Source organism: Serratia sp. GW822-FHT06D09 (genome assembly GCF_058799515.1).
Window position 1 is genome coordinate 115344 of record NZ_JBXALO010000005.1, and the last position, 56401, is coordinate 171744.

The following is a 56401-nucleotide window of genomic DNA, read 5'->3' on the forward strand; positions in this document are numbered from 1 at the left end:
TCCCCCATGATTTTCTGGCGTTGCAGGCCACGCGCGACATTATGTTTGGCGGGCAAATGATTGAGCGCAGGTAAAAAAAATCCCGCACAAGGCGGGATAAACTTAACAGGGATGGGGTAATACACTACAGGGAATGGATAACACACAACATCATCGGGTAGCTGTTAAATTACCAGCCACAATGTATAGAACTGTCATGCCTGCGTAAGGTTGCTCCGACAGATGTAACCTCGGATGGAAATGTGACATTTTTACTGCGGCGCCGCTTGTTCATCGGCGCCAAAGTCCCGGCACCGCCCTCGCAGAAATGATTAATAAACAATCAATAAAGGGCTATTAACCCCGAGCAATGCTAAACTGAGGCTCCTTACATCTACCCGGTGAAAGATATGTCTATCTTTGATGCCCTTAAGATGTTCAGCGACTCATCAGTAAAAGTGACCTGCCCGAAATGCGCTCACGTATCTGAACAAAACAGTCGCAAAATGCGTAAAAACATCACCATGATCTGCCCTAAATGCGGGCACTATTTCCTTCCTGACGAAAAATAGCCCCTCTCATTGGCGATACTGTATACCGTAAGCAGCCGGCGCTATCGCGGCGGCACAAAGCGGTCTGGATGGGATGACGGCTGTTAACGGATTTCAATGCTGATATCGGGGTAGGCCTTCTCACCGTCGCTGAGATAATGGCCCAACGACCGATAGGCCAATACATAAAGCGCTGTAGCTGCGCACAGGCAAAATAGCGTTACCAGCAAGAATTTTGATTTACGCACGGTGAGATCCTAATGGGCATTTGGCTTTATTTTAACGCCGCAGCATAAACAAAAGCTCAATTGTTCACCGATCTGATCGCACATAAACAAAGCCCCAGCGCAGAGCCGGGGCTTCAATATCGAATTATTCAGATAAACGAATCAACCCGGTCCCCTCTTTCCCTCCACGGTGGAATAGCAAGACAGTTGAGCAATGCCGTTCGCCAATCGTGGAGGCCGTATTCAGTGTTTATCCGGCAAGCGAGCCAACAGCAGTTCTCGCCGCCGTCCGCTGAAATACTTCAGCATCAGCGCCAGGCAAACCAACCAGGCAGGGATCAGCAACAGGCTAAAAATGGCCGCGGCGGGATACTGGTAACGCAGCAGTTCCGCACCGGCGAGCACGCCGAATATAGCGCCAAAACGCCCTACCCCATACATGCTGCCCACCCCGGTGGCGCGGCAACTGGTGGGATAATAGGAAGCAGACAGTGACGCCAGCGCAGATTGCCCGCCACCGGAAGCAAATCCCATCAAGAACACCAGTGAACCTAACAGCAGTGTATGAGTGACGTTACCAACCGCCAGGCCCACGCCATAGGCCAATACCCCGGCGACCAGATAGGTCAGCGCCAGGACCTTATTGGGTTCACGGCGATCCATCACCCAACCTATCACTATTGACCCCACCCCACCGCCTAACGGGAACAGCGCACTGATATGTGAAAATTGCAGCACCGACAGCCCCGCCTCTTTTAGCAACAGGGGCATCCAGCTAACAATCATGTAAAACACCAGCATGCTCATAAAACAGCTCAGCCACAGCAACCCTGTGACGGTGCGATGCGGAGAAGTCAGAATGGCACGGATAGCGGAATGTCCGTCGGCTATTTTTTCCGCAATGACGAAGTGCTCAGCCCGCTCGACCCCTTCCTTCTTTATGCGCTGTAAAACGGCGCGAATACGGGCGCTGGGATAACCCTTAAGCACCATATAGCGTACCGACTCCGGCAGTAGCCACGGCAGTGCTACACACAGCAGGATAGGCACCACGCCCCCTACCACCAACACTGAACGCCAGCCAAATGAAGGGATAAGGTAACCGGCCAGCAGGCCACCGACAGCCGCACCCAGCGGGAAACCGCACAGCATGGCACTGACTATCATGGTGCGCCGCTTACTGGGGCAATATTCGGACAGCAGCGTGATGCTATTGGGCATCGCAGCCCCTAACCCTAATCCGGTAATAAAACGCAGCAGGGTCAATGATCCTATCGAAGTTGACCAGGCGGTTGCCAGACTGAACACCCCAAACAACAATACGGAATAGATCACCGCCGGTTTGCGGCCCACCCTGTCCGCCAGCGGCCCGGACAGCAGCGAACCAAACGCCAGGCCAAACAACGCCGCGCTCATGGCGGGCCCCAGTTCGGCTTTCTGCACTCCCCATTCGTCCAGCAGTGAAGGGGCCACGTAGGCAATCGCAGCCATATCGTAACCGTCCATGAAAATCACCAAAAAACACAGCAGAAGCAGTAGCCATTGGAACGGGGAAAATGGCGATTGATCGATAAAGGCTTCAATATCCAGAGATGCACCATGAGACATGAGGTCAGGCTCCTGTCAGCGAATAGAGGGACTCTGCGGGCTGCCACGGGCTGGCGGCAGCCGGTGAGCGATTATAGTTTTATGCAGACATTGCTGATTTCAGAGTAAAAGTCCAAAGAGTGACGCCCGCCCTCGCGCCCCATGCCGGACAGTTTGCTGCCGCCAAACGGGGTGCGCAGATCGCGGGCATACCAGCTGTTAACCCAGACGATGCCGGTATGAACGCGCCGAGCCAGGCGATGCGCCCGCCCGACCTGACTGGTCCATAACGCGCAGGCCAGACCATATTGGCTGTCGTTGACCCGCGCCAGCACTTCCTCTTCGTTATCGAAAGGCGATATGTGACATACCGGTCCAAAAATCTCTTCGCGCACGCAGCGTGCGTCGTCGCCCAGGCCGGTCCAAATGGTTGGGCGGATCCAGGAGCCGTTATCGCGCTCGTCACCGAATACCGGTACCCCACCGCCGGTGATCAGGGTGGCTCCCTCGGTGCGGGCCAGCTCAAAGTAGGAAAGCACTTTGTCCCGATGCTTTTGCGACACCAGCGGGCCGAGATCCACGCCCTCCTCATCGGGATAACCTATTTTCAAGGCTTCGGCCCGTTGCTTTAATGCCGCGACGAAACGATCGAAGATCGGGCGCTCGACATAAACCCGTTCAGAGCACAAACACACTTGCCCAGTGTTGAAAAATGAGGAGCGTGCTACGCCAGCGACCGCCGCCTCAAAGTCAGCATCGGCAAACACCACCGCGGCATTTTTCCCGCCCAATTCGAAAGAGACTTCTTTTACGCCATCCGCCACCGCTTTCATGATGGCGCTGCCCGTACGAGATTCGCCGGTAAAGGAAACGGCGGCAATCTCCGGCTGGCGGGTAAGGTACTCGCCTGCGGAACCCGGTCCGAAACCGTGGATCAGGTTAAATACCCCGGCAGGCAAACCGGCCGCGTGCATCACTTGCGCCAGCAGCGTTGCTGAAGAGGGGGTTTCTTCCGACGGTTTGCACACCACGGTGTTACCCATGGCCAACGCTGGCCCGAGTTTCCAGGTCAGCAGCAGCAGCGGCAAATTCCAGGGAGAAATTACGGCCACCACCCCTAGCGGTTTGCGGACCGTATAGTTGAACAACAGGCCACCATCGGCCTGTGGCGTTTCGCAGCATTCATTGACCGAGGTTGCAGCTAGATCGGCGAAGGTACGGAAGTTGGCAATGGCGCGGGGAACGTCCAGCGTACGCGCCAGACTCTCGGGGCGTCCAGTGTCCGCCACTTCTGCCGCGACAAATTCGTCAAAACGGGCTTCGATACCCTCGGCCACCCGGTGCAATAGCGCCACACGTTCCGGCACGCTCAGTTGCCCCCAAGGCCCGGAGAGTGCGGCATGGGCGGCTTTGACCGCTGCCGCTACCTGCGCTTCCCCCGCTTCGGCAACTCGCGAAACGAGGTGTCCATCCACGGGGCTGATATTGTCGAACTGCCGGATCCCATCGACAAACTGGCCGTCGATATACAAGGGTAAATCCGGCGCGGATTGATAAATTGCCACGGCACTGTTCCTCCTGAGTCACAAAACGGCACGAAGAAACCTGCCATTGGCGTCTGAAAGCAACGCCGTTGGAGGGGAGCTTCGACCGGGTATCGTTACGCAGTGTAGGGAGCCGTAGAAATAAGGTGAAAATGAATAAAGCGGGCTTTGCTATGCCGTTTGGTTATAGCCAGGCAACGCATTGTCTTCCTGAACCGCCAATTTCAGGCATTCAATCAGTTGCCTGCTCGCCGGCGTCAAAGGCTTATCTTCACGGATGGAAAACCCGACCTCGGTGGAAGGGCCCACGTCGCCAAGCGGCAGTTGGAACAGCAGACCGGCCGCAATAAAGCGCCGCGCCGCGGCGGTCGGCATCAGGCCAAGGAATGAAGAATCCACCAGCAGGTTGACGTTGGTCAGCAGCGACAATGACTCCACGATATTTTCAGGGGCCGGCAGCCCGGACTCCTTGAAGAATTGATCGGCCACACGCCGGGCCGGCGAGTCGAGCGGCGGCAGGATCCACGGCCATGACGCAAGGTGTTGAAGGTTAAGATTGGCTTCTTGCACCAGCGGATGGCGGCTGCCGGCCACCACGCAAAGGCTGTTGCAATATAATGCCCGGTGACTCAGCGCCATGCGGGCGGTCAGAGGCGCATCGGGCTCGGGCAAACGCCCTACCACCACATCCAGCTCACCGGTCGCTAATGCAGGAAATAAGTAATCCTGCGGCCCTTCCCGTACGGTGACCTGAATTTTGGGTGCTCGCTCTTTCAGCAACAAGATGGCGCGCGGCAACAAACGGGCGCTGGCCGAGATCTGCGTTCCCACCACAACATGGCCGGTAACGCCGCCCTTGAAGGTGTTCAGCTCATCGGTCAGGTAGCGCAGCTCGGCAATCACCGATTTAACCCGCTCTCCCAGCAAGACACCACAGTCCGTTGGGGTTACGCCCCGATTATTACGGTCGAACAGGATGGTATCCAGCTGTTGTTCCAGTTCGCGGATCGCTTTGGTCACGGCGGGCTGGGTCAGATTCAGTTCCCGAGCCGCACGCGCAATCGACTGATTGCGTAATACCCGGTCAAAAATCAGCAGTGGACGCAGCTTGAGCCGGTTCAGGATCATATCGCTCACGTTAAAAGGGGAACGTTCATTCATTGCCGTTTACTCCCAAAAATCGTCTGGCCCAGGCACCAAGTCTGGCGACTATGGCATAACTTTAAGGAATAGCAAAAGCCACTTTATTCATTTTTCGCTTATTGGCCATCTGATTAGACTGCCCTGTATCCACTCTCGCCGGCTGGCTAAATCGTGTTCGCCAACGCTCTCTTTCTTCAAGGGCATGACTCACGACAATACCCAGCCGCAGGGAAAACGGCCACGTTCACGCGTGGCGCATAACAGGAGAGTCATGTGTCAAATTCACTGAAGCCTGAACACCATGAAGCGGCCAAAATGCTCAGGCAGGCCGCCGAGAGTGGCCGCCCCTGCGCGCCGGTTCGCCACCTGGTGGGTTCACAGGATATCGATGCCGCCTATGCCGTACAGCGGGTCAATAACCAAGAGCGGATCCAAAAGGGATACCGGCCGGTGGGCAGCAAAATCGGGCTGACGTCGGCGGCGGTACAGCGCCAACTGGGGGTCAATCAACCGGATTTCGGCCAGCTGTTCGCCGACATGGCGCTGTGTGACGGTGAAGAGATTGCCGCCGGTCGGCTGATTCAGCCCAAGGTGGAAGCCGAGATCGCCTTGGTACTTGAACGGGATCTGCCCCATGAAAAAAACACGCTCGCCGACCTGATCCGCGCCACCGCCTATCTGCTGCCCGCTCTCGAAGTGGTTGATAGCCGCATCGCCGGCTGGGATATCTCGCTGGCGGACACCATTGCCGATAACGCCTCCTGCGGTCTGTTCGTGCTGGGCAACCGCCCGGTGCTGTTGAAGGACGTCGATCTGCTGGGCTGCGGCATGGTGCTGGAGCGCGCTGGCGAACCGGTTTCGGTGGGTGCCGGAGCGGCCTGTCTGGGCAATCCGCTGCTTGCCGCCTTGTGGTTGGCGGACACGCTGGCGCAACGCGGCAACGCATTGCGAGCCGGCGATATCATCCTCACTGGCGCATTGGGGCCGATGGTAGCGGCCTGCGCTGGGGATGTGTTTAGCGCCCGCATTGAGGGCCTCGGTCAGGTCAGCGGCCGCTTCGCTCCTGCCGCAGGAGGTGATCAATGAGCAACTCAGCGCAAATTGCCGCTGCAATCATCGGTTCGGGCAACATCGGCACCGATCTGATGATCAAGATCCTGCGCCACGGTCAGCACCTGAAAATGGCTGCGATGGTCGGAATCGATCCTGCCTCCGACGGCCTGGCCCGTGCGAATCGGCTGAGCGTGGCGACGACGTCTGAAGGCATTGATGGCCTGCTCGCGCTGCCCGATTTCAGCGAAATCAAAGTGGTTTTTGACGCCACTTCGGCCGGGGCGCACGCGCACCACAATAAGTTGTTGCAACAGTACGGTGTACGGGTAATCGACCTGACCCCAGCAGCCATCGGCCCCTACGTGGTACCGGTAGTCAATCTGGCAACTCAGGGCGACGCCCCCAATCTGAATATGGTCACCTGCGGCGGACAGGCCACCATTCCGATGGTGGCCGCCGTCGCCGCCGTCGCCGATGTTTACTATGCCGAGATCGTCGCTTCGGTCTCCAGCCGTTCTGCCGGGCCCGGCACTCGCGCAAACATCGACGAATTTACCGAAACCACCGCGCTGGCACTGCAAAGCGTAGGCGGCGCAAGGCGCGGCAAGGCCATCATTATCCTCAACCCGGCCGAACCGCCCTTGATGATGCGCGATACCGTTTTCTGCCTGACGCCACCGAGCGATCGGCAAGCGATTACCGAGGCGGTGGTTGCCATGGTCGCCAAAGTGCAAGAGTACGTTCCCGGCTATCGGCTCAAGCAGGACATTCAGTTTGAAACCATCGCCCCGGCCGATGCGCACCTTTACCCGGATCTGGGGCCGCAGGGTGGCCTGAAAGTCTCCATCTTCCTGGAGGTCGAAGGGGCCGCTCACTATTTACCGGCCTACGCCGGCAACCTCGACATCATGACGTCAGCCGCACTGGCCTGCGGTGAGCATATCGCAAGGCGTTTGCTGCAAGGTCAGGGAGCATGAAGATGAAAAAACTCTATATCTCCGACGTCACTCTGCGTGACGGTTCCCACGCGGTACGCCACCGTTACTCGCTGCCACAGGTCAGACAAATCGCCACCGCGTTGGATCGCGCTGGGGTCGACTCGATCGAAGTGGCCCACGGTGATGGGCTATCCGGCTCCAGCTTCAACTACGGCTTCGGCGCGCACAGCGACGTCGAGTGGATTGCCGCTGCCGCAGAGTCAGTCAGCCATGCCCGGATCGCGACGCTGCTGTTGCCGGGTATCGGTACCGTTCACGATTTGCGCAATGCCTATGATGCAGGCGCGCGGGTAGTGCGCGTCGCCACTCACTGCATCGAAGCGGATATTTCGCGCCAACACATTAGCTATGCGCGTGAGCTGGGGATGGACACCGTCGGTTTTCTGATGATGTCCCATATGGCTGAACCCAAACATCTGGCACAGCAGGCGAAACTGATGGAGTCCTACGGGGCCACCTGCGTGTACGTGGTCGATTCTGGCGGTGCCATGCTGATGCAGGATATCCGCGATCGCTTCCGCGCTCTGCGCGAGGTGCTCGATGAAAACACGGAAATCGGCATGCACGCTCACCATAATTTAGCGCTTGGGGTCGCCAACTCGATTGTCGCAGTGGAGGAAGGCTGTCAGCGGGTCGACGCTTCGCTGGCCGGTCAGGGCGCCGGTGCCGGCAATGCGCCGCTTGAGGTCTTTATCGCCACCGCCGAACGTTCGGGCTGGAACCACGGTTGCGACCTGCTGCAACTGATGGACGCGGCAGACGATCTGGTGCGTCCATTGCAGGATCGTCCGGTACGCGTCGATCGAGAGAGCCTGTCGCTGGGGTATGCCGGCGTCTACTCCAGTTTCCTGCGCCATGCCGAAAAGGCGGCGGAGCAGTATCAACTTAAAACCGCCGATATCTTATTGGAGGTCGGCCGTCGGCGTATGGTCGGCGGCCAGGAAGATATGATCGTTGACGTCGCCCTGGATTTGCTGGCCCAGCGAAACAGGCTTCAGGAGAACATTGCATGAGCAAAATCATGGATCTTACCGCACTGGCCACTCAGCTAGACCAGGCCACACTCAGCCAGCAAGCCACCGCACAGTTAACCGGACAGCAGGCTCTGGATCTTCCCACGGCCTATCGGATTCAGGCTGAAGGGATCCGGCTGCGCGAGCAGCGTGGAGAGCGTCGCGTCGGCCTGAAGCTGGGTTTCACCAGCCGCGCCAAAATGCAGCAAATGGGCGTTGACCATCTTATTTGGGGAGAACTGACCGATGCCATGCAGATTGAAGAAGGAGGAACACTGGATCTGCGCGAGTTGATCCACCCGCGCGTGGAACCTGAACTCTGTTTTATCACCGGCAAAGAGATCAATGGCCCGCTGTCCCTGGCCGAAGCCGGCCGGGTGCTTGAAGGGGTATGCCCTGCGCTGGAGATTATCGATTCCCGTTACCGCGATTTCCGCTTCACCCTTGAAGACGTGATTGCCGACAACTGCTCATCCGCCAAATTCGTCGTGGGGGCCTTGCAGAACCCGCAGCGCGCCATCGATAACCTTGGTGTAGTGATGAACTTTCATGGGCGTCCGGTGCAGGTTGGCAGCACCGCAGCTATTCTTGGGCATCCATTGCGTGCACTGGTACAGATCGCCAGCCTGCTGTATCAACAAGAACGCGTACTGCCTGCCGGTTCGGTGATCCTCGCTGGTGCGGCAACCGCAGCAGAAGCTTTACGCCCCGGGCTACATGTCAGCGTCGATATTTCCGGTTTTGGGCGAACGGCATTTCATACCGAGGGCCAGCTATGACTAACCAGGCTGTGGTTGTTAAGGGAAAAGCCGCCCCGCGCGGACGTTTTCCACACGTGAAACGGGCGGGCGACTTTCTGTTTGTCTCCGGCACCAGTGCCAGATTGCCGGACAACAGTATTGCCGGGGCCGAAGCCGATGCCATGGGTGCAACCCGCCTGGCTATCGACGTTCAGACTCGCGCGGTGCTCGATAATATTCGCGACATCCTGCGCAGTGTCGGAGCCGACCTGAATGATGTTGTCGAGATCAGCGCTTTTCTCGTCAATATGAACGATTTTGCTGGCTATAACGCGGTGTATGCCGACTATTTTGACTACGACGGCCCAACCCGCACCACCGTGGCGGTGCATCAACTGCCCCACCCGCACTTGTTAATTGAAATCAAGGCCATCGCCTATAAGCCCCAAAAATAACCTGTGCACATCCTCTGCCCTACGAATCGGAGAATAACAATGTCTAACTTCAAATATGGATTTCCGCTCAACTTCAATACTTGGCTAGACAGTAACGCGCATCGGCTCAAGCCCCCGGTCAATAACCAACAGATCTGGCAGGACAGCGATTACATGGTCACCGTCGTCGGCGGGCCGAACCAGCGCACCGATTTTCACGATAACCCGGTAGAGGAGTTCTTCTACCAGTTTAAAGGGAATGCCTATCTGAACATCTGGGATGACGGCCGTTATGACCGCATCGACCTGCGTGAAGGGGACATTTTCCTGATGGCACCCCATGTGCTTCATTCTCCTCAACGCCCGGAAGAGGGCAGCCTTTGCCTGGTGCTGGAACGGATGCGCCCGGAAAATGAGCCGGACGCCATACAGTGGTCATGCGCGGCCTGCGGCAACCTGATCAAAAGATATGAAATGAACCTCAAGAGCATCGTGGCGGATCTCCCTCCGGTTTATGAACAATTTTATGCAACCAGCGATGAAGAACGCCGCTGCAGCCAGTGCGGCGAGATCCACCCAAGCCGCGATGCACAAACCTGGCATCGCACACTGAAGGCAACAGAAACCCGATGAAAATAGATATCCACTCGCATTTTTTCCCTAAAATCAGCCAACAAGAGGCTGCCAGGCTGGATGTTGAGCGGGCTCCCTGGTTGGCAACCCACGGGCGCGAAGGCCAGATCATGCTCAATGATAAGCCTTTCCGGCCGGTCTATGACGCCCTGTGGGATGCCGAACGCCGCCTGGAACAGCTGGATGAACAGCAGATCGATATTCAGATCATGTGCGCCACGCCGGTCATGTTTGCCTATGACGTCGCTCTCGATCGCGCCCTGCCCTGGGTCCAATTGATGAACGATCGAGCGCTGGAGATGGCGTCTGCCAACCCGCGACGGCTGAAGGTGCTGGCGCAGGTTCCCCTGCAGGACAGCGAGGCCGCCTGCCGCGAAGCCAGCCGGGCAAAAGAGTGTGGTCATATTGGCGTGCAAATAGGTAATCACGTAGGAGCAAAGGATCTGGATCATGAATCGCTGATCGTCTTTCTGACCCACTGCGCCCACGAGGGTATCCCGGTGCTGGTACATCCCTGGGATATGATGGGCGGCGCGGAGCGCATGAAGAAATGGATGCTGCCCTGGCTGGTGGCAATGCCGGCGGAAACGCAATTGGCGATCCTCTCTTTGATCCTCTCAGGCGCCTTCGAACGCTTGCCGCGCAGCCTGAAACTCTGCTTTGCCCACGGGGGCGGCAGCTTTGCTTACCTGATGGGGAGGGTTGATAACGCCTGGGAGCAGCGCGATATCGTGCGAGAAGATTGCCCGCATAAACCGTCAAGCTATCTGGATCGCTTCTCCGTCGACTCCGCGGTATTCGATCCACGGGCGCTAGAGCTTCTGGTGGATACCCTGGGTGCGGAACGGGTCATGCTGGGCTCCGATGCTCCCTTCCCGCTGGGGGAACAACAGATTGGCCATTTGGTCAGCAGCTCTGCCTTGCCGGAGAAAAGTAAGCGTCAGATTTTGGGTGAGAACGCGCAGTCGTTTTTCTGTTTGCCGAACCGGTAATCGCCGCATTTCGGGAACGAGATGGCTCGTTCCCGAGCTAAACACCGGCAACGGCAGCGGCGTTATTGCTTCAGCATGTAGATAAACGAATCGACGACGTCGCCACTTGCCGTAGTCACACTGACGGCCACCCGCTCATAACCTTCTCCCTCAAATTCATCGAGGGTTTGCCAGTGGGCGGCAAGATTGTCGGAACGAAACAGAAAACCCTGAACCCGGCTGCCGCTGTTATCCAGCACGATGCCCGGATAGCCCATTTCGGCGCCCCACCCTGCATTCAGCAGCGTTCCCCCCACACTGCCCTCTTCCCAACTTCCGCCGATGCTTTCCATGATGTGCGCGTTTGGCCGCCCTGGCCCTAACGTCCCGTAAACAAACAAACTCAACATGTTATGTCCTGCATTCTGATGATTTGCTACAGAAACTAGCACAGCGTCGGCAGCCAACATAGTCGTTAGCCGGGTAATTAAATGGATTTTCGAGCCAGGGACTGGAGGACAGCGTTGCAAGCGGTTCAATGGCTGCTTGCACGCTTAAGTGCAGCCATCATTCACTGCTTACCCGACAGGATCGCCGGTTTTGTTTTTCGAACCGTTAATGATGAATACTGCTTTCCTGTGAAAATGTTTCCTTCAATAAATCAATAAAGGCTCTTAATCTTCCGGTGACATAGCGCCTACTCGGATAAAGGCACCATAAAATCAGCTCTGGCTGTTCACTCACCCCCAGGTGAAGCAACCTGCCGGCTTTGATGTCATCGGCGACCAAAGCTTCCGGTAGCAGTGCGGAACCGACTCCCGAAATGAGGGTGGAACGGGTGATAAACGGAGAGGAGATATATAACTCCGTGTTCACATTGAAATGTCGTGGTTCCCCCTCCAAAACGGTACTAATTTGATTCGGTTTCCAGTGCGTTCCAATACTGATGAAAGGAAGTTCCGTGAGCGGGTCTCCCAAAGCCAGTTGTTCCCTGTATTGCGGTGACGCAACAAATATTAATGTCTCTTTGAATATTTTTATACCTATCATCTCTTCATCCGCCATCGGATTTACACGAATAACGGCATCGAAACCTTCTCGAATAGGATCAACCAATCTGCTGTCAGCAATAAGTTCAAGTTCGACCAATGGGTAAAGCGCTCTGTAACGAGCAGCCAGTTTACCCAAGGTATCAAATGCAATAACGGGAGGAACGCTAATCCGTAATTTTCCTGAGGGGCTACCGGTCTGTTCCATCATGTCAGTTTTGATGTCGTTGAGCTCGTTAACCAAAGGCTTTATCCGCTCGAATAGCAGGGTTCCTTCGGCGGTCAAGGTGAAACCGGTATTCGTGCGTTCAAACAAGCGCGTTTGCAGTTCATCTTCCAACTGACGGATCCGCCGTGAAATAGAGGCTTTAGGCGTCATCGTTGCGCGACTTGCCGCGCTGAAGCTGCCGTGTGTAATCACACTTATGAAGTCCTGCAATGCATTCATATTCATGAGCTGTCTCATTTTTGGTCCGCGGCGTCCATAATTTAGCATCTTATTAATTATTATTGGTACGGATATAGTGAAAAAATAGCTTAGGAGATCAACATGAATCAGCAATTAGCAGCAGTTATGTATAGTTATGGCGCTGAGGGCACGATCAAAATTCAGCCCATCAACAGGCCCCAGGTCTCACCGGGCAAGGTCATTGTGGAGATCGCCGCCGCAGGGGTTAATCCATTAGACTGGAAACTGCGTGATGGCCTGCTTAAGCATATATTCCCATTAACTTTTCCCTGTATTTTGGGTGGCGAGTTCGCAGGAAAGATTGTTGAAGTGGGGGCTGGCGTCACCACCTTCAACGTCGGCGATCGCGTGATAGGGAAGCCTGTGAACCGCGGGGCATTTGCCGAAACGATAGAAATTGAGCCGGAACTGTTAATCCCCATTCCCGATGATCTGGACGAAACCGTCGCAGCAACCCTGCCGGTTGCCGGCTCGACGGCGTGGACGGGGTTATTTGATATCGGGGAATTAACGGCTGGGCAAACCGTATTGATCCAGGGTGCGGCTGGCGGAGTAGGCTCTTTGGCTGTTCCTTTGGCTCATCGCGCAGGGGCAAAGGTCATCGCTACGGCTTCGCAAAAAAACAGAGATTACGTCAAGTCATTAGGTGCCACAGATGTCGTTGACTATAACGACGCTCATGCCTTATCGATGATAAAGGGAGTTGACCTCGTTCTTGACTTGGTCGGTGGAAGCTCCCTGGAAGCACTCTGGAACACTCTGGCGCCAAACGGCCGAATTGTAAGTTCAGTTGCCGTTGATATCGCAGAAAAAACACCTGACAGCCAACCAGGAAAAGGGACATTTTTTCAAATGAAATTTGACCCTGCCAAATTGAATTCTATAGCGAAAGAGATTGCCAAAGGTGAGATTCCCTTCACGCCTCCGCGAGTATTTTATTTAAAGGATACTTCGTTAGCGCTGGACTCCGTCAAAAGCGGAGGATACCGGGGGAAAACCGTCATACGCATGAAATAATGGAACAGGCATAAAATTACACTTATTTTTGTGTCAAAAATTCCAGTCATAAATTCGTATTAGTTTACGTGTTTTATATAAAGGGGAACAAAATGGCGCGGGTTATCCAGTTTGATCGTGTCGGTGAACCAGATGTATTAAAAATTGTGGACGTGGATCTCCCTGCCTTAGCCGCCGATGAGGTCAGTATTAAGGTGAAAGCTATCGGTTTAAATCGGGCGGAGGCGCTACTGCGTCGCGGTAAGTATGCATTTCCTCCGGTATTTCCGCAGCGAATGGGGTATGAAGCGGCCGGGATTATCGACGCCGTTGGTGCACAAGTGCAAGGCCTTATCCCTGGCGACGCGGTGAGTGTTATCCCTTCACTGGCTATGGATCGGTGGCCCACCTATGGTGAAACTATTCACTACCCAGCCCGTTACGTGGTTAAGCATCCGGAAAATTTATCCTGGGAGCAAGCAGCCTCGGCGTGGATGCAGTACATCACGGCATATGGGGCACTGGTTGACGTTGCAGAAGTGACCTCTGGCGACTATGTCATGGTCACTGCCGCTTCCAGTAGCGTTGGTATCGCCGCGATTCAAATTGCCAACATGCTTGGCGCTCGGGTGATAGCAACCTCAAGAACCGAATCCAAACGCCAGGCGTTACTCGATATCGGTGCATCATGGGTTGTCACTTCTCAGGGTGAGAAAAGCGTAGCTGAAGTTAAAGAAATCACTGGCGATAGGCCGCCGCGAGTTATCTTCGATTGTATTGGGGGGGAAGGTGTGCCCACGCTATGCGAGATCTTGGCGCCCGGAGGCACGCTGATAGAGTACGGTAATCTGAGCGGTGAAAACACCCCTTTCCCGGCAAGTTTGGCGATCCCGAAAGGCCTGACAATCAGGGGATTTGCTTACAGCGAAATTGTAGGAAATGCGGCGCGCCTCGCCAACGCTAAAACCTTTATTTTGGCGGCGCTTAGTCGTGGCGAATTAAAGCCGGTTATAGCGAAATCCTTTGTGTTTGATCAGATAGTTGCGGCACATCAATATCTAGAAGCGAACGCCCAGCTAGGCAAAATTGTTGTCACCGTTTAAGCGAAGATGAAGGCCCTGGCCCTTGTCATCAGGAGCAAATAATGCAAACAGAAAAAGATGTCATCGCCGTTATTACAGGATCAAGCAAAGGAATAGGTAAGGGAATAGCAAAGGAACTGGGACGACAAGGTGCGATTGTCTATGTTACGGGTCGTGACCAGGAGTCAGTCGAAAAGGTGGTCAGTGAAATAACCCACGCGGGGGGGCAAGGAGTAGCGGTTGTTTGCGATATGTCTGACGATGCACAGATAGCACGCCTATTTAAACAGGTGGAGCAGAAGCACGGTTATCTCAATATCCTCGTCAATAATGCCACCACGCTTAACAGCCAAATGGGAGTGAAACCCTTTTGGGAAGCCACCATCCATCTTGCCGATATACTGGATGTTGGCTTACGTTCTCATCATGTTGCGACTTGGCATGCGGCGCGCTTGTTGCTTGCCGGTGGGCGCGGGTTAATCGTCAACGTATCTTTCTATGCCGATGCGAAGGTGCATGATCCAGCCTATTACGCTTCAAAGGCTGGCCTGGATAAATTGGCCGCTTCCTACGCCGAGCACTTCGCCCCCTTTAACGTTTCCGCCGTATCCCTATGGCCAGGTTTCGTAGCCACAGAGACGATGGTTGAGCTTGCCAACTCAGACCCGAAAACGCGCGCTCTCCGTGACACATTGGGATTTGAGAGCCCTGAGTTTTGTGGACGCGTGGTATGGGCGCTATTTAGCGCCCCTAACTTAAAGACCTTATCCGGCAGTACATTACTGACGGCTGAAGTGGGTGAGCATTATAATATAATCGATAACAATGGGCATATACCCAAATCCTTACGTCAATTATATGGTAACCCTCCCGCCGAGCACGATATCATGAATAAACAGGCGGGCACTGAGAATAAGAAGATGTGAGCGTAATGCGGGGGGATAATAACGTCGTTAGTTTGCTGTTTAAGCACTCTTTACTTTCATTCAGGCCACAACCATTACTCCCCCAGCCCAGGGTTTAGCCACCACCATCAGCGAGCCATTGAATACGCGGCCCGGTGTGTAATTACAAACCGGTCGTTGATTTTTAATGTGTATATTATTTAATATTTTGAGGAAGCGTTAATGTCTATAAAAGGCAAAATTGACAATATCATCGACAACAAATTATTCTTCGGCTTAGTGTCAATTTTAATGAGAGTACTTCTCTCATCTGTATTCATTATTGCTGGAATAGGTAAAATTTCGGCTTATAACGCGACAGCTGAGTATATGGCGTCGATGGGCGTACCAGCAATATTATTGCCTTTGGTGATATTAACCGAGCTAGGCGGCGGTGTGGCTCTTTTACTGGGCTTTCAGACGAGGATTGTCGCCATTCTGTTCTTCGGATTCTGTATCATCTCAGGACTGATTTTTCACAGTGGTCCCGACCTACAAAGTCAGTTGATGCTGATGAAAAACATCACGATGTCCGGTGGTTTTATCGCCCTGTTTCTCTTAGGGGCTGGCGGGTTTAGTCTGGATAATAGAAACAACCCTTAGTCAGTATTCTCCGGCAAACCGCAGGCAAGCGTCTGAATGCACTAACACATCATGAGCCGCTCAGGGCGGCCATTATAGATTCATTTTCTGTGGATCATATTGGCTAGCGTTTGTGCGAGAAGTCTAGGGGACTGAACACTTGCAGCAAGGTTCATGCTGCAATGACCAAGCCCCCCTGCTATGCCTGGAATTCAGTGTTTCAAGGCGATTTAGGCAATGCAAACGCCATCACCACATCACCGCCAAAACGGCCAAGGCCGGTATGCCCACCAGCGGCAATGACAACGTATTGGCGTTTATCCTTGCCTTCGTAGACGCTCGGAGTGGCAATGCCGCCGAACGGCAGTATGGCGTGCCACAGCTCGCGGCCGGTACGCAGATCAAACGCCCGGAGCGTGCGGTCAGCCGTGGCGGCGATAAAGATCAGTCCACTGCGGGTCACCACCGAGCCGCCCATGTTCGGCACGCCGACTTGCAGCGGCACATGGGAGGAAATGCCGAAGGGGCCGTTGTCATAAGCGCTGCCTAGCGGATGGCGCCAGAGCAGCTTGCGAGTTTTGAGGTCAAGCGCGCTGAGCATGCCCCACGGTGGCTGATTGCAAGGTATGGCCAATGGCGATACGAACGGCGTGGCACTGATGGCGTAAGGCGTACCTAATTGCGGGCCGCCGAAGTCGCCGCCCTTGTTGGCTTGCTTACCGTTGGCTGAAACCTCGTCGCGTGGGGTCAGCTTGTTGATGATCGCCATGTAATTGTTGTTAGCCACGACGATATGTCGCAAAGGATCGACCGATACACCGCCCCATTCGAAGACACCCGCCGAGCCGGGGTACGCCAGTGAACCTTGTACCGATGGCGGCGTAAATGCGCCCTCGTAGCGCAACGCCTTGAAGCGGATACGGCAATACAGTTGATCGAGCGGCGTAGCTCCCCACATGTCGCTTTCGTGCAACGCGGCCGGTGCAAACGTTGGCATGTCGGTCTGGAAGGGCTGGGTAGCTGACAGGTGTTCGCCTGGCACGGCCCCTTGTGGCACCGCCCGCTCCTCGATGTGAGTCAACGGAGCCCCCGTGCGCCGGTCAAGCATGAACAACTCGCCGCGCTTGGTCGGTACCAGCAAGGCGAGTACTGGCGCTACGCCCTGTGCGCCGGACAAGTCGACCGTGGTCGGTTGAGATGGAATATCGTAGTCCCAAATGTCGTGGTGGGTGGTCTGGAAGTGCCAGCGTATCTTTCCGCTATCCGCGTCGACGGCGATCAGCGAACTGGCATATTTTTCCGATACGGCTTGCCTGCCGCCGCCGAAGAAATCCGGCGTTTCGTTACCGGTTGGCAGATAGACCAGGCCCAACGCCGGATCATTGCTGATCGGTGCCCAGACATTTGGCGTGCCGCGCGTGTAGAACTCGCCTGCGGGTGGAAGTGTTGTGCGATCGGTGCGGCCCATGTCGAAGGCCCATGCCAGCTCGCCGGTGCGGGTATCAAATGCGCGCACGACACCGGAGGGCTCGCCGCGTTCCACGTTATCGAACACCCACCCGCCGATCACAGCCTTGCCGTGCACGATCGAGGGCGGTGAAGTGACGTAGTAGAAACCCGGCTTGACCAGGCCCATGCCTGCGGTCAGATCGATTTCGCCGTTCTGACCGAACGCCGGGCAACGCTGGCCGGTATCGGCATCCAGCGCGTACATCCTGGCATCCAGAGTGGCGGTGATAATCCGATGAGCGCAAACGCCGCTGGCCCCTGGCGTTTCGTCATAGGATACGCCACGGCAGGCAAGAAACGGTGCTGCGCTCAGATTCGCATGAGGATTAAAGCGCCAGATCGATTTTCCTGTCTCAGGCGAAACGGCGATGACTTCGTCATGGGGGGTACAGAACACAAGCTTGTCGCGTACCTTCAGCGGCGTAGCCTCGAACATCAACTCGCTCGCTTTATTGCCTTGCGGCAGGCCGGTTGCGCCAGAGTGGAAGGTCCAGGCCAGTGTGAGATCGGCAACGTTGGCCGGAGTGATTTGATCCAGAGGCGAGTAACGCTGGCCACCGGGTGTTCGTCCGTAGTTCGTCCAATCGCCGGGGGCGTTAGATGCCGAGTTGACGGGCATGTCTTCGGCGGGATATTCGCCCAATGCCGTGGTCAGATCGATGCCGTGGTCAGGCTGTAAGCCGACAATTAACAGGCTAAAAAGTAACAACGTTAGCGCGCTGCCGAGCAGCAACGCAGGCATGTCGCCGCGCGCGCTTTCGCGATGCCGCGTAAAAGGCCGGGCGAACCAACGCCAGGTCAGCAACATGACGATGAGCAATACCAGAAAGAACAACAAGCGCGGCAGTAGTGCAATCGGGTCCCAGCCGCATTCGTACAAAGCCCAGGCCAGCGTCGCTACGCAAAAGCCGGCATAGAGCACAAAGCCGCTGCGACGTGCCAGCAGCAATAGCGATGCCGTTATCAGCAACACGATGCCGGCGATGGCGTAGTACCAGGAGCCATCCAGCTTGATAAGACAGATACCGCCGTACAGCATGGCAGCACCGGTGAGTAGCAGGATAAGCCCCAGACAGGCGCTGATCCAGCGGCAAGAGCCGCCTGGCTTTGTATGTCTGGTTGTCATGCCGCATTCCCTAGGTATCTAGTCACTGCTTCCACCTTGCGAAAGACGTCTTTCGCTTCCGGCAGGAAAGTGAGCCCCATGAATACGTGAAAACCACCTGGATACTCGTGGTAGTCGAGCGTGACGCCTGCGACTTGCGCTTTTACCGCGAACTTCCGCGCGTCAACAACAAAGATATCGCGGTCTCCCTGGAATATGCTCATCGGCGGCATCCCCCGCAAGTCAGCGTAAAGCGGGCTCATGTAGGGTAGTTCGGGGGAAATGTCTCCAGCCCACATTCTCCCGCATACTCGTGCGCCGTCCACGGCAAGCATAACGTCCTTATTCTCCAGCTCCCTCATTTCAGCGTCCCTCATAGAGAGATCCAACCATGGGGCAAACAGAAAGAGATGGTCAGGGAGCGACAACCCATCATCGCGTCGACGAAGCGCTAGCGTCAGTGCTGCGTTGCCCCCTGCGCTGTCGCCCATCACGACGATTCGCTCACCCTTTCGGGCGGAAACGATGCTGTCAAAGACCGTATCGATCAGAGCGGTGCCAACGCGATAGTCATGTTCGGGAGCAAGGGCATACAGCGGAACGGTTACGGTAGCGCCGGTCGCGCCGATCACCGCACTGATGATGCTCCAGTGTGAGTGATGCAGTGGGTTCACGTAGGCACCGCCGTGCAGATAGAGCACGTGCAGATCGCGCTTTCCGGTCCGTGGCGTCAGAGTCACGACTCGCTGCCCCTGGTGCTCGCGCTCCTCGATTTGGCAGGAAGAACGAAGTGCGGCTGGAATAGGCGCGGCCTGAGGGGAAGGCCTATTTAGCAGGTACTTGTGCAGCTTCACGTCATCGGCAAGAATTTTTGGCGCAAGCCCCATCAAGAGTCTTGCGCAGGTGAGAAATACGCTCATGTGAATTTTCCGTAGAAGTAGTCGTTAATTTACGATACGATTCAGTATCGAAACTGTCAAGGATCATAATTATGTCGAAAATTACACCCTCAGACGCCCCCACTTTAGCCCCGGAAACCGCCAGGCCGGCGGTGGGACGCCCTCGAGATGCAGAATTAGACTTGCGGATTATGCGAGCGGCGTTAGCGCAGGTAGCGGAAGGCGGCTTCCATTCACTCACTATGGAAGCGGTAGCTAAACGGATAGGAGCAGGCAAAGCTTCACTGTACCGACGGTGGAAGTCTCGTGACGCCCTGTTGGCTGATGCCCTACTGGCCTTTTCACCCACCGATCTGCCCATCGATACGGGTTCACTGCGCAGTGACCTTATCGCCGTTTATGAACACTTCTACGGCCTGAACGACCCCGATATCCGTCTCGCAATCATTGAGTTTCTTGGAAACCATCGCATCCTCAGCGGCTGGGTAGAACAGACGCTCCCAGGCTGGTTGAATAGCCGTCGTATTCGCGTCTTAGAAATAATCGAACGTGCGATTGACCGTGGTGAGCTGCTTGTTTCGGACCAAGTGAACCTGGATCTGTTAATCGACTTGTTGCCAGGTGTTGTTCAATTCCGCCATACCGAGCGCAGCCAGATAGTGGACAGCGAACTGATCGCAGAAGTGGTAGATCAAGTTCTTCTTCCCTTGTTATCCCGGTAACTATGGCCTGCTGCACATACATAACCGACATAACTCTCAATGGCACGCTCCGCAAGGAATACGGCCCTACTGGGGTTTCTCTACGATTTCTGTCCTCCAAAGAGCATGAAACTCTGTTGGGACAGGGTAATGTGGGCCGTTGAATCTCATATGCGTATAATTTTAGCAATCCGGCACGCGCAACCTTTAACTGAGAAACTGATTCTATGCCCGCAGTGCGATTTACTGATGGCGTTACCGCCGTTAAGCGCGGGCACCAAAGCGGTATGCTTACGTTGCAGCACGACTCTCAGCACCCGCTGGGAGGAACCGCGCAAACGGCCGATAGGCTACGCCCTCAGTGCGTTGTTCATGCTGCTGCTGGCTAATGTTTTTCCGTTTATCAATATGCGCGTTGCCGGCTTCGGTAATGAAATCAAACTGATTAATATCCCTCAGGTCATGCTGGAAGAAAACCACGCCAGCATGGCTACGCTGTTTATGTTGCTCGTACAACTGATCCCCGCATTTTGTATGCTGGCCATCATTGTGCTGTGCGCCAGAGTGCGTATGCCGTTGGCATTAAAAGAGTGGCTGGGCAAGATGCTGTTCCAGTTTAAAACCTGGTGCATGGTGGAGGTCTTCCTCGCCGGGGTGCTGGTCAGCTTCGTCAAACTGATGGCCTATGGCGATATCGGCATCGGCGGCAGCTTTTTGCCTTATTGCCTGTTCTGTCTGTTGCAGGTGCGCGCCTTTCAGTGCGTAGATCGCCACTGGCTGTGGCAGGACATCGCACCGGCGCCGCGCCTGGATCTTCCGTTAACGGTCGGGGGCACTGGCATGCGCCAGGGCGTGCGCTCCTGTCTCTGTTGCACGGCAATTCTGCCGGCCGAGGTGACCCAATGCCCACGCTGCCATACCAATGGCTACGTGCGCCGCCGCAACAGCCTGCAGTGGACGCTGGCGCTGCTGGTGACCTCACTCATGCTTTATATCCCTGCCAACCTGATGCCGATCATGGTCACCGAAGCACTGGGCAACAAAATGAATTCGACCATCATGGCCGGGGTGATCTTGCTGTGGGGAGAAGGATCTTATCCGGTGGCGATGGTCATTTTCATCGCCAGCATTATGGTGCCGTCGCTGAAGATGCTGGCGATCGGCTGGCTGTGCTGGGACGCCAACGGCAACGGGAAAAACCGCGGCAACAGTGAACGTATGCATCTGATTTACGAAGTGGTCGAATTCGTTGGCCGCTGGTCAATGATCGACGTGTTTGTCATCGCCGTACTGTCTGCGCTGGTTCATATAGGCCTATTGATGAGCGTCTACCCTGCAACTGGCGCGTTGTTATTCGCTCTGGTGGTGATCCTCACCATGTTCGCCGCCATGGCTTTCGACCCCCGGCTGACCTGGGATCGTCTAAACGAAACAATAAAAAAGGAGCCGCAAGGTGACGGCAAACAATAATGACATCGCAGGCGTCGAGAAGATTGCGCGCTGGTCGCCGGTATGGATCATCCCTATCGTCACCGCGCTGATCGGTGCCTGGATCCTGTTTTACCACTTTAGCCATCAGGGGCCGGTGGTGACCTTGGTTACCACCAGCGCCGAAGGGCTGGAAGCGGGCAAAACCGAAATCAAAAGCCGCAGCGTCGACGTCGGCGTCGTCGAAACCGTGACCTTAAGCGGCGACCTGAGCAAAGTGATGGTGCAAGCACGCCTTAACTCCGGCATGGATAAGCTGTTGCGTCAGGATAGCGCCTTCTGGGTGGTGAAGCCGCAGATCGGCCGCGAAGGCGTTTCCGGCCTGGGTACGCTATTGTCAGGTGCCTATATCGAACTGCGGCCGGGCAATAAAGGCAAAGACGGCAAGGATAACTACCAACTGCTCGATGCACCGCCGCTGGCCTCTGCGGACGCCAAAGGGCTGCGCATCTTGCTCGACAGTGAGAAATCTGGCCAGTTGAACGCCGGCGATCCGGTGCTATTTCACAACTACCGTGTCGGTTCAGTGGAAACCAGCTATTTCGATCCCAAACAGCGCACCATGCGCTACCAGCTGTTTATCTCGGCCCCCTACGACCAGTTAGTGACCAGCAACGTGCGCTTCTGGAAAGACAGCGGTGTGGCATTCGACATGTCGGCACAAGGCATGCGTGTGGAAATGGGCTCGTTGGCCACCTTATTCAGCGGCGGCGTGAGCTTTGACGTGCCAGACGATTGGGATAGAGGCCAACAGGCTAAAGAAAAGGACGTATATCAACTGTTCGACAACCAACGCAGTATTCAGGACTCACTGTATACCGTGCACAAAGATTACCTGATGTTCTTCACCGACTCGGTTCGCGGATTACAGCCGGGTGCGCCGGTAGAGTTTCGGGGTATCCGTCTCGGAACTGTGGCCCAAGTGCCATTTTTTAAAGAAGGTATTGAACATCGTTTGAACAACGATTACCGCATTCCGGTGTTAATCCACATCGAGCCAGAACGCCTGAGGAAGTTAGGCAAGGACTTTGATTTTGATAAAAGTCTGAAAGACGCCGAGTCACGCGGCATGCGCGCTTCTCTAAAATCAGCCAACTTGCTAACCGGTTCACTCTATATCGATCTGGACTTTAATCCGCAGGATAAGGCTTGGGATGAACCGCACGAGCTGTTCGGCTACCCGCTGATACCTACAACCAGCGGCGGTCTTGCGCAGATCCAGCAAAAACTGATGCAAACGCTGGATAAGATCAACGCGATACCACTCAATCCGATGATCAACGAAGCGACCAAAACGCTGGCGGAAAGCCAGAGGACCATGAAGTCCACTCAGCAGACCATGAAGTCGCTGAATGGCATCATCTCCAGCAAAGAGATGCAGGCGCTACCGCAGGACATGCAGAAAACACTGCAGGAACTCAATCGGAGTTTGAAAGGGTTCCAACCAGGCTCTCCTGCCTACAACAAAATGGTAGCGGACATGCAACGTCTGGATCAGGTGCTGCGTGAACTGCAGCCGGTGCTACGCACTCTGAATGACAAGAGCAATGCGCTGGTGTTTGAAGCCGCCAGCCATGACGATCCCCAGCCTAAGAAGGCCAATAAATGATGAAATGGCTCCCGATAGCTCTGACACTGCTGCTCAGCGCCTGTAGCAGCACCCCAAAAAAAACCTACTATCAGCTGCAGGCGTTGGGCATGCCAGCCCCGGTGAGCAGCGGCGCGTCAACGCGTGAACTGTGGTTGGAACATATTTTCGTGGCCGATTATCTCATGCAGAATGGCGTGGTTTTTCAGACTAACGATGTGCAGTACGTCATAGCCCAGAACAACCTATGGGCCAGCCCACTCGACCAGCAACTGCAGCAAACGCTGGTGACCAATCTGAGCAGCGCGCTACCGGGTTGGGTAATATCTTCCCAGCCAATGAGTCGCAATCAGGATGTGCTTAACGTCTCCATTAGCGGCTTCCATGGCCGCTTTGACGGTAAGGCTGTCATCCGCGGTGAGTGGATCCTGAATCACCAGGGCCGGCTGATCAAACGGCCGTTCAACCTGGAACTGAAGCAAAGCGAAGACGGCTATGATGCACTGGTGCGCACCCTGGCAGAAGGATGGCAGAAGGAAGCGGGGTCAATAGCCAATCAGCTATAGAAAATTTTATTTATTTTCTTGGTGGAAGATTCAAAAAAAAAAAATTGTAACGGCGGAGAGTTAATCCAACACTCTCCCTTGAAATAGACGGATATACATTAATCAATAATCACATTAAAGGTCAGGAGTCATATCCATCCTGACCTTTAATGAAAATGACGAAATGTTAGCCGACATGTAAGGCCGCGCGGACCCCCTCTTTGCGACCACGGGAGTTGTGGAAACAAAGGATCGGCTATATAGGGGTCTCTGTTAAGGCTGGCGGTATTGCTGTCTTTGATACTACGTCGATACCTAAGTGATAGTTGCCAACAAAAATTGGTCAGCGCTTTAGAATATTACCCCGTTCAATCTCTCTCATTATTTTAATGTTAAATAGCACTCGAGTTTCTTAGCTAATGAGAATGTGACAGCCAGAGGATAGAACATGGAAAAAAGCGATGCTTTCAAAATATTCGCAATGGTCGGCGATCGTGGCTCTATTTCTGGGGCAGCGCGTGCACTGGGTGAGTCTAAAGCAACGGTAAGCCGGGCGGTATCGCGTTTGGAGTCCCTCTACAACGTTAGACTTGTCGAACGTACTACGCGGCGCATAACGCTTACCGAAGTGGGGAGTGTTTTACACGCACGATGCATACGCATGCGAGAAGAAATGGAAGACGCTGACGCCGAGATTGCAACCTACAGGAGTAGCCCGGCCGGTATATTGCGCATAGGCTGTACCAGTGATGTCGCTAAAACGCTCCTCACTCCCAACTTACACGAGTTTCTGGATAACTATCCAGAGATCGACGTTCGCGTACGAGTGGGAGAAAGATTACTCCCAGAGCCTAACATTCTCGATGTCGTTCTCCATTGCGGGTGGTTATCGGATTCTCGTTTGACCGCCCGAAAAATCGCAGAGGTAAAAAACATCCTGGTAGCAAGCCAAGAATACGTACAGGCCAACGGAATACCGACCTCTCCAGAGGATCTCGAAGATCATGCCATCATCGGTAATTTCTACCTCGACGCAGCGGCGGTTGAGCCGGGCCCTTTGCCTGCTTATGTGCCCAGGCTCGAAATATCCCGGGGCCAGGAACGCTTTACGTTACCTACTTACCATAGATTTTTATCGACCGATCATTCACAAATCCTCGAACTGGTGAAACATGGCCGCGTCATCGCCCCCATTACCGGTATTTGGGCGCTGCCAGGATTACTCTCGGGAGAGTTAGTTCGCATCTTGCCTGATTATGAAATAAGTGAGTCGCCGCAGCTTTATGCTTTATATCTCGATCGGCTGGCATCCATACCCAAGTTAAAAGTATTTCTGGATTTCATCGAGGAAATCGTTAGGCGTCTTACAAAAGAGTGGCAACCGCAGGCCGATAAGCTCTTTCCGAAACAGAACCTCGTTCTTTTCCCGTCGATAAACTTCCAAACCAAAAATGACGCCTGACCCATCCTGTGAGTGGTTAACTTCTGAGTGAGGCGCCGCTCTCAATAGATTTCGAATAAACCGGCAGCCCCCATTCCTCCGCCGACACACATCGTCACTACGGCGTAGCGCTCGCCTCTACGCTTCCCTTCAATCAGCGCATGACTCGTCATCCGGGCGCCGGACATGCCGTAGGGATGACCTATTGCAATAGCGCCGCCATTAACGTTCAACCTGTCGTCCGGAATACCCAGCCTGTCTCGGCAATAGATCACTTGCACTGCAAATGCCTCATTGAGCTCCCATAACCCGATATCATCAATCTTTAGGCCATTGCTCTGCAGCAATTTAGGCACCGCGGCAACGGGGCCAATTCCCATCTCGTCCGGATCAACCCCCGCTACGGCCATACCAACATAGCGACCTAACGGCTGCAGGCCTCTGCGTTCGGCCTCCTTGGCTTCCATAAGCACCAGCGCACAGGCACCATCGGAGAGTTGGCTAGCGTTGCCAGCGGTAACATTTTTGCCGGGTCCCTTGACGGAATAAAGGGCACGCAAATCGTCCAGGGTACTTTCTGGACGATTGCCTTCATCACGTTCCAACAAGACCTCTTTATAGGCCAATACGCCGGTCTCCGTGTCGTTGTAGGCCATCAAAGCGCGCATAGGAACAATTTCCTTGTCGAACAACCCTTCTAATTGCGCTGCTGCCGTTCGTTGCTGGGAGCGTAACGAGTATTCGTCACAGGATTCCCGGCTGATCTCATAACGCTTCGCTACGATGTCAGCCGTATCCACCATCTGCATATAGGCAGTTGGGTACAGCGAAAAAAGCTCCATGTCAGGCTCAATTCGCATCCGATCAGTCTGCACCATCGAGATGGATTCCACACCTCCGGCAACGGCAATACTCATACCATCGACAATGATTTGCTTGGCCGCCGTAGCAACCGCCATAAGGCCCGAAGCGCACTGGCGATCCAACGACATACCTGAAACCGACGTGGGTAACCCGGCGCGCAATGCAGCCAGGCGGCCAATGTTCAGCCCTTGCACTCCTTGCTGCAACGCAGAACCGAGTAACACATCATCCACTTCACTACCAACAATCCCTGCTCGCTCGACAGCGTGTTTAATTGCATGCCCAGCCAGTGTTGCAGATGGGGTGGCATTAAAAGCCCCCCGATAGGCTTTGCCAATCGGGGTTCGGGCTGTGGAAACAATAACGGCATCACGCATAGTAGATTCTCACTGGTTATTTTCGGTTTGTGAACGGAAAGCGGCGATGAGTTCTTGATGAATCTGCGCAGTGGCAGACTCAGGAACCTGCTCAGACTCGCGATCGCCGATCACTTGCCAGTCGGCGAAAATACGGTTGGTGACATGGGCGTCACTGCCTAAAAAGCGCCCACCGGTCAACGTTATATAGGCGCGGGCAAAATTACCCGCGCCTGCGCAAACAATAGCCCTGGTCGGGGCGCACTGCGAAACCAGCGGCAGGAGTGCCGGACTCACTGCCTCAGGCTGCAATACACGCTTTGCTTGCGGTACCAAAAGCCCATCGCTCATAGCGGTCGCTGCCGTAGGCGCCAAACAATTCACCAAAATATTGCTCTTGGCGCCTTCCAGTGCCAGTGTTTGCATCAGCCCCACCAGACCCATTTTCGCCGCTGAATAATTGGCCTGCCCGAAGTTGCCATATAGACCGGAAGAGGACGTCGTGAATACGATGCGCCCATACTTTTGGCGATGCATAGGCTCCCATACGGCCTTGGTACAAATCACGGACCCCATTAGATGTACGTCCAACACGGAGCGAAAATCATCCAAAGTCATTTTGACAAAAGTCTTATCCCGCAGGTTACCTGCATTGTTGACCAGAATATCGACTCTCCCCCACCGCTCCATCGTGTCTGTAACCATGGCCCTTATTTTCTCCTCATCGGTCACAGAGGCCTGGAAACTAATGGCTTCTCCCCCCGATGAATTGATTTCTTCGGCAACCTTGTCGGCACCCGGCCCAATATCATTTATCACAACTTTGGCACCGTGACGGGCTAGCAGATGTGCGTGGGCACGACCAAGCCCGCCACCGGCGCCGGTGATAATCGCAACACGATCCTGCAGGTCGGGTTTCATAGTTCAATTCCTTATCATGCTAATGAGGTGGGGTGCTCGGTCAGAAAGAGCGCGCGCAGTTCACGTTTAAGTACTTTTCCTATCGCGCTAAGAGGCAGTTGAGCAATTGCCTGTGCGCCGGATAAACGCTGTGTCTTGCCCATGCGCTCATTAACCCAAGTGATGACTTCATTAGGGCTGAGCGAGTGGTTTTTAGGCACGTAGAAGGCGTAGGGAGTTTCTCCCCATTTAACCGAGGGAACACCTATAACCGCGCAATCTGCAACGAAGGGATGTAACCGCAAAACTGCTTCTATATCTGATGGATATATATTAAAACCGCCGCTAATGATCATGTCCTTAATGCGCCCAAGCAGGGTCAAAAAACCCTCATCATCGAAACGCCCAAGGTCACCATGCCGTATAAATCTATCGCCATTTGCATCAATCCAGATGGCTTCCCGGGTCGTGTCCGGGCGCCCGTGATAACCGGCCATCATCATATTAGAACGCCCCACGACCTCACCGATCTCTCCAGAATTGACCTCATTCCCTTGTGCATCAATCAAGCGAATTTCGCAGCCAAGCACAGGCTGACCGACCGTGTGGAGTTTATCAGGGTGTTCATTTGCCAAGAGGACGCAGCTCCCCCCTCCTTCTGTCATCCCGTAAATTTCGAGCAAGGCGCCTGGCCAACGGCGGATGACATCGGCTTTTAACTCGGGAGAAAAAGGTGCCCCCGTACATGATTTAAAAATAAAACTACCAAGATCAAAATCGTCGAATTTTGTTGAAGCCATAATTCGTTGATACTGCACAGGAACCAGCATGGTGTGGGTAGCTCGTGAATTCTGCGCTTCAACTAAATATTCATAAGCATCGAATTTGCCCATCAACACCGCAGTCCCCCCGTAGGCAAGCGACGGCAGCAAACAGACTAATGTCGTATTGGAATAGATCGGCGTGGCGATCAAAGTGACCGCAGAGTCACATCGCGGAACAATCTGCCCATATGCCGCTATTTGACTCCAACGCATACCATGCGTATGGATAATTCCCTTTGGCGTACCCGTGGTTCCTGATGAATAGATGATGTTAAAAGGATCTGCCGGCGATATTTCCACATGCGTAACAGCAAACTCTTCAGGGGCTAACCAGCTATCGAAGTCGTCAAGGTTAGCGACCTTGGCGCCAATCGATGGCAACCCCTGAAGAAATTCGTTATCCAAAAAGACTAAAGGAATACATGCGTCTGCAATGACCGAGGCGATTTGCTCGGGTGACGACGATAGAGCGACGGGGACAGCGACACAACCTGCACTAATAACGCCGAGAAGAGCCAACGTGGATAGCAATGGATTGGACGAAGCGATAGCAATAGCAGTGCGCGGAGGGATTTTATTATACTGTATCGCTGCCAAAATCTGTTCAGAATAACGCTGCAATTCTTTATATGTAACAACGATGTCCTTGTAGCGTAAAGCGATAGCGCCAGAACGTTCGTTAGCATGAATCGAGATCAGCTCAGATAGCGGTGAAAACTTACTTTTACCAAGGTGAAATGTTGTCATGAAAAGAATCCTCATCATCAATTCACTCACTATCGGTATGCATTTAAATTTTGACTAGTCACTGTAATGAAATCCGGCGTTTCAAAAATGAAACCATCAAGATAAAATCAGATAATAAAACCAAAAAAAACAACGCTACAATCTCTCATATAAAAATAACAAACGGGAAGTTGCCAATAAAAATGAACGAACTTAATTAATACCACCATCGTCACCCGATATATTTTTAAAAAAATAACTGACTTTTTGATAGAGCTAGGGTGAAAACCCATTGGCTGAAAAATCTTCTTTTAAAATCCCGACACAGGGTGAACATCGTTTCGCTGTGTATTTACATACTTGCGATAAACATAATAAACATGGAGTTAAGTGTTCTCACGAATACGCAGGCGAAGTGCACTATTTCGGCAAAACCGCCGCTAAGGAAAGTGAATGTCATGCCAGAATCTTATTTTTGAATAGAGAGTGATTTATGCTCAAGGTAAGAAAACTCTATGACTAAAGTCGCAAACAGCCTAAACCACCAGTATTTCGTAGGATAGGGTTACCGACAGATACAGGCTGCTACATCGGTGTCGCTTGTATTCTTTTTATTTGGGTTTGTCGTGTGTTTAGTGGCATCAGAGGCCTCTAATCGAGATGAGCACCCTCTAAAGCCCCCAGATACCACTTGATTTGGGTATAACTGAGTTAACCTCGATAGCGCTCGTGACAGAAAAATTCAGTAATTTCAGGGAGTATAAAGGATAAAAAGCGAATTCAGTAGAGGTGTGTTGACTTGAAAATGGTACGCCCTACAGGGCTCGAACCTGTGACCTACGGCTTAGAAGGCCGTTGCTCTATCCAACTGAGCTAAGGGCGCATTGGGATGCGGCAACCGGGAGTTGCGGGTTGGATTATACGGTCAGAGATCATTGAGTCAATGCCTTTTCATGACGTTACGTCAGCAGCCGTGCTTTATGATGAATTTTCAGTCATTACCGCCGCCCTGCATTGAGTTAACCGCGTCATTTCCCTTGGGTTAAGTCCGGTAACAGGCTGCTGTTACGCTGTACCAGGCCGGCATCAGCCTGTTCTGGCATACGATCCGACTGTTGCTGTTCTGCCGGACGCTGCAGGCAAACGCGAGCCGAGCGCACCATCGCGTTGATGTTTCCCCAATCGGCATGCTGGGCCGCCAACAGGTTGCAAGCCGCCGATAACGGCTGCAGTAAAGCTGCGCTAACCGGTGCGGCATTTAACGAAGCCTGCGCCATTGGCCCCCATACCAGCAGCATAAAACCCATCCCTTTGATGTTTCTCATGCACGCAGCCTCCGGCACAATGCGCCCAGGCGCGTTCTCCATGAGGGCGGCGTTTTGTGTGCGGCAAGCTGATGCAGGGCAATCAGCTGCGCAACGTCAGCCGGATGCAAGGACGAATCGAATACCGTTTCCCCCACGTGTCTTGGTTGGCGTGCCTGGCTATCAACAGGCAGGTGTAAAAAGTGCAACCGGGTAATGAGCATCATGATTTTGACTCCCGTCCTCAGTGTGAATAGCCACAGCTTACGCAGCGAGCGGTAAAAAAGGCGTAGAGGATCCTGCCGTTGGCATAAAAAAAGCGTAAATCACACCAGGCAAACACCGTCGATCGCGATTCAGCGCCTGACAGCGCGCTTCGCTTCTGACAAAATAGCGTCATCCCCCGCTTTTCTTAATTGATGGATTTCCTCACTGATGTCAGCAAAGATTATTGATGGTAAAACGATTGCGCAGCAGGTTAGAAACGAAGTGGCTGAGCAAGTTAAACAACGTCTGGCCGCCGGAAAACGCGCTCCGGGCCTGGCTGTCGTATTGGTTGGCGAGAACCCCGCCTCACAGATTTACGTCGCCAGCAAGCGCCGCGCCTGTGATGAAGTGGGCTTCCTCTCCCGCTCTTACGATCTGCCTGCCACCACCAGTGAGGCTGAACTGCTGGCGCTGATCGATCGGCTGAACGCCGACGGCGAGATCGACGGCATTTTAGTGCAGCTGCCGCTGCCGGCCGGTATCGACAACGTCAAGGTGCTGGAGCGTATTCATCCGGATAAAGACGTCGACGGTTTCCATCCGTACAACGTTGGTCGCCTGTGCCAACGTGCGCCAAAACTGCGCCCTTGCACCCCACGCGGTATCGTCACCCTGCTTGAGCGTTACAACATCGATACCTATGGCCTGAATGCCGTCGTGGTTGGCGCATCCAACATCGTTGGCCGCCCAATGAGCATGGAGCTGCTGCTGGCCGGGTGCACCACCACCGTGACCCACCGTTTCACCAAGAACCTGCGCCACCACGTTGAAAACGCCGATCTGCTGGTCGTGGCGGTCGGCAAACCGGGCTTTATTCCGGGCGACTGGATAAAACCTGGCGCTATCGTGGTGGACGTCGGCATTAACCGTCTGGAAAGTGGTAAAGTGGTCGGCGACGTGGATTTTGACGCCGCAAGCGAACGCGCCGCCTACATAACTCCGGTTCCGGGTGGCGTGGGTCCAATGACCGTTGCTACACTGATCCAAAATACCTTGCAGGCCTGCGAGGAATATCACGACGTTCAACCTAAATAAGTAAGGCAGTATGGAAACTTTTAATCTGGATAATCACCCGCACGTCGAACTGTGCGACCTGCTCAAATTCCAGGGCTGGTGTGAAAGCGGCGGTGCCGCCAAAGAAGTCATCGCCGATGGGCAGGTGAAAGTGAACGGCAAAGTCGAAACGCGCAAACGCTGCAAAATCGTTGCCGATCAGGTCGTGGAGTTTAACGGCGGTAAGGTTGTAGTTAAGCCGTAAACCCCGCTCCATAGAAAAAGGCGCTGAAGATTAACTCAGCGCCTTTTTTGTTTGTAGCCTAAAGCGGATTACTTACGGCGCCAGGTGGTTCCCTGCGGGCCATCTTCCAGCACGATGTTCATCTCGTTCAAGCGATCGCGCGCGGCATCCGCCAACGCCCAATCTTTGGCTTTACGCGCATCGTTGCGCTGCTTGATCAAGGCTTCGATCTCCGCCACTTCACCATCATCGACCTGTGCGCCGCTCTGCAGGAACTGTTCAGGTTCCTGCTGCAGCAGACCGAGCACCTTCGCCAGCTTGCGCAGTTCTGCAGCCATGCCGTTCGCCGCCGTCATGTCTTCAGCTTTCAGACGGTTAACCTCACGCGCCAAATCAAACAGCGCCGAGTAAGCTTCCGGCGTGTTGAAGTCGTCGTCCATGGCTTCACGGAAACGGGCTTCAAACACGTCGCCGCCAGCCGGTTGGGCGTTGGCATCTGTGCCACGCAGCGCAGTGTACAGGCGTTCCAGAGCGGTACGGGCCTGCTTCAGATTCTCTTCGCTGTAGTTCAACTGGCTGCGATAGTGGCCGGACATCAGGAAGTAACGCACGGTTTCAGCGTCGTAGTAACCCAGTACGTCGCGAATAGTGAAGAAGTTATCCAGGGATTTCGACATTTTTTCTTTGTCGATCATCACCATACCGGAGTGCATCCAGTAATTGACGTACGGGCCGTCGTGGGCGCAGCTCGACTGGGCAATTTCGTTCTCGTGGTGCGGGAACATCAGATCGGAACCGCCACCGTGGATATCAAAATGGGTACCAAGCTGCTTGCAGTTCATGGCAGAACATTCAATGTGCCAACCCGGACGCCCTGCGCCCCAAGGCGACGCCCAGCTCGGTTCGCCCGGCTTGGACATCTTCCACAGCACGAAGTCCATCGGGTTGCGTTTCACGTCGTCGATTTCTACGCGCGCACCGGCCTGCAGCTGATCCAGATCCTGGCGTGACAGCAAACCGTATTGCGGATCGCTGTCGATGGAGAACATCACGTCGCCGTTGCTGGCCACATACGCGTGATCGCGATCGATCAGGCGCTGGGTGATCTCAATGATCTCGGCGATATGCTGGGTCGCACGCGGTTCAATGTCCGGGCGTTCGATCAGCAGAGAATCGAAGTCGGCGTGCATCTCCGCCAGCATGCGTGCGGTCAGTTGATCGCAGCTTTCGCCATTTTCAGTCGCGCGGCGGATAATTTTGTCGTCAACGTCGGTGACGTTACGCACATAGTTCAGCGAGTAGCCGAGATAGCGCAGATAACGTGCCACCACGTCGAAAGCAACGAAGGTACGCCCATGTCCGATATGACACAGGTCATAGATGGTTACCCCGCACACGTACATGCCCACTTTACCGGCATGAATGGGTTTAAATTCCTCTTTTTGACGACTCAGGGTATTAAAAATCTTTAGCATCGGGACATTCCGTGGTGTGCGTGATAACAAAAATGATAACCAGGGTTAAGGTTGTTCACCCAGCAGCGTATTGAAACCCGAAGCCTGATCTAATGCAAGGTTAAGGCCGCGCTTTGCTGAGCTCAGAGGTGGAAAACGGTGATAAATCAGCGATTGCCACCAATGTTATAATATAACAAATTGCGATTTACCACAGCCTGAGCGCGGTTTAGCCGCTGCTGACTCATTACAGGAGATATGTTATAACGGCGGTCTGATAGTTCACTCGCTCCATGTGACATCTCACTTCATCTTGTTAGGACTAAAACTATGGTTACTTTCCACACTAATCACGGCGACATCGTTATCAACACCTTCGCGGACAAAGCACCGGTTACCGTTGAAAACTTCCTGAACTACTGCCGTGACGGTTTCTACAACAACACCATTTTCCACCGTGTTATCAATGGCTTCATGATTCAGGGCGGCGGTTTTGAGCCGGGTATGAGCCAGAAAGACACCAAAGCCACCATCAAGAACGAAGCCAACAACGGTCTGAAAAACACCATCGGCACCCTGGCAATGGCGCGTACCAACGATCCACACTCCGCGACCGCACAGTTCTTCATCAACGTAGCAGACAACGACTTCCTGAACTTCCGCGGCGAAAACGCCCAGGGTTGGGGCTACTGCGTATTTGCTGAAGTGGTTGAAGGCATGGACGTGGTTAACAAGATCAAAGCCGTGAAAACTGGCCGCAGCGGCATGCACCAGGACGTACCGGTAGAAGACGTGATCGTCACCAGCGTTACCGTCAGCGAGTAATCGCAGCTGAATGAACACGCTGTTCATTGCAGATCTGCACTTAAGCGCACAGGAACCGGCAATTACTGCCGGTTTTCTGCGTTTTTTGCGGCAAGATGCCATACACGCCGAAGCCCTGTACATACTCGGCGATCTGTTCGAAGCCTGGATCGGCGATGACGATCCCGAACCGCTGCATGCTGAAATCGCCGCGGCGCTGAAGACGCTGCAACAGGCAGGCGTGCCCTGCTACTTTATCCACGGCAACCGTGATTTTCTGGTGGGCAAGCGCTTTGCCCGTGCCAGCGGCATGCAACTGCTGCCGGAAGAAAAGGTGCTGGACCTGTATGGCCGCAAAATCCTGATCCTGCACGGTGACACGCTGTGTACCGACGATCGGGCCTACCAACAGTTCCGCCGAAAAGTGCACAACCCACTGATTCAAAAATTGTTCCTGGCAATGCCTTTACGCTGGCGCCTTAAGATCGCCGCTAAAATGCGTGCCCGCAGCCGGCAAAGCAACCAATACAAATCGGACGCCATCATGGACGTCAACCCGCAGGCGGTTGAGCAAACCATGCTGAACCACCAGGTTCACTGGATGATCCATGGCCACACGCATCGTCCGGCCGTGCATGAGTTGACGCTGAGCAACGGCAAAGCTCACCGTTTAGTGCTGGGTGCCTGGCATGAAGAAGGCTCGATGATCAAAGTCAGCGCCGACGCCGTCGAACTGATCCAATTCCCTTTCTAAGCTTCTGACTTAACGCGCGGGTATAAAAATTCGCGCTTCTGACGATCAAAACCGGCGACGCAACCGTTTTCCTTGCCGTTCGCTCATGGTATGCTCTACGCCCTCATTCGGCCTCCCGCCGCAGGCAATCGGCCGTCGTTTGTACAATTACAGGAGCCTTACACCCATGGGAGCCAACGCCGCTTCAGCCACTCACGCTGAGGTTAAAATCGCAATTGTAATGGGATCGAAAAGTGACTGGGCCACCATGCAGTTTGCGGCCGAAGTCCTGACCTCACTCGACGTCCCGTTCCATGTCGAAGTCGTTTCCGCTCATCGCACGCCAGACAAGCTGTTCAGCTTTGCCGAACAGGCAAGCGCCAAGGGTATCGACGTGATCATTGCCGGTGCGGGCGGTGCTGCGCACCTGCCGGGCATGCTGGCGGCGAAAACCCTGGTGCCGGTGCTGGGTGTGCCGGTGCAAAGCGCTGCCTTGAGCGGCGTGGACAGCCTGTATTCCATCGTGCAAATGCCGCGCGGTATTCCGGTAGGCACCCTGGCGATCGGCAAGGCCGGCGCCGCCAATGCTGCACTGCTGGCAGCGCAAATTCTGGCGTTGCATGACGCTGAGTTGGCGCAACGCCTGGCCGATTGGCGTCAGGCGCAGACTGACGAGGTGCTGAATAACCCGGACCCGCGGGAGGAAGCATGAAGCCGGTTTGCGTACTGGGTAACGGTCAATTGGGGCGTATGCTGCGCCAGGCCGGTGAGCCGCTGGGGATCGCCGTCTATCCGGTTGGCCTCGACGCTGAGCCGGAAGCGGTACCTTATCAAAACAGCGTGATCACCGCCGAAATCGAGCGTTGGCCGGAAACCGCGCTGACGCGTGAGCTGGCGACCCACAACAGCTTCGTTAACCGCGATATTTTCCCCCGTCTGGCGGACCGCCTGACGCAAAAACAGTTACTCGATCAGCTCGGCCTGGCCACTGCCCCCTGGCAGTTGCTGACCGACGTCGCCGAGTGGCCGCAGGTTTTCGCGACCCTGGGCGAACTGGCTATCGTTAAACGTCGCGTCGGCGGTTACGACGGCCGGGGTCAGTGGCGTCTGCGCGCAGGTCAGGAGGCCGAACTGCCGGCCGATGCCTATGGCGAATGCATCGTCGAACAGGGAATTAACTTCTCCGGCGAGGTCTCATTGGTCGGCGCACGCGGACACGACGGTAAATCGGTGTTCTATCCGCTGACCCATAACCTGCATGAAGAAGGCATTCTACGCACCAGCGTGGCGTTGCCGCAGCCCAATCCTGCGCTGCAACAGCAAGCTGAACAGATGCTGACGGCGATCCTTGATGAACTGAACTACGTCGGCGTCATGGCGATGGAGTGTTTTATCGTTGGCGATCGTCTGTTGATTAACGAACTGGCGCCTCGGGTACACAACAGCGGCCACTGGACGCAAAACGGCGCGTCTATCAGCCAGTTCGAACTGCACCTGCGTGCCATTCTCGCCCTGCCGCTGCCGAAGCCGGTCGTGAGCACCCCGTCGGTGATGGTCAACCTGATCGGTACCGCGGTAAATCAGCAGTGGCTGGCGTTACCGCTGGTGCATCTGCACTGGTACGAGAAAGAGGTGCGCGAGGGCCGCAAGGTTGGGCATCTCAACCTGAACGATCCCGACGCCGGTGCGTTGCAACAGGCATTGCAGGCTTTGGCGCCGCTGTTACCGGCCGAATACCAAAGCGGTTTGGCCTGGGCGCAACAAAAGCTGGCTTAAGCGTTACGCCGCACTAAAAACAAAGGGTTCAGCAAGCTGAACCCTTTTTTACTGTCGATGAAAAACTATTGGCGGTAGCCCTGCGGGTTTTTACTTTGCCAGTTCCAGGTATCGCGCATCATCAGATCAAGGCCGCGTTGCACTTGCCAGCCCAGCTCCTGTTTCGCCAGGCTGGCATCGGCCCAGAAGGCAGGCAGATCGCCCGCACGGCGCGGTAAAATCTGGTAGGGAATGGTTACCCCCGAGGCTTTCTCAAACGCCTGCACCATTTCCAACACCGAATACCCTACCCCCGAGCCCAAATTATAGGCTTTGAAACCGACGATCTGTTTTAAGTGGTCCATCGCCGCCAGGTGGCCCTGAGCAACATCCATCACGTGAATGTAATCACGCACGCCGGTGCCATCTTTGGTCGGGTAATCGCCGCCGAACACGCTCAGGCTTTCACGCTGGCCAATAGCGACCTGCGCGATATACGGCAGCAGGTTATTGGGAATGCCGCTGGGATCTTCACCAATCAGCCCCGACTCATGGGCGCCTACCGGGTTGAAGTAGCGTAGCGCGATAATCGAAAATGCCGGTTCGGCCTTGGCAAAATCCTGCAGGATCTGCTCCACCATCCATTTTGAGGTACCGTAAGGGCTGGTAGTGCCGCCAATCGGCATATCCTCGCGATAAGGCACCGGCGCATTTTCACCGTACACCGTGGCGGAGGAGCTAAAGATAAACCGGTGAACGCCGGCCTGACGCATCGCTTCCAGCAGGACCAACGTGCCCGTCACGTTATTTTGATAATACTCCAGGGGCTTCTGGGTCGACTCCCCTACCGCCTTCAGACCGGCGAAGTGGATCACCGAAGCAATCTGCTGCTCGTTAAAGATCCGCTGCAAGCAGCCTGCGTCCTGTATATCACCCCGATAGAACTTTGCGGCTTTGCCCGTCAGCTGCGCAACGCGTCGCGAGGACTCTTCAGACGCATTGACCAAATTGTCCAGCACCACCACATCTTCACCCCGTTCCAGCAGCGCCAATACGGTGTGCGAACCAATGTATCCGGCACCGCCGGTCACCAAAATCGCCATAATATCCTCCTGTCGTCAGCATCTGGCGTTAACGCCAGATGCCTGAACGAATATCCTATGCCCAGCCTGTCGGCTAGCGCGAACCAATGTTGCGTAACGGTTTGCCGGCCATCAGATTGCGTTCGATATGCTCCAGCGAGATATTTTTGGTTTCCGGAATCAACGCCAGCGTGATGAAGATAAATACCAGGTTAAGCGCTGCGTACACCCAGAAAGTGTGCGCGCTACCCAGCGAATTAAGCATGGTCAGGAACGTCGCCCCGACGATCATGTTGGCAATCCAGTTGGTGGCGGTAGAACAGGTTATGCCAAAATCGCGGCCTTTCAGCGGCTGGATCTCTGAACACAGCACCCAAATCAGCGGGCCGGCGCTCATGGCAAAACCGACAATAAACATCAGCAGCATGATGATGGCAAAGTATTGCTCGGCCGGCGAGGTCATGCCCACATTCATCATGGTCCCCAGCGCGCCCATGCCCACCGCCATGACGACAAAGCCCAGCGTCAGCGTCGGTTTGCGCCCCCAGCGGTCAACCAACCCGATGGCAATAAAGGTCGCCAGCACGTTAACCAGGCCGACAATCACCGTCCCCCACATCTGCTGTGCGGTACTGGCAAAGCCCGCCAGGCCAAAAATTTTCGGTGCGTAGTACATGATGACGTTCATCCCGGTGAACTGTTGCATCACCTGCAGCAGGACGCCAAGAAACACGGCACGGCGGAAGTTTTTATTGTCTTTAAACAGCGCCCAGCCGCTCTGTTTCAGCTTAAGGCTTTCGCGAATTTCATTCAGTTCGTGCTGCGCCTGAGCGCTGGTGTCACGCAGCTTTTCCAATACCTGGCGCGCCTGCTCATGGCGATTGCGCGAAGCCAGCCAGCGCGGGCTATCCGGCAAGAAGAACACGCCGATCAACAGCAATACCGCAGGGATGGTGATCACGCCCAGCATCCAGCGCCAAGCGCCGGTATAGCTGAATGCGGTATCCGACAGGTAGGCCGCCAGAATGCCGATGGTAATCATCAACTGATACATCGAGATCATGCTGCCGCGAATTTTCTCCGGGGCAATTTCAGACAGATAAATCGGCGCGGTATAAGAAGCCACCCCCACTGCCAGCCCAAGCAGCACGCGAGAAATCAGCAAGATTTCCACGTTGGGAGCCGCGGCTGAGCACAGTGAACCAACGACAAACAACACGGCGCCAATCATCAGGCTGTATTTACGCCCGATACGGAAGTTCATCCAGCCACTGCCCACGGCGCCGACCGCCGCCCCAAACATCATTGAGCTGACCACCCACTCCTGCTGGGAGCTGGTGATGTTAAACGAGTCGGTGATAAACGGCAGAGCACCCGCAATAACCCCGATATCCAGACCGAATAGCAACCCAGCCAGTGCGGCCAGAAAACAGACGAAAAAAGTCATCCCTGCATTGCTCTGGCTCTTTTCAGCCGCCGACACTTTGACGGTAGTACTCATACAGCCTCCAAACGATAACGTGCTTAAGTTGCCCGTATGATAGGAGGCAATTCGCCAGAGAGAAGTGAGTGCGATCACATTAGTGGAAACGATTACATTTATTATTTGTTTAGATAAAAACAGAAACACAACCTTAAAAACAACACTTACCACTGATTTTAAAGGCTAAACATAAGCATTCATGCCCTAATATGGCGGTGTCAGCAATATCATTTTACCTTGGCCGCTCCCAATAAATTGAGTAACCCGAAGGCGGAGTGTAACCGATTTCACGCAGAGTTCGGCCAAGAGGATGGCCGACAGATCGAGGCAGGGATTGAAAGCGGTAGTGTTAACGAGAAACGGGTCGTGCGGAGAGTAACGTCGACCGGCCCCTGACAATGGGCCGGTCGATAACCTGAAGGAACTAGCCGTCGTAGCTGCGGAACAGCGCCTGACCACGTAGCAAACGCACGCCCAGCCAACCGCCACACAGCGACAGCAACAGCGCGCTGAGCAACGGCAGTGCCCACCACAGCACCGGTGTCGGTGCCCACGGGAAGTCAAACACCTGGCTTTGCAACAGCCACAGTGCCGCCTCGGCGCCCACCGCAGCGGCGATGCCCGCCACCAGCCCCAGCAGGGCAAATTCACACCACAGCGTACTGCGCAACAGGCGCTTGCCTGCGCCCAGCGTGCGATACACCACCAACTCCTGACGTCGCTGACGCATCCCCACCTGCACCTGGGCCATCAGCAACAGGCCGCCACACAACACCACCAGCACCACCATCACTTCCAGTGCGCGGCTGACCTGCTGCAGCACGCCGCCCACCTGTTTGAGGATCGAGCCGATATCCAGCAGGCTGAGCGTCGGGAACTGACGATTGAGCTGGGTTAACATCTGGCCGTCCCCGTCATAGCGGAAACTGGTGAGCCAGGTTTGCGGCTGACCGTCCAGCGCACCCGGCGGGAAGATAAAGTAAAAGTTCGGCTTCAGACTTTCCCAATCCACCTGCCGCAGGCTGGTCACCTTGGCGCTGAACGACTGGGTATCGCCACTGAAGGTCAGCGTATCGCCCAGCTTGATCTTGAGCCGCCCGGCAATACCCTGATCCATCGACACTTCGCCGGTCTTAGGCGGCCAACTGCCCGCCAGCAAAGGATTGTGCGCCGGCAAATCCGCCAGCCAGGTCAGGTTCAGTTCGCGATTCACCGCTTCACCGCCCGGATCGTCCTCGTGCACCCGTTCGGTCGCCACCTGCTGGTTAATCTCGGTCAGGCGAACACGGACAATCGGATAGTAGGTCTCAGGTGCAATTTGATGCTGTTGCAGGAAGGTCTTCACCTGCGGCACCTGCGCTTCGGTCAGGTTCAACAGGAAGTAGTTTGGGCTGTCCGGCGGCAGTTGTTGCTGCCAGCGCTCGAGCAGATCGCCACGCAACACCAGCAATAACGCCAACAGCATAAACGACAGCGAAAAGGCCGCCAGTTGGCTCACCGTCACCCAAGGCTGATGCAACAGACGGTTAACTGCCAGACGCAGCGCCAGGTTTTTAAGCGTAATACGACGCAGCAGCAGCAGGCTGCCCCAACCGATAGCGCCCAACAGCAAGGCCAGCACCAGAATACCGGCCAGGATCGACCACAGCAGCGTGCTGGCGCCCATCAGCGCGGTCAGCAACGCTACCACAATCACCGCCGTCACCGGCAGGAAGTAGCGCAGCGGCCAGACGTTGGCCACCACATCGCGGCGCAGCACCCGCAGCGGCTGAGTCGCCAACAACTGCCGGTATGGCCGCAGCCCCACCAGCAGCGAAATCATCAGCAACGCGCCGATCGCCCACAGCCACGGCCAGGTCCCGGCGGCAGGCAGCTCCCCCGGCAACACCGGAGCCAGCAGGCGGATCAACACCGCCTCAAATCCCAACCCGATAATCCCCCCGCATATCGCAGCCAGCAGGATCACCGCCAGCCACTGGCCGACAATCAGCTTACGCAGCGCACTACGACCGGCACCCAGCGTTTTCAGCACCGCGATCAGATCGTAACGACTGCGGCAATAGTGGCTCATCGCCACCGCTACGGCGGCAATCGACAGCAGCAAAGTCAGCAATGCGGACAACAGCAAGAACTGCTGCGAACGCTGCAGCGATTTGCCTAATGCGCTGCCGGATTCCTGCAGTCCGAACCAGCGCTGATCCGGCCCAAGCTGCGGCGTCAGGCGATCTTCGTAACGCTGAATATCCTGCGCAGCTCCGGCAAACATATAACGGTAGGTCAGGCGACTACCTGGCTGCACAGCCCCGGTTTTATCCACATCCGCCAGATTGATCATGATACGCGGCGCGGTCTGGAACGGGTTAAAGCCGGAATCCGGCTCCTGAATGATTTCACCGGCAATACGCAGTTGGGTGTCGCCCACGTCCAACGTATCCCCCACCTTTACGTTCAACAGCGCCAGCAAACGCGGTGCGACCAATACGCTGCCCGGCGTCAGCTTGGCATTAGCCGGACGGGTCTCCAGCTTGCCGTACAGCGGATAGGCCAAATCGGTGGCCTTCACGTCCGCCAACTGCGGCCGGTCTCCGGCGTAGGTCATGGTGGTGAACGACAGCTGCCGGCTGACCTTCAGCCCCTGCTGCTGCGCATCCAGCAGCCAGCCTTCCGGTACCGGCCGGGCGCTGCGCAGCACACGGTCACCGGCGATAAAATCGCGGCTCTGTTGGCTCAGGCCCTTGTCCATACGATCGCTGATGCTGCCCAATGCCAGTACGCAGGCCATCGACAGCGTCAGCGCCAGCCAAACGATCAGCAGCGACGGCGAGCGCCACTCGCGCCAGAACCAGCGCCAGATCATGCTTCCTCCCACAGCTTGCCTTCGCGCAGGCGCAGCCGCCGCTGGCAGCGCGCCGCCAGGGTTTCATCATGAGTGACCAGGATTAAGGTGGTGGAGAAATCGCGGTTGAGTGAAAACAGCAAATCGGCGATGCGCTCGCCGGTCTGGCGATCGAGATTGCCGGTCGGCTCATCGGCGAACAGCACCCGTGGCCGCCCGCTAAACGCCCGCGCCAGCGCCACCCGCTGCTGTTCGCCACCCGAGAGCTGCGCCGGCAAATGATCAAGGCGCTTGCCCAAACCCAACTGTTCCAACAGTTGCACCGCCTGCTCACGGCTCTGGCGGTCACTTTCACCGCGCAGCAGCGCCGGCAACTGCACGTTTTCCAGCGCATTGAGCGTCGGCACCAGCATAAATGATTGAAAGACAAAGCCGACATTTTTGGCACGCAGCGCGGCGCGGCCCTCTTCGTCCAGCGCGGTCAGCGATTCGCCCAACAAATGCACCTCCCCTTCGCTGCCGTCGTCCAGCCCGGCGAGGATCCCCAGCAGCGTTGACTTGCCCGAACCGGACTCGCCAATCAGGGCAATTGTCTGCGCGGGTTTGACAACCAGCTCGACTCCGGTAAGGATGGAGAGCTGATGCTCACCCTGACCAACGTGTTTACTAAGATGATGAACTTCAAGAACGTTTTCCGCTGGCATCTTCCCTTCCTTTTGCTGTTGGGATTATTCAGTTTACGCGCTGTCGCCGCCGATACCCTGTTGATTTTAGGCGACAGTTTAAGCGCCGGTTATCGCTTGCCGGTGGCGCAGGCCTGGCCGACGCTGTTGGCCGATCAATGGCAGAAAAAGCCGGGCGATCCGCAACTGGTCAACGCCAGTATCAGCGGCGACACCGCTGCACAGGGGCTGGCCCGCCTGCCCGAATTGCTAAAACAGCACCAGCCGCGCTGGGTGCTGATTGAATTGGGCGCCAACGATGGTCTGCGAGGTTTCCCGGCACAGGACCTGCAGCGCGATCTCGGCCAAATCATCACCTTGGTACAGCAGGCCGGCGCACAGCCGCTGCTGATGCAGATCCGCATCCCGCCCAACTATGGCCGCCGTTATACCGAGGCCTTCAGCGCGGTTTACCCTCAGTTGGCCAAACAGTTCAACATTCCGCTGCTGCCGTTCTATATGGAACAGGTGGTGGTAAAAGCGGAATGGATGCAGGATGACGGATTGCATCCCAATAAGGATGCCCAACCGTTTATCGCCACCTGGATGGCGGAACGTCTGGAACCTCTAGTAAAACATGAGTCTAACTAAATAGCGTTGTACACTAGGTAAAGTTATGCAAAAAGCAGTGTTGATAACCGGCTGTTCCAGCGGGATTGGATTGATTGCGGCACAGGATCTGCGTAACCGTGGCTACCGCGTGCTGGCCGCCTGCCGCAAACCGCAGGACGTGGAAAACATGCGCCAGCTTGGGCTGGAAGGCATTGAGCTGGATCTGGACGACAGCGACAGCGTCGAACGTGCCGCCGCACAGGTGATCGAACTGACCGGCAATCGGCTGTACGGCCTGTTCAACAACGGCGGCTTTGGTGTTTATGGGCCGCTGAGCAGCATTTCGCGCCAGCAGCTGGAACGCCAATTCGCCACCAACCTGTTTGGCACCCATCAGTTAACCCAGTTGCTGTTGCCGGCAATGCTGCCGCACGGCGAGGGGCGCATTATTCAGACCAGTTCGGTGATGGGGCTGGTTTCCAGCGCCGGACGCGGTGCCTATGCCGCCAGCAAGTTTGCGCTGGAAGCCTGGTCCGATGCTCTGCGCATGGAGCTGCACGGTACCGGCATTCAGGTCAGCCTGATTGAGCCTGGCCCCATCTCCACCCACTTTACCCAGAACGTCAATCAGGCGCAGAGCGACAAACCGGTGCATAACCCCGGTATTGCCAAGCGCCTGACGCTGCCGCCGGAAGCCATTTTGCCCAAATTGCGCCACGCGCTGGAAAGTCCAAGGGCTAAACTGCGTTACCCGGTGACCCTGCTGGCGCACGCGCTCAGCGTATTGCGTCGCATCCTGCCCGGCCGCTGCCTGGACTGGCTGCTGCGCAGCAACGGTTAATTGGGCCGGCGGGGTTGAAGAACGCCACTCCGCCCCCATTTAAAAGCCAATGGCTCCGCAAGATCAGAGAGAAAATACATGCTAGCTCAAGCTGTTGTTGATATTAACGAAACTAACCTGCACCAGACGCTGGAACAGTCAATGTCCCTGCCGGTGGTGTTCTACTTCTGGTCGGATCGCAGCCAACACTGTCTGCAGCTCACCCCGATACTGGACAAACTGGCGGAGGAATATGCCGGTCAGTTCGTGCTGGCAAAAGTGGATTGCGACGCCGAACAGGCCATCGCGGCCCAGTTTGGCCTGCGTTCTTTGCCGACGGTGTACCTGTTCAAAGACGGCCAGCCGGTCGACGGATTCCAGGGCCCGCAGCCGGAAGAGATGATCCGCGAATTCCTGCAGCGTTTCCTGCCCAAAGAAGAAGATTTGAAGCTGGCGCAGGCGACTGAATTGCTGGCCGAAGGTAATGCCACTGAGGCGTTACCGCTGTTGAAAGACGCCTGGCAAGCCAGCCAGCAACGCAGCGATATTGGCCTGACACTGGCAGAAACCCAGATAGCGCTGAACCGCACTGAAGATGCCGAAACCGTGCTGGCGACCATTCCGCTGCAGGATCGTGATACCCGCTATCAGGGTCTGGTGGCGCAGATTGAGCTGCTGAAGCAGGCTGCCGACACGCCGGAAATTCAACAGTTGCAACAGCAGGTGGAGCAGCAACCGGAGAACGTCGATTTAGCCGTGCAGCTGGCGCTGCAACTGCATCAGGTCGGGCGCAATGAAGAAGCGCTGGAGCTGCTGATGGGGCATCTGAAGAAAGATCTCGCCGCTGCCAATGGCAACGCGCGCAAGACGCTGATGGATATTCTGGCCGCGCTGGGCACCGGCGACGCATTAGCAGCTAAGTACCGCCGTCAGTTGTATTCATTACTGTATTAATACCCGTCATACTTGAAGCTGCATCTGTGTTGGCTGCGTTTGCTCACCCCAGTCACTTACTTAAGTAAGCTCCTGGGGACTTACAAACTTGCCGCCGTGATGCAACTCCAATTATTTAGGGTATGGCCTTAGTTATTTGGGACAGATCCCCAATGGATTTCCCGCCACATCTAGGCGGCAAACGCGAGAAGCCCTGGGAGCTTAGATAACTAAGTGACCAGGGCTCGAGCGTGCAGCCAACAACGATGTGGCTGGAAAGACGAAGGGGATATCAGCGGTAAACACGAACCCCACCGTCCACCCCCTTCGGGCTGAACAACACCTGCCATAGCTGAATATCCCGTGCACGGAACGCGCCGGCGCAGGCATTCAGGTAATAGGTGAACATCCGCTCGAACCGCTCGGAATACTCTTCGGCCAGCTGCGGCCACGCCCGTTTGAAATTTTCATACCAGGCCATCAGCGTTCGATCGTAATCGGCGCCGATATTGTGCCAATCCTCCATCACAAAACGCCCTTCGCTGGCCTCGGAAATATGCCGTACCGATGGCAGGCAGCCGTTGGGGAAAATGTATTTGTCTATCCAGGCGTCGACGTGCAGATTGGTTTGGTTAGCACCTATGGTGTGCAGCAGGAACAGCCCATCGGGCTTGAGGTTGCGCGCCGCCACGCGGAAATACGTGTCGTAGTTCTTCGGCCCCACGTGTTCGAACATGCCGACGGAGACAATGCGGTCAAACTGACGGTCAAGATCGCGATAATCCTGCAGTTGTATCTCCACGTCCAATCCCTGGCAGCGTTCCTGCGCCAACTTTTGCTGCTCGGCGGAAATCGTCACGCCATACACGGACACGCCGTAGTTTTCTGCCGCATATTGAGCCAATCCGCCCCAGCCACAGCCGATGTCCAGCAGCGACATACCGGGTTTCAACTGCAACTTCTCGCAGATCATTTTCAACTTGGCCTGCTGCGCCTGCTCCAGCGTGTCAGCGTCTTTCCAATAGCCGCAGGAATATTGCATATAGGGATCGAGCATCGCGCGGAACAAATCGTTACCGATATCGTAATGCTCCTTACCCACCTGCCAGGCGCGTTTACGCGACTGGCGGTTAAACAGCCGGGCATAGGCGATGCGCGCAACGTCGCTCAGGTTTTTAGGCAAGCGCTCATCGACGCCCGCCTGCAGAATGCGGGTAAATAGCACATCCAGTCGCTCACAGTCCCACCAGCCATCCATGTAGCTTTCGCCGAACCCGAGCGATCCCTCCTGCAAAATGCGTTTAAACAACGCCGGATTATGTACCTTGATATCGCAGGCGCGGTTGCCGTTGATGGCTACATCGGCGGAGGACAACAATTCCTCCACAATGCGATACCAACGATCTTTTTTCGGGGCGAGTTCATCAACACTGATTGAGTCCATAACAATCCTTGGCGCTAGATGTCATTTCAAAAAGCATAGTCGCAAATATAAATGACAAATATTTGAAGTGAAAAACGGCAATGCTTTTTACTCTAGCCAAGGCGGACAACGTCATGAAATGAATTAAAATTATTGGAAACATGCCAATTTGGAATGTTAATGGCACAACGCCCCTGATTTATTAGTCTTTGCACGGTAGCTGGCGTAATATTCGTTTACATATGTCCGACAGGAGGTTTGCCATGTTTACCCTTATTCCCATCGTGATTGTCGTCGCGCTAATCATCGTATTTGCCGGCGTCAAAATTGTTCCGCAGGGGTTCCAATGGACGGTGGAACGCTTCGGCCGCTACACCAAAACGCTGATGCCCGGTTTAAACCTGGTGGTGCCTTTTATGGACCGCATCGGCAGAAAAATCAATATGATGGAACAGGTACTGGATATTCCATCTCAGGAAATCATCTCGCGCGATAACGCCAATGTGGCCATCGATGCGGTGTGTTTTATCCAGGTGGTGGATCCGGCCCGTGCCGCTTATGAGGTCAGCAACCTGGAACTGGCGATCGTCAACCTGACCATGACCAACTTCCGTACCGTGCTCGGCTCGATGGAGCTGGACGAAATTCTCTCGCAGCGTGACAGCATCAACAGCCGCCTGCTGCACATTGTCGATGAGGCCACCAACCCCTGGGGCATTAAAATCACCCGTATCGAGATCCGTGACGTACGTCCACCGGCAGAGTTAATCTCGGCAATGAACGCCCAGATGAAGGCCGAGCGAACCAAGCGTGCGGATATTCTGGAGGCCGAAGGCGTACGTCAGGCTGCTATCCTGCGTGCCGAAGGCGACAAACAGTCGCAAATCCTCAAGGCGGAAGGTGAGCGTCAGTCTGCGTTCCTGCAGGCGGAAGCCCGTGAACGTGCCGCGGAAGCCGAAGCTCGTGCGACTCAACTGGTGTCCGATGCTATCGCCAGCGGCAATATCCAGGCGGTGAACTACTTTGTGGCGCAGAAATACACCGATGCGCTGCAGAAGATCGGCTCCGCCAATAACAGTAAAGTCATCATGATGCCGCTGGATGCCAGCAGCCTGCTCGGTTCAATTGGTGGCATTGCCGAGCTGTTGAAAGACACCAAAGGCAAGTAATCATGCTCGAACAAATTGCAGCAAACCCGCACTGGTTCTGGCTCTCCCTTGGCGGGCTGCTGCTGGCGGCCGAAATGCTCGGCGCCAGCGGCTACCTGTTATGGAGCGGCGTATCCGCGGTGGTGGTCGGCGCGATTGTCTGGTTGTTGCCGCAGTTGGCCTGGGAATGGCAGGGGGTGATTTTTGCCGTGCTGACCGTGGTGGTGGCCTACCTGTGGTGGTATTGGCTGCGCCAACGTCCGGCGGCGGCCTCCAGCGGTTCGCAGGTACTGAACCAGCGCAACCGCCAGCTGATTGGCACCCGCGCCACGCTGACGGAACCCATGCACAACGGCATGGGGCGCATTAACATCGGCGACAGCAGTTGGCGTGCGCAGGCCAGTGAAGATCTGGCGGTGGGCACCGAGGTGGAAGTGATCGCCGTCGAAGGCATAACGCTGGTGATCCGCGCGCTACCTCAACAATCCCGTTAACTCATTAAGCCGGGAGGGTCCCGGCTTTTTTGTTTATGCAATCAATGCCGAGTTTAGAACGATGACTTTTGAGGTTGCAGGATAGGTCACTTTCCATGGCAGACTGTCGGAAGGATAGTGTTCAATAGTTAATTGTGTATCTGCCCCCCGAAGACTTGGCAGGACTGTCGGGTTGCCTTTGATCTGCCAGGTTTTAACGAATAAGGCTCCGTCTCCGAATATTTTAACCGCTGAGTCAATGGCATCTGCCGTTTGTTGGATTGTCAAATTCTGTGGCAGTTGGGTGACGCTTGCCATAGTTTGTAAACTAACGGACTTGTTGTTGTTCACAATCAGATTATCAATGTTCGCATTTGCCTCCATCAACACTACCGGCAGCATGTTATTTGCCGACTTGCTGTTAAATACCAAGCTACCAATTGTTGCTGGTTTCTTAATGCTGCAAAGACTCCCTCCACTTCCGAAAGCACTTGCATATTCATTAACCGTAATCTGATCTATAACCAGACCACTCATGTTAAGATCTAAAGCCTTATTGCCAATCAGACGACCGAACGTTAATTTACCAATGCGACTATCCAACTGAGTACCAGACGCACTTAATCCTGGATGTACCCGGCACGATGCTATAGAAATATTGTCAATGAGGTTGCCTTCTGAACCATCATGTATTTCCACTCCTCTAATACAGTGCCCAACAGTAACATTATTGATTCGGTGTTTGCTGCCACCGACATACACTGCCGGCGCTCCGTTTAGAATGGCAGAAGCATTCGTCTGTTCAAGATAGTAACAGTCGCCACCCACAATATTGTCGCAAAAATTATTTTTGCCATCGACAATGACCCCACCTCCACCCCATGTTCCACATTTAACATCAATGACATAACAGTTTGAAGTCATTCCATCGAGTTGACTATCCTGCCCTAAAGCAACAATAGAACCAGACACATAACCAGGCTCAAAAGTACTGGCTGGTATTCCCGCGCCAGCAATAGTGACTTTAGCAACAATATTTTTATTGCCCTTAACTAAAACCCCATCGCCAAGGCAATAACCACCTGTTATATTACTGACCACATTATCATTGTTCTTAACGACAATTAAATTATCCCTACACTCATCAACACTCACGTCGAAAGCGACGGAGTCGCCCATTAATACCATACCGTCACAAAATCCCCGCACTGTCATATGATAGAAGTAACTTTTGTCTCCCGCGACAAAACCGTTATGTGAAGACACCTGGTGATAAACACTTTCACGCTTTACCCAGCCATATAACGTGCCACCAAACATTTCCACACCATGCAAATAGTCATAAGCCTCAGAAGTAGAGGTTTGATTAGCAAAAAATGGTTTCAGATGACCTGGCTTAGCCTTAATAGTTGCACCATTCAGATTAATAACTTTCTTACCAGAATTACCATTCTTAATCCGTACGGTGTCAGACGTCATATAAGTTGCCCCCTGCTGACAAACCGTATCATATGTTGTCAAAAAAGCGGCCGTTAGTGCGTTAGTATCATCTGCACTACCATTGCCACGGGCACCAAACATATTTGGCGATACCAGAGACTGACTGTTTAACGCACGAACCCATGTCCACTGTGAATTGGGTTTTATATAAATTCCTGCATCATCAATAAGGTCAGGATCAGTAGAAGAAATGAAAACCCCACCGCCAGACTGCAATTGATCATCTCCGTGCCAGCCTGAATAATAAGAAACAACCTCGATAAATTCATTAGCCGAGGTAGGGATAATAGTTCGTAATGTTGCGATATCAGGACAAGTATTCATAACGAAAAACCTCTTAGTAAGCGAAGTCCTTATGGACATAGCAACAATAAGAGGCATTTGGTAGGGGATAAATGGGAGTAAGTTGTATGGTTGATCAATGAACATAAGTTCTGTGATCTAGCTAATAACCGTTATCTTTTTCACCGTTTCTCTGTGTGGCAACACCCTGCCAGGTTATTAATGATCGGGCACTCTGCTCCGTCATCCCCCGGGCACTGATCCGCCAGCGCCAGTAAACGCTGGCGCATCTCACCCAACTCGGCGATGTGCTTTTCAATGTCCGCCACTTTTTGCAGGGTGCGTGCTTTCACATCGGCGCTGTGACGGGCCGGATCGTTGAACAACGCCACCAGTTCGCCGCATTCGTCCAGGTTAAACCCCACCTGCCGCGCCTGACGCAGCAACGTCAGCTCCTCAATGTGCTTCGGGCTGTAGCTGCGGTAGCCGTTATCGGTGCGGATCGGCGCGGTAACCAGCCCTTTCTCTTCATAGAAGCGGATTGCCTTGCTGGTTAAACCGGTTTTTTTCGCCACGTCGCTGATATTCATTTATCCCCCTTGACCTTCCCCTTGCTGGAAGGTTTAGACTCCATTCTTAGTGAAAATAGGCTAAGCGGTCAACCTTTAAACACCGCACCTGAGCGAGGAATCGAATCATGTCACAAACCACAGTGCTGGCATTGCAGGGACTGACCTGCATGAACTGCGCGCAGCGGGTGAAAAAAGCCCTGGAAAGCCGCGAAGATGTCGAACAGGCAGAGGTCAATGTCCACTATGCCAAAGTCACTGGCGAGGCGTCGAGCCAGGCGCTGATCGACAGCGTAGTCGCTGCCGGCTATCAGGCCGCCGTGGCGCAACAGCCGGATACCGAGCTGCAGTTGAACGGTCTGAGCTGCATGCACTGCGCTGCCAGCACCCGCAAAGCGCTGGAAGCGGTGCCGGGGGTGATTGCCGCCGACGTCAGTATCGACAGCGCCAAGGTTTACGGTGACGCCGCTTCCGAGGCGTTGATCGCCGCAGTTGAAGACGCGGGTTATCACGCGAGCCTTGCCGGAGCCGCTACCTCCCCAAAAACTGAGCCGTTGACTGAATCAGTCCCTGTATTGCCGGAAACCCAGGCAACGGCCTCGTCTCCCCTTCCGGCAACCTCTAATGGCGATGATGATGACAGCGTGCAGCTTTTGCTCAGTGGCATGAGCTGCGCCAGCTGCGTCAGTAAAGTGCAAAATGCACTACAAAGCGTATCCGGTGTAGATCAGGCGCGCGTCAATCTGGCGGAACGCAGCGCGCTGATCACCGGCAGCGCCGATCCACAAGCGCTGGTCGCGGCGGTCGAGAAAGCCGGTTACGGCGCAGAAATGATCCAGGACGAAACCGAACGCCGCGAGCGCCAACAGCAAACTGCGCAAGCCAATATGAAGCGTTTTCGCTGGCAAGCCGCGCTTGGCCTGGCGCTGGGTATCCCCTTGATGGCCTGGGGGCTGTTTGGTGGCAGCATGTCACTGACGCCGGAAACTCAGCGTCCGTGGCTGCTGGTCGGCCTGCTCACGCTGGCGGTGATGGTGTTCGCCGGCGGGCATTTCTATCGTAATGCCTGGCGCGCGCTGATGAACGGCAGCGCCACCATGGACACCCTGGTCGCACTGGGCACCGGTGCCGCCTGGCTGTACTCAATCAGCGTCAACCTGTGGCCGGATTTCTTTCCGATGGCGGCGCGGCATCTGTACTACGAAGCCAGCGCAATGATCATCGGTCTGATAAACCTGGGCCATGCGCTGGAACAACGCGCTCGCCAGCGCTCATCACAGGCGCTGGAACGGCTGTTGGATCTGACGCCGCCGACGGCGCGCCTGGTGACCGACGATGGCGAGAAAAGCATCCCGTTGGCGCAGGTGCAGCTCGGCATGACGCTGCGGCTGACGACCGGCGATCGTATCCCGGTAGACGGTGAGATAATTCAGGGTGAAGTCTGGCTGGATGAAGCAATGCTGACCGGCGAGGCGGTGCCGCAACAAAAAAGCGTGGGTGATACCGTACATGCCGGTACGGTGGTCGATGACGGCAGTGTGCTATTCCGTGCCGGCGCTATCGGCAGCAAAACCACCCTGGCACGCATCATCAAGCTGGTGCGTCAGGCGCAGAGCAGTAAGCCTGAGATCGGTAAGCTGGCGGATCGCATTTCTGCAGTATTCGTCCCGACGGTAGTGGCCATCGCCCTGTTCAGCGCCGCAATCTGGTATTTCTTTGGCCCGCAACCGCAGCTGGTTTATACGCTGGTGATCGCCACCACGGTCTTGATCATCGCCTGCCCTTGCGCACTGGGTTTGGCGACGCCGATGTCGATCATCTCCGGAGTGGGCCGCGCCGCCGAATTTGGCGTGCTGGTACGTGATGCCGATGCCTTGCAGCAGGCAAGCCAACTCGACACCCTGGTGTTTGATAAAACCGGCACCCTGACCGAAGGTCAGCCGCGGGTGGTGGAAATCCTCACGTTTAACCAGGTGAGCGAGCAGCAGGCACTGCGCTGGGCTGCCGCATTGGAACAGGGCGCCAGCCACCCGCTGGCCCGTGCCATCGTTGATCACGCCGAAGGACAAGCGCTGCCGCAGGTTGAACAGTTCCGTACTCTGCGCGGTGCCGGCGTTAGCGGTGAAGTGGACGGCATGAAGTTGCTGCTGGGCAATGCTGCACTGCTGCAGCAGCATCAGGTGGCCACCGCCGAGCTGGACACACAGATGCAGCAACAGGCAGAGCGCGGCATTACGCCGGTGCTGCTGGCCGTCGAGGGTAAGCCGGCCGCGCTGTTCGCCATCCGTGATCCGCTGCGCGCCGACAGCGTTGAAGCGCTACAGCGCTTGCACCGTCAGGGCTATCAGTTGGTGATGTTAACCGGCGATAACCCGGTGACCGCCAACGCCATTGCCAAAGAGGCCGGTATCGACCGGGTGATTGCCGGCGTGTTGCCGGAGGGCAAAGCCGAAGCGATCAAACAGCTGCAGGCGCAGGGTCACCGCGTAGCCATGATCGGCGACGGTATCAACGACGCGCCGGCGCTGGCGCAGGCCGATGTCGGCATTGCCATGGGAGGCGGCAGCGATATCGCCATTGAGACTGCCGCCATCACCCTAATGCGCCACAGCCTGAACGGCGTCGCCGATGCGCTTGAGCTGTCTAAAGCCACATTGCGCAATATGAAGCAGAACCTGCTGGGGGCCTTTGTTTACAACACGCTCGGCATCCCGATTGCCGCCGGGGTACTGTATCCGTTGACCGGCACCCTGCTCAGTCCGGTGGTGGCGGGCGCGGCTATGGCGCTGTCCTCCATTACCGTGGTCAGTAACGCCAACCGACTGCTGCGTTTTAAACCCAAACGCTAAATACCCAAGGGGCGCAAATAGTGCGCCCCTTTTTCTTTGGGATAATTCCTTCACTCTTCAGGCTTTCTTGTCCAGCGGATAGCGTTTAGCATGGGGAATCCTCACCTTGCCAAGCCAAGGGTGAACACGCTATTCAGGAGCCACGCTGTATGGGTCAACTGTTACGCCGAATCGCCGCCTTTCTCGGCCTGATATCCCCGATGACTTACGCCTACCCGGCGCTGGATATTCGGCTGCCCGGCGATCGTCAGTTCCATCTGGTGGGCAGCATTCATATGGGCACGGTGGATATGTCGCCGCTGCCGGCCAAGCTGGCAGCTCGCCTCAAACAGGCAGATGCCCTGATTGTTGAAGCCGACATCACCGGTTCCGCCTCGCCCTTTGACCACATCGAACAGCAACCGGAACTTGAACAGCGGCTCTCAGAGTCAGAATTTCAGCAATTACTGACGCTGTGCCAGGAGCTGGGTGCCGACGCCGACAGTTTTTCCACCCTGCCAGGCTGGCAGGTAGCGTTAATGATGCAAGCCCGTCAGGCTCAGCGATTGGGATTACGCGCCGAATACGGCGTGGATTATCAACTGTTGCAGGCGGCCAGAGACCAGCATAAAAAGGTGATTGAGCTGGAAGGCGCGGAACACCAGATGAGTATGCTGGAACAGTTACCGGAGGGAGGAATGGCACTGCTGCGCGACACGCTGGAGCACTGGCACACCAACGCACGCTTGCTGCAAACCATGGTGAGTTGGTGGCTAGACGCAAAACCCAGCGGTATGCTCGAAACCCTGCCCGCCACATTCAGCGCCGATCTGTATGACGTGTTGATGCACCAACGAAATCGCGACTGGCAACAAAAGCTGGAGGCGTTACCGCCAGGAAATTACGTGGTGGCGGTAGGCGCACTGCATCTGTATGGCGAGGATAATCTGCCGGCGATGCTGCAGGCGCAGTAAAAAAGTGGCCAATATCGCTACTGGCCAGTCAAAGAGGAATTTCTTGTATTTTAGTTATACGCATAGCAACCGTGTTAACGGTTACAACAGACAGGGTAGCAACCCAGTGAACATCTTGGCAACCCGCTTTACGCGGCCGCCACTCAGGTTGCTGTTACCGTTATATTTTTGTAATTTTGTTGCATCCGTTTGCAACCTCCCGCTTAACGGGGAAGAGGAAAACACATGACGCCCGCAGTGATCCTGCTTGAGAAACAAAAAGTCGCTTTTACCCTTCATCCTTATCATCACGACAGTGCTGAAACCAACTTCGGCGATGAAGCAGTGAAAAAATTGGGGCTAGATGCAGACCGCGTCTATAAAACGTTACTGGTGGCGCTGAACGGCGACGCCAAACATCTGGCAGTGGCGGTCACGCCGGTAGCTACACAGTTGGATCTGAAAAAGGTCGCTCGTGCGCTCGGCGCCAAAAAGGCAGAGATGGCCGATCCGCTACTGGCGCAGCGCGTGACGGGTTATCTGGTCGGCGGCATCAGCCCGCTGGGGCAAAAAAAGCGGCTGCCAACGGTGATCGACAGCCCGGCACAGCAGTTCGCCACCATTTATGTCTCCGGCGGTAAACGCGGGCTGGACATCGAACTGGCGGCGCAAGATCTTTGCCGGCTGTTGGCCGGCAGCTTCGCCGATATCGCCAAGCGCGACTAGAAGCCTGATGACGCGGCCGCAGTCCCAACGTCGGCCGCGGGATCTGATTACTCCGTCGGCTTATTCCGTATCCCCATTCGCGGCAACAACATGGGAACATGTCGGCAATACCGCTGATAATCCGCCCCTAAAGCTTTAAGCAGGCTACGTTCTTCGAAATAAACACCCACCAAAATATATAATGTCATACCTGAATTAAATAATAGACGCCCAGCGGTCATCTCTGGCGTGAACCAAAATGCCAGTAACATTCCCGTCATCATGGGATGCCGTGTCAACCGGTAAAATCCTCTTACCTGAAAAGGCAAATCGGTATATTGGCGTTCTCTCCATTGCAGCCAGGATTGTCGCAAGCCAAATAAGTCGGTGTGGCTGATCATGCAGGTTGACGCAAAGACCACGAGCCAGCCTAGCGCACTAATACCGTTAAGCCCCCATGCGGCAACACTGTCTGGCTGTAGCCGCCACAAGACGCCCGGCAGTGGTTGCCACGCAAGCGCCAGCAGCGCCAACGACGCACCGGCAATTAACACATAGGAGCTTCTTTCCAATGCCGGGGACAGCGCCAAACGGGCCTTGAACCTCTCATGGGCCATAACGGAATGCACCAAGCCAAACAGCAAAAGCAAAACGATATTCACCAGCCAGGGCCATACGTCGGTATCCTCCCTAACGGCGACCATATTTCTCAGCCACCAGCCGTTAAGTAATAAAATAAGCAAAACAAAGCCAACCACCCCTAAAAAATAGCCGACGACGCCATATAAAAGCACTGCTGTCCTGTACATTTCATTTCCTCTTCAATCACGATTATTTCGCTGAGCTTTATTTCCTGGAAAAATTATGATTTAAGAAAGATAAAATCATTAACCCTAAAGGTATAGACAAAGAAAATAGAAATACAATTATGCAAGACAGGGAAAACAATATTGAAATTAATAATATTCGAATTCTTTTATACTAGAAGTGTGGTAATGCGGGGAAAATCGACGGCGGCTTTTAACCGGTAAAAGCCGCCATAATATTATTGATAAACGATCTCGCCTTTAGGCTCATAAGCCGCTGCGTCCAGCGGTGAGTGCTTCTCGATGTATTGCTTCAAGACTTCGGCATCGATAAACCCGGTGTTGACGTAGCTTGGCAGGGTATCCAGCTTCGGATAACCGTCGCCGCCCAACGCATTGAAGTTCAACGTGGCCATACGGTAGGTTTTGTCCGCCTGCAGCGGTTCCCCCTTGATCTTGACGTTGCTGACGCCCTGACCGTCCGCCGTTAGGCTAACGTTGGCAAACTGCGCATAGGCCCCGGAATCTACCTTCATGTTGGCGACTACCGCCAGGTATTTTTCCACGTCGCTGCCTTTCATCTCGACGTAGACCAGCGTATTGCCAAACGGCTGCACTTTCAGCACGTTTTTATAGGTGATATCGCCGCCTTCAATCGAGTCACGCACCCCGCCACCGCTCATCACCGCAAAATCAGCCTCGGCACGTTCCATCTGCGCTGCCAACAAGACGCGTGACAGGTTGGTCTGTACAAAGCGCACTTTGCTGCGGTCGCCTTCCAGCTTGCCGTT

At 55.0% G+C, this 56401-nt stretch carries 55 protein-coding genes and 1 tRNA gene (2 of these 56 only partly in view); 32 read left to right on the plus strand and 24 right to left on the minus strand.

Annotated elements, in window-relative coordinates; translation table 11 throughout:
- Both AC1RKG_RS13800 and AC1RKG_RS13805 read left to right on the plus strand, forming a co-directional pair.
- Positions 1–74, plus strand: partial view of an aldo/keto reductase gene (locus tag AC1RKG_RS13800; protein WP_493183257.1) — the final stretch only. 988 nt of this gene lie to the left of the window's left edge; the window shows 74 of its 1062 coding nt (coding positions 989–1062); its start codon lies beyond the left edge, outside the window; it ends in the stop codon at positions 72–74.
- Positions 75–389: 315 nt separating this feature from the next.
- A complete protein-coding gene (locus tag AC1RKG_RS13805) occupies positions 390–551 on the plus strand; it encodes a YnfU family zinc-binding protein (protein WP_217330903.1) in 162 nt (53 codons plus the stop codon).
- An 83-nt stretch (positions 552–634) separates the two neighbouring features.
- Here AC1RKG_RS13805 and AC1RKG_RS13810 read toward each other — a convergent pair whose 3' ends face one another.
- The 4 genes from AC1RKG_RS13810 to AC1RKG_RS13825 all read right to left on the minus strand — a co-directional run bounded on the left by AC1RKG_RS13810 (position 635) and on the right by AC1RKG_RS13825 (position 5049).
- Complete coding sequence (locus AC1RKG_RS13810; RefSeq protein ID WP_165366286.1) at positions 635–778, minus strand: hypothetical protein; 144 nt, start codon at positions 776–778, stop codon at positions 635–637.
- 222 nt (positions 779–1000) lie between these two features.
- The gene (locus AC1RKG_RS13815; protein WP_122077561.1) at positions 1001–2365 is read right to left on the minus strand and encodes an MFS transporter; all 1365 of its coding nucleotides are present in this window, start codon (positions 2363–2365) and stop codon (positions 1001–1003) included.
- A gap of 71 nt (positions 2366–2436) precedes the next feature.
- Positions 2437–3909 (minus strand): 2-hydroxymuconic semialdehyde dehydrogenase, encoded by a 1473-nt coding sequence (locus AC1RKG_RS13820; RefSeq protein ID WP_259216542.1) that lies wholly within the window; start codon positions 3907–3909, stop codon positions 2437–2439.
- Positions 3910–4059: 150 nt separating this feature from the next.
- A complete protein-coding gene (locus tag AC1RKG_RS13825) occupies positions 4060–5049 on the minus strand; it encodes a LysR substrate-binding domain-containing protein (protein ID WP_493183258.1) in 990 nt (329 codons plus the stop codon).
- 297 nt (positions 5050–5346) lie between these two features.
- On the opposite strand from AC1RKG_RS13825, the gene AC1RKG_RS13830 reads away from it, so the two are divergent.
- The 7 genes from AC1RKG_RS13830 to AC1RKG_RS13860 are packed head-to-tail and all read left to right on the plus strand — an operon-like array spanning position 5347 to position 10894.
- Positions 5347–6117, plus strand: a complete 771-nt coding sequence (locus AC1RKG_RS13830) for a 2-keto-4-pentenoate hydratase (protein WP_198639739.1) — start codon at positions 5347–5349, stop codon at positions 6115–6117.
- Positions 6114–7061: an acetaldehyde dehydrogenase (acetylating) gene (locus AC1RKG_RS13835; RefSeq protein ID WP_128864459.1), complete on the plus strand. Its 948-nt coding sequence runs from the start codon at positions 6114–6116 to the stop codon at positions 7059–7061. Before AC1RKG_RS13830 ends, AC1RKG_RS13835 begins: the two co-directional genes overlap by 4 nt.
- A complete protein-coding gene (gene dmpG / locus AC1RKG_RS13840) occupies positions 7058–8095 on the plus strand; it encodes a 4-hydroxy-2-oxovalerate aldolase (protein ID WP_409324747.1) in 1038 nt (345 codons plus the stop codon). Before AC1RKG_RS13835 ends, dmpG begins: the two co-directional genes overlap by 4 nt.
- On the plus strand, positions 8092–8874 hold the full coding sequence (locus AC1RKG_RS13845) for a 2-keto-4-pentenoate hydratase (protein WP_201895653.1): 783 nt from the start codon (positions 8092–8094) through the stop codon (positions 8872–8874). Before dmpG ends, AC1RKG_RS13845 begins: the two co-directional genes overlap by 4 nt.
- Complete coding sequence (locus AC1RKG_RS13850; RefSeq protein ID WP_020825585.1) at positions 8871–9290, plus strand: RidA family protein; 420 nt, start codon at positions 8871–8873, stop codon at positions 9288–9290. The genes AC1RKG_RS13845 and AC1RKG_RS13850 overlap by 4 nt, the downstream gene beginning before the upstream one ends.
- Positions 9291–9329: 39 nt before the next feature.
- Positions 9330–9902, plus strand: coding sequence for a 3-hydroxyanthranilate 3,4-dioxygenase (locus AC1RKG_RS13855; RefSeq protein WP_046374308.1), 573 nt, complete (start codon positions 9330–9332; stop codon positions 9900–9902).
- On the plus strand, positions 9899–10894 hold the full coding sequence (locus AC1RKG_RS13860; protein ID WP_020825583.1) for an amidohydrolase family protein: 996 nt from the start codon (positions 9899–9901) through the stop codon (positions 10892–10894). The genes AC1RKG_RS13855 and AC1RKG_RS13860 overlap by 4 nt, the downstream gene beginning before the upstream one ends.
- 62 nt (positions 10895–10956) lie before the next feature.
- Here the strand turns inward: AC1RKG_RS13860 and AC1RKG_RS13865 are convergent, their stop codons facing one another.
- Both AC1RKG_RS13865 and AC1RKG_RS13870 read right to left on the minus strand, forming a co-directional pair.
- Positions 10957–11283, minus strand: a complete 327-nt coding sequence (locus AC1RKG_RS13865; RefSeq protein ID WP_041414293.1) for a gamma-glutamylcyclotransferase family protein — start codon at positions 11281–11283, stop codon at positions 10957–10959.
- A gap of 205 nt (positions 11284–11488) precedes the next feature.
- Entirely contained in the window at positions 11489–12376 is an 888-nt protein-coding gene (locus AC1RKG_RS13870) for a LysR family transcriptional regulator (protein WP_165366287.1), read from the minus strand.
- A gap of 96 nt (positions 12377–12472) precedes the next feature.
- Between AC1RKG_RS13870 and AC1RKG_RS13875 the strand changes: the two genes are divergently transcribed.
- The 4 genes from AC1RKG_RS13875 (at position 12473) to AC1RKG_RS13890 (ending at position 16016) form a co-directional block, all read left to right on the plus strand.
- On the plus strand, positions 12473–13408 hold the full coding sequence (locus AC1RKG_RS13875; protein ID WP_128864454.1) for an NADP-dependent oxidoreductase: 936 nt from the start codon (positions 12473–12475) through the stop codon (positions 13406–13408).
- A 92-nt stretch (positions 13409–13500) separates the two neighbouring features.
- Complete coding sequence (locus tag AC1RKG_RS13880) at positions 13501–14490, plus strand: zinc-dependent alcohol dehydrogenase family protein (protein ID WP_128864453.1); 990 nt, start codon at positions 13501–13503, stop codon at positions 14488–14490.
- A 41-nt stretch (positions 14491–14531) separates the two neighbouring features.
- Entirely contained in the window at positions 14532–15395 is an 864-nt protein-coding gene (locus tag AC1RKG_RS13885; RefSeq protein ID WP_493183260.1) for an SDR family NAD(P)-dependent oxidoreductase, read from the plus strand.
- A 201-nt stretch (positions 15396–15596) separates the two neighbouring features.
- Positions 15597–16016, plus strand: coding sequence for a DoxX family protein (locus AC1RKG_RS13890; protein ID WP_142815757.1), 420 nt, complete (start codon positions 15597–15599; stop codon positions 16014–16016).
- A 199-nt stretch (positions 16017–16215) separates the two neighbouring features.
- Here AC1RKG_RS13890 and AC1RKG_RS13895 read toward each other — a convergent pair whose 3' ends face one another.
- A complete protein-coding gene (locus AC1RKG_RS13895; RefSeq protein WP_493183261.1) occupies positions 16216–18630 on the minus strand; it encodes a pyrroloquinoline quinone-dependent dehydrogenase in 2415 nt (804 codons plus the stop codon).
- Positions 18627–19529 carry an alpha/beta hydrolase gene (locus AC1RKG_RS13900; RefSeq protein ID WP_174573849.1) on the minus strand — a complete coding sequence of 301 codons (903 nt, stop codon included), beginning with the start codon at positions 19527–19529 and terminating at the stop codon, positions 18627–18629. The genes AC1RKG_RS13895 and AC1RKG_RS13900 overlap by 4 nt, the downstream gene beginning before the upstream one ends.
- A 71-nt stretch (positions 19530–19600) precedes the next feature.
- Here AC1RKG_RS13900 and AC1RKG_RS13905 point away from each other — a divergent pair, with 71 nt between their 5' ends.
- The 5 genes from AC1RKG_RS13905 to AC1RKG_RS13925 all read left to right on the plus strand — a co-directional run bounded on the left by AC1RKG_RS13905 (position 19601) and on the right by AC1RKG_RS13925 (position 25292).
- Positions 19601–20230: a TetR/AcrR family transcriptional regulator gene (locus AC1RKG_RS13905; RefSeq protein ID WP_116691032.1), complete on the plus strand. Its 630-nt coding sequence runs from the start codon at positions 19601–19603 to the stop codon at positions 20228–20230.
- Between the two features lie 150 nt (positions 20231–20380).
- The gene (gene pqiA, locus AC1RKG_RS13910) at positions 20381–21679 is read left to right on the plus strand and encodes a membrane integrity-associated transporter subunit PqiA (protein ID WP_414160924.1); all 1299 of its coding nucleotides are present in this window, start codon (positions 20381–20383) and stop codon (positions 21677–21679) included.
- Complete coding sequence (gene pqiB, locus AC1RKG_RS13915; RefSeq protein ID WP_142815760.1) at positions 21663–23306, plus strand: intermembrane transport protein PqiB; 1644 nt, start codon at positions 21663–21665, stop codon at positions 23304–23306. Before pqiA ends, pqiB begins: the two co-directional genes overlap by 17 nt.
- Positions 23303–23851, plus strand: a complete 549-nt coding sequence (pqiC, locus tag AC1RKG_RS13920) for a membrane integrity-associated transporter subunit PqiC (RefSeq protein WP_142815761.1) — start codon at positions 23303–23305, stop codon at positions 23849–23851. The genes pqiB and pqiC overlap by 4 nt, the downstream gene beginning before the upstream one ends.
- 427 nt (positions 23852–24278) lie before the next feature.
- Positions 24279–25292, plus strand: a complete 1014-nt coding sequence (locus AC1RKG_RS13925; protein WP_128864448.1) for a LysR family transcriptional regulator — start codon at positions 24279–24281, stop codon at positions 25290–25292.
- Positions 25293–25333: 41 nt separating this feature from the next.
- Here the strand turns inward: AC1RKG_RS13925 and AC1RKG_RS13930 are convergent, their stop codons facing one another.
- From AC1RKG_RS13930 to AC1RKG_RS13955, 6 genes are all read right to left on the minus strand, one after another.
- Positions 25334–26512, minus strand: a complete 1179-nt coding sequence (locus AC1RKG_RS13930) for an acetyl-CoA C-acyltransferase (RefSeq protein WP_142815763.1) — start codon at positions 26510–26512, stop codon at positions 25334–25336.
- Between the two features lie 9 nt (positions 26513–26521).
- Positions 26522–27412 carry an SDR family NAD(P)-dependent oxidoreductase gene (locus AC1RKG_RS13935; protein WP_128864446.1) on the minus strand — a complete coding sequence of 297 codons (891 nt, stop codon included), beginning with the start codon at positions 27410–27412 and terminating at the stop codon, positions 26522–26524.
- Positions 27413–27426: 14 nt separating this feature from the next.
- On the minus strand, positions 27427–28962 hold the full coding sequence (locus AC1RKG_RS13940; RefSeq protein WP_128864445.1) for a class I adenylate-forming enzyme family protein: 1536 nt from the start codon (positions 28960–28962) through the stop codon (positions 27427–27429).
- A 785-nt stretch (positions 28963–29747) separates the two neighbouring features.
- Positions 29748–29824 (minus strand) — tRNA-Arg (locus tag AC1RKG_RS13945).
- 145 nt (positions 29825–29969) lie between these two features.
- Positions 29970–30266, minus strand: coding sequence for a hypothetical protein (locus AC1RKG_RS13950; RefSeq protein ID WP_020825567.1), 297 nt, complete (start codon positions 30264–30266; stop codon positions 29970–29972).
- A complete protein-coding gene (locus AC1RKG_RS13955) occupies positions 30263–30472 on the minus strand; it encodes a hypothetical protein (protein WP_129941055.1) in 210 nt (69 codons plus the stop codon). Before AC1RKG_RS13955 ends, AC1RKG_RS13950 begins: the two co-directional genes overlap by 4 nt.
- A 208-nt stretch (positions 30473–30680) precedes the next feature.
- On the opposite strand from AC1RKG_RS13955, the gene folD reads away from it, so the two are divergent.
- Both folD and ybcJ read left to right on the plus strand, forming a co-directional pair.
- Positions 30681–31547, plus strand: coding sequence for a bifunctional methylenetetrahydrofolate dehydrogenase/methenyltetrahydrofolate cyclohydrolase FolD (gene folD / locus AC1RKG_RS13960; protein ID WP_020825565.1), 867 nt, complete (start codon positions 30681–30683; stop codon positions 31545–31547).
- A 10-nt stretch (positions 31548–31557) separates the two neighbouring features.
- Entirely contained in the window at positions 31558–31770 is a 213-nt protein-coding gene (gene ybcJ, locus AC1RKG_RS13965; protein ID WP_012005606.1) for a ribosome-associated protein YbcJ, read from the plus strand.
- Positions 31771–31838: 68 nt separating this feature from the next.
- On the opposite strand, the gene cysS is transcribed toward ybcJ, so the two are convergent.
- Positions 31839–33224: a cysteine--tRNA ligase gene (gene cysS, locus AC1RKG_RS13970; protein ID WP_046374321.1), complete on the minus strand. Its 1386-nt coding sequence runs from the start codon at positions 33222–33224 to the stop codon at positions 31839–31841.
- Positions 33225–33533: 309 nt separating this feature from the next.
- Here cysS and ppiB point away from each other — a divergent pair, with 309 nt between their 5' ends.
- The 4 genes from ppiB to purK all read left to right on the plus strand — a co-directional run bounded on the left by ppiB (position 33534) and on the right by purK (position 36516).
- Complete coding sequence (ppiB, locus tag AC1RKG_RS13975; protein WP_020825563.1) at positions 33534–34028, plus strand: peptidylprolyl isomerase B; 495 nt, start codon at positions 33534–33536, stop codon at positions 34026–34028.
- Positions 34029–34038: 10 nt separating this feature from the next.
- A complete protein-coding gene (gene lpxH / locus AC1RKG_RS13980) occupies positions 34039–34761 on the plus strand; it encodes a UDP-2,3-diacylglucosamine diphosphatase (RefSeq protein ID WP_020825562.1) in 723 nt (240 codons plus the stop codon).
- Between the two features lie 166 nt (positions 34762–34927).
- Positions 34928–35452 (plus strand): 5-(carboxyamino)imidazole ribonucleotide mutase, encoded by a 525-nt coding sequence (gene purE, locus AC1RKG_RS13985; protein ID WP_020825561.1) that lies wholly within the window; start codon positions 34928–34930, stop codon positions 35450–35452.
- Positions 35449–36516, plus strand: a complete 1068-nt coding sequence (gene purK / locus AC1RKG_RS13990) for a 5-(carboxyamino)imidazole ribonucleotide synthase (protein WP_493183266.1) — start codon at positions 35449–35451, stop codon at positions 36514–36516. Before purE ends, purK begins: the two co-directional genes overlap by 4 nt.
- Positions 36517–36581: 65 nt before the next feature.
- On the opposite strand, the gene galE is transcribed toward purK, so the two are convergent.
- The 4 genes from galE to ybbA all read right to left on the minus strand — a co-directional run bounded on the left by galE (position 36582) and on the right by ybbA (position 42600).
- The gene (gene galE, locus AC1RKG_RS13995; protein WP_493183267.1) at positions 36582–37598 is read right to left on the minus strand and encodes a UDP-glucose 4-epimerase GalE; all 1017 of its coding nucleotides are present in this window, start codon (positions 37596–37598) and stop codon (positions 36582–36584) included.
- Between the two features lie 73 nt (positions 37599–37671).
- Entirely contained in the window at positions 37672–39078 is a 1407-nt protein-coding gene (locus AC1RKG_RS14000; protein ID WP_020825558.1) for a sugar porter family MFS transporter, read from the minus strand.
- Positions 39079–39484: 406 nt separating this feature from the next.
- The gene (ybbP, locus tag AC1RKG_RS14005; RefSeq protein WP_122077547.1) at positions 39485–41917 is read right to left on the minus strand and encodes a putative ABC transporter permease subunit YbbP; all 2433 of its coding nucleotides are present in this window, start codon (positions 41915–41917) and stop codon (positions 39485–39487) included.
- Positions 41914–42600, minus strand: a complete 687-nt coding sequence (ybbA, locus tag AC1RKG_RS14010; RefSeq protein WP_020825556.1) for a putative ABC transporter ATP-binding protein YbbA — start codon at positions 42598–42600, stop codon at positions 41914–41916. The genes ybbP and ybbA overlap by 4 nt, the downstream gene beginning before the upstream one ends.
- On the opposite strand from ybbA, the gene tesA reads away from it, so the two are divergent.
- From tesA to AC1RKG_RS14025, 3 genes are all read left to right on the plus strand, one after another.
- Positions 42571–43209 (plus strand): multifunctional acyl-CoA thioesterase I/protease I/lysophospholipase L1, encoded by a 639-nt coding sequence (tesA, locus tag AC1RKG_RS14015; RefSeq protein WP_044548763.1) that lies wholly within the window; start codon positions 42571–42573, stop codon positions 43207–43209. The genes ybbA and tesA overlap by 30 nt on opposite strands.
- A 25-nt stretch (positions 43210–43234) precedes the next feature.
- Complete coding sequence (locus tag AC1RKG_RS14020) at positions 43235–44011, plus strand: SDR family oxidoreductase (RefSeq protein ID WP_046374326.1); 777 nt, start codon at positions 43235–43237, stop codon at positions 44009–44011.
- A gap of 78 nt (positions 44012–44089) precedes the next feature.
- Complete coding sequence (locus tag AC1RKG_RS14025; protein ID WP_493183269.1) at positions 44090–44944, plus strand: co-chaperone YbbN; 855 nt, start codon at positions 44090–44092, stop codon at positions 44942–44944.
- A gap of 271 nt (positions 44945–45215) precedes the next feature.
- On the opposite strand, the gene cfa is transcribed toward AC1RKG_RS14025, so the two are convergent.
- A complete protein-coding gene (gene cfa / locus AC1RKG_RS14030) occupies positions 45216–46367 on the minus strand; it encodes a cyclopropane fatty acyl phospholipid synthase (RefSeq protein ID WP_122077543.1) in 1152 nt (383 codons plus the stop codon).
- Between the two features lie 242 nt (positions 46368–46609).
- Between cfa and AC1RKG_RS14035 the strand changes: the two genes are divergently transcribed.
- Positions 46610–47515, plus strand: coding sequence for an SPFH domain-containing protein (locus AC1RKG_RS14035; RefSeq protein WP_020825551.1), 906 nt, complete (start codon positions 46610–46612; stop codon positions 47513–47515).
- 2 nt (positions 47516–47517) lie between these two features.
- Complete coding sequence (locus tag AC1RKG_RS14040) at positions 47518–47988, plus strand: NfeD family protein (protein WP_142815771.1); 471 nt, start codon at positions 47518–47520, stop codon at positions 47986–47988.
- Between the two features lie 33 nt (positions 47989–48021).
- Here AC1RKG_RS14040 and AC1RKG_RS14045 read toward each other — a convergent pair whose 3' ends face one another.
- Together AC1RKG_RS14045 and cueR are read right to left on the minus strand one after the other, a co-directional pair.
- Positions 48022–49791 carry a putative phage tail protein gene (locus AC1RKG_RS14045; RefSeq protein WP_493183271.1) on the minus strand — a complete coding sequence of 590 codons (1770 nt, stop codon included), beginning with the start codon at positions 49789–49791 and terminating at the stop codon, positions 48022–48024.
- 140 nt (positions 49792–49931) lie between these two features.
- Entirely contained in the window at positions 49932–50339 is a 408-nt protein-coding gene (gene cueR, locus AC1RKG_RS14050) for a Cu(I)-responsive transcriptional regulator (RefSeq protein WP_122077539.1), read from the minus strand.
- Positions 50340–50446: 107 nt separating this feature from the next.
- Between cueR and copA the strand changes: the two genes are divergently transcribed.
- The 3 genes from copA to ybaK all read left to right on the plus strand — a co-directional run bounded on the left by copA (position 50447) and on the right by ybaK (position 54825).
- Positions 50447–53167: a copper-exporting P-type ATPase CopA gene (gene copA / locus AC1RKG_RS14055; RefSeq protein ID WP_493183273.1), complete on the plus strand. Its 2721-nt coding sequence runs from the start codon at positions 50447–50449 to the stop codon at positions 53165–53167.
- 149 nt (positions 53168–53316) lie between these two features.
- Positions 53317–54120, plus strand: a complete 804-nt coding sequence (locus AC1RKG_RS14060) for a TraB/GumN family protein (protein ID WP_128864434.1) — start codon at positions 53317–53319, stop codon at positions 54118–54120.
- Between the two features lie 225 nt (positions 54121–54345).
- The gene (gene ybaK / locus AC1RKG_RS14065; protein WP_020825546.1) at positions 54346–54825 is read left to right on the plus strand and encodes a Cys-tRNA(Pro)/Cys-tRNA(Cys) deacylase YbaK; all 480 of its coding nucleotides are present in this window, start codon (positions 54346–54348) and stop codon (positions 54823–54825) included.
- A gap of 47 nt (positions 54826–54872) precedes the next feature.
- Here the strand turns inward: ybaK and AC1RKG_RS14070 are convergent, their stop codons facing one another.
- Both AC1RKG_RS14070 and ushA read right to left on the minus strand, forming a co-directional pair.
- Positions 54873–55613 carry a methyltransferase family protein gene (locus AC1RKG_RS14070; RefSeq protein ID WP_493183275.1) on the minus strand — a complete coding sequence of 247 codons (741 nt, stop codon included), beginning with the start codon at positions 55611–55613 and terminating at the stop codon, positions 54873–54875.
- Between the two features lie 236 nt (positions 55614–55849).
- Positions 55850–56401 carry the end of a bifunctional UDP-sugar hydrolase/5'-nucleotidase UshA gene (gene ushA, locus AC1RKG_RS14075; RefSeq protein ID WP_020825544.1) on the minus strand. Its footprint extends 1101 nt past the window's final position, so the window shows 552 of its 1653 coding nt (coding positions 1102–1653); its start codon lies off the right edge, out of view; its stop codon occupies positions 55850–55852.

What these genes read in the sequence shown, in the direction of transcription:
- AC1RKG_RS13805 (WP_217330903.1), top strand. Translation starts at nt 390, where the DNA reads ATGTCTATCTTTGATGCCCTTAAGATGTTCAGCGACTCATCAGTAAAA.
- AC1RKG_RS13815 (WP_122077561.1), bottom strand. Translation starts at nt 2,365, where the DNA reads ATGTCTCATGGTGCATCTCTGGATATTGAAGCCTTTATCGATCAATCG.
- AC1RKG_RS13825 (WP_493183258.1), bottom strand. Translation starts at nt 5,049, where the DNA reads ATGAATGAACGTTCCCCTTTTAACGTGAGCGATATGATCCTGAACCGG.
- AC1RKG_RS13830 (WP_198639739.1), top strand. Translation starts at nt 5,347, where the DNA reads ATGCTCAGGCAGGCCGCCGAGAGTGGCCGCCCCTGCGCGCCGGTTCGC.
- AC1RKG_RS13835 (WP_128864459.1), top strand. Translation starts at nt 6,114, where the DNA reads ATGAGCAACTCAGCGCAAATTGCCGCTGCAATCATCGGTTCGGGCAAC.
- dmpG (WP_409324747.1), top strand. Translation starts at nt 7,058, where the DNA reads ATGAAGATGAAAAAACTCTATATCTCCGACGTCACTCTGCGTGACGGT.
- AC1RKG_RS13845 (WP_201895653.1), top strand. Translation starts at nt 8,092, where the DNA reads ATGAGCAAAATCATGGATCTTACCGCACTGGCCACTCAGCTAGACCAG.
- AC1RKG_RS13850 (WP_020825585.1), top strand. Translation starts at nt 8,871, where the DNA reads ATGACTAACCAGGCTGTGGTTGTTAAGGGAAAAGCCGCCCCGCGCGGA.
- AC1RKG_RS13855 (WP_046374308.1), top strand. Translation starts at nt 9,330, where the DNA reads ATGTCTAACTTCAAATATGGATTTCCGCTCAACTTCAATACTTGGCTA.
- AC1RKG_RS13860 (WP_020825583.1), top strand. Translation starts at nt 9,899, where the DNA reads ATGAAAATAGATATCCACTCGCATTTTTTCCCTAAAATCAGCCAACAA.
- AC1RKG_RS13865 (WP_041414293.1), bottom strand. Translation starts at nt 11,283, where the DNA reads ATGTTGAGTTTGTTTGTTTACGGGACGTTAGGGCCAGGGCGGCCAAAC.
- AC1RKG_RS13870 (WP_165366287.1), bottom strand. Translation starts at nt 12,376, where the DNA reads ATGAATATGAATGCATTGCAGGACTTCATAAGTGTGATTACACACGGC.
- AC1RKG_RS13875 (WP_128864454.1), top strand. Translation starts at nt 12,473, where the DNA reads ATGAATCAGCAATTAGCAGCAGTTATGTATAGTTATGGCGCTGAGGGC.
- AC1RKG_RS13880 (WP_128864453.1), top strand. Translation starts at nt 13,501, where the DNA reads ATGGCGCGGGTTATCCAGTTTGATCGTGTCGGTGAACCAGATGTATTA.
- AC1RKG_RS13885 (WP_493183260.1), top strand. Translation starts at nt 14,532, where the DNA reads ATGCAAACAGAAAAAGATGTCATCGCCGTTATTACAGGATCAAGCAAA.
- AC1RKG_RS13890 (WP_142815757.1), top strand. Translation starts at nt 15,597, where the DNA reads ATGTCTATAAAAGGCAAAATTGACAATATCATCGACAACAAATTATTC.
- AC1RKG_RS13895 (WP_493183261.1), bottom strand. Translation starts at nt 18,630, where the DNA reads ATGACAACCAGACATACAAAGCCAGGCGGCTCTTGCCGCTGGATCAGC.
- AC1RKG_RS13900 (WP_174573849.1), bottom strand. Translation starts at nt 19,529, where the DNA reads ATGAGCGTATTTCTCACCTGCGCAAGACTCTTGATGGGGCTTGCGCCA.
- AC1RKG_RS13905 (WP_116691032.1), top strand. Translation starts at nt 19,601, where the DNA reads ATGTCGAAAATTACACCCTCAGACGCCCCCACTTTAGCCCCGGAAACC.
- pqiA (WP_414160924.1), top strand. Translation starts at nt 20,381, where the DNA reads ATGCGTATAATTTTAGCAATCCGGCACGCGCAACCTTTAACTGAGAAA.
- pqiC (WP_142815761.1), top strand. Translation starts at nt 23,303, where the DNA reads ATGATGAAATGGCTCCCGATAGCTCTGACACTGCTGCTCAGCGCCTGT.
- AC1RKG_RS13925 (WP_128864448.1), top strand. Translation starts at nt 24,279, where the DNA reads ATGGAAAAAAGCGATGCTTTCAAAATATTCGCAATGGTCGGCGATCGT.
- AC1RKG_RS13930 (WP_142815763.1), bottom strand. Translation starts at nt 26,512, where the DNA reads ATGCGTGATGCCGTTATTGTTTCCACAGCCCGAACCCCGATTGGCAAA.
- AC1RKG_RS13935 (WP_128864446.1), bottom strand. Translation starts at nt 27,412, where the DNA reads ATGAAACCCGACCTGCAGGATCGTGTTGCGATTATCACCGGCGCCGGT.
- AC1RKG_RS13940 (WP_128864445.1), bottom strand. Translation starts at nt 28,962, where the DNA reads ATGACAACATTTCACCTTGGTAAAAGTAAGTTTTCACCGCTATCTGAG.
- AC1RKG_RS13950 (WP_020825567.1), bottom strand. Translation starts at nt 30,266, where the DNA reads ATGAGAAACATCAAAGGGATGGGTTTTATGCTGCTGGTATGGGGGCCA.
- AC1RKG_RS13955 (WP_129941055.1), bottom strand. Translation starts at nt 30,472, where the DNA reads ATGATGCTCATTACCCGGTTGCACTTTTTACACCTGCCTGTTGATAGC.
- folD (WP_020825565.1), top strand. Translation starts at nt 30,681, where the DNA reads ATGTCAGCAAAGATTATTGATGGTAAAACGATTGCGCAGCAGGTTAGA.
- ybcJ (WP_012005606.1), top strand. Translation starts at nt 31,558, where the DNA reads ATGGAAACTTTTAATCTGGATAATCACCCGCACGTCGAACTGTGCGAC.
- cysS (WP_046374321.1), bottom strand. Translation starts at nt 33,224, where the DNA reads ATGCTAAAGATTTTTAATACCCTGAGTCGTCAAAAAGAGGAATTTAAA.
- ppiB (WP_020825563.1), top strand. Translation starts at nt 33,534, where the DNA reads ATGGTTACTTTCCACACTAATCACGGCGACATCGTTATCAACACCTTC.
- lpxH (WP_020825562.1), top strand. Translation starts at nt 34,039, where the DNA reads ATGAACACGCTGTTCATTGCAGATCTGCACTTAAGCGCACAGGAACCG.
- purE (WP_020825561.1), top strand. Translation starts at nt 34,928, where the DNA reads ATGGGAGCCAACGCCGCTTCAGCCACTCACGCTGAGGTTAAAATCGCA.
- purK (WP_493183266.1), top strand. Translation starts at nt 35,449, where the DNA reads ATGAAGCCGGTTTGCGTACTGGGTAACGGTCAATTGGGGCGTATGCTG.
- galE (WP_493183267.1), bottom strand. Translation starts at nt 37,598, where the DNA reads ATGGCGATTTTGGTGACCGGCGGTGCCGGATACATTGGTTCGCACACC.
- AC1RKG_RS14000 (WP_020825558.1), bottom strand. Translation starts at nt 39,078, where the DNA reads ATGAGTACTACCGTCAAAGTGTCGGCGGCTGAAAAGAGCCAGAGCAAT.
- ybbP (WP_122077547.1), bottom strand. Translation starts at nt 41,917, where the DNA reads ATGATCTGGCGCTGGTTCTGGCGCGAGTGGCGCTCGCCGTCGCTGCTG.
- tesA (WP_044548763.1), top strand. Translation starts at nt 42,571, where the DNA reads ATGAACTTCAAGAACGTTTTCCGCTGGCATCTTCCCTTCCTTTTGCTG.
- ybbA (WP_020825556.1), bottom strand. Translation starts at nt 42,600, where the DNA reads ATGCCAGCGGAAAACGTTCTTGAAGTTCATCATCTTAGTAAACACGTT.
- AC1RKG_RS14020 (WP_046374326.1), top strand. Translation starts at nt 43,235, where the DNA reads ATGCAAAAAGCAGTGTTGATAACCGGCTGTTCCAGCGGGATTGGATTG.
- AC1RKG_RS14025 (WP_493183269.1), top strand. Translation starts at nt 44,090, where the DNA reads ATGCTAGCTCAAGCTGTTGTTGATATTAACGAAACTAACCTGCACCAG.
- cfa (WP_122077543.1), bottom strand. Translation starts at nt 46,367, where the DNA reads ATGGACTCAATCAGTGTTGATGAACTCGCCCCGAAAAAAGATCGTTGG.
- AC1RKG_RS14035 (WP_020825551.1), top strand. Translation starts at nt 46,610, where the DNA reads ATGTTTACCCTTATTCCCATCGTGATTGTCGTCGCGCTAATCATCGTA.
- AC1RKG_RS14040 (WP_142815771.1), top strand. Translation starts at nt 47,518, where the DNA reads ATGCTCGAACAAATTGCAGCAAACCCGCACTGGTTCTGGCTCTCCCTT.
- AC1RKG_RS14045 (WP_493183271.1), bottom strand. Translation starts at nt 49,791, where the DNA reads ATGAATACTTGTCCTGATATCGCAACATTACGAACTATTATCCCTACC.
- cueR (WP_122077539.1), bottom strand. Translation starts at nt 50,339, where the DNA reads ATGAATATCAGCGACGTGGCGAAAAAAACCGGTTTAACCAGCAAGGCA.
- copA (WP_493183273.1), top strand. Translation starts at nt 50,447, where the DNA reads ATGTCACAAACCACAGTGCTGGCATTGCAGGGACTGACCTGCATGAAC.
- AC1RKG_RS14060 (WP_128864434.1), top strand. Translation starts at nt 53,317, where the DNA reads ATGGGTCAACTGTTACGCCGAATCGCCGCCTTTCTCGGCCTGATATCC.
- ybaK (WP_020825546.1), top strand. Translation starts at nt 54,346, where the DNA reads ATGACGCCCGCAGTGATCCTGCTTGAGAAACAAAAAGTCGCTTTTACC.
- AC1RKG_RS14070 (WP_493183275.1), bottom strand. Translation starts at nt 55,613, where the DNA reads ATGTACAGGACAGCAGTGCTTTTATATGGCGTCGTCGGCTATTTTTTA.